Source organism: Achromobacter animicus (genome assembly GCF_902859585.1).
GTDB lineage: Bacteria > Pseudomonadota > Gammaproteobacteria > Burkholderiales > Burkholderiaceae_B > Achromobacter > Achromobacter animicus.
Map to the genome: position 1 here is coordinate 568,461 of NZ_CADIJM010000001.1, position 57,671 is coordinate 626,131.

The window sequence follows — 57,671 nt, forward strand, 5'->3', positions numbered from 1 at the left end:
GCGCGGGCATGCACCGTCTCGCGCCAGGCGGACACCTGCTTTTCTATCCGGTCACGCCAGCGGCGCGCTTTCTTGGGTTCCAGCAGCGGAATCAACGCCTCCAGCGTCAGCCGGCTATCACCCACCAGGCCGATTTCGACGGGATAGCGCAGACTGAGCTTGCGCCCGTCGAGGTCGATCTGCACCGCGCGCGCCTGGCCTTCCTGGGGCAGGAATTCCGCGTACGGAAACGACGTTCCCACCATCAGTAGCGTGTCGCACTCGTTCATCATGTCCCAGCTGGGCTGCGTGCCCAGCAGGCCGATGGCGCCCGTCACATAAGGCAGGCTGTCCGGCAGCACGGCCTTGCCCAGCAGCGCCTTGGCCACGCCCGCGCCCAGCAGCTCGGCGACCTGGCTGACCTGTTCGCCCGCCTGCAGCGCGCCGGCCCCGACCAGGATCGCCACCTTTTCGCCGCGATTCAGGATGTCGGCCGCGTTGCGCAGCGCGTCCGGCCCCGGCACGGCGGCGTGGGATGTGATGCCAATGCCGGTGTGCACCGTGCCGTGCTCGCGCGGCGGCACCGGCACGGCCGGCAGATCCTGCACGTCGTTCGGAAAGATGACGCAGGTGACGCTGCGGCGCTCCAGGGCGATGCGCATGGCGCGATCCACGATGTGACGCGCCTGCTCGGCGGTCGTCGCCATCTGCACATAGTCGTGCGCCACATCCTTGAACAGGCTGATCAGGTCGACCTCCTGCTGGTAGTCGCCGCCCAGTGCGCTGCGCGCCTGCTGCCCGACCAGCGCGACTACCGGCTGGTGATCCAGCTTGGCGTCATACAGACCATTGAGCAGGTGGATGGCGCCCGGCCCTGACGTCGCCAGGCACACCCCCACCTGACCGGTGAACTTTGCGTGCGCGCAGGCCATGAATGCCGCGCTTTCCTCGTGACGGGCCTGGATGAATTCCAGCGGCTCCTCGGTGCGGCCGAAGGCGCCGATGAGCCCGTTGATGCCATCGCCGGGGTAACCGTACACCTTGCGCACACCCCACTGCGACAGCCGCTTCAACACGAAGTCCGACACTGTTTCCATACATTTCTCCCGGCGGTCGTCGTTGAAAGCGACTGCATTCAGCAACCGCCGTTCCTGGCCCCGATGGGAATTTGGGAGGTCGTGCGCAGATAAAAATTACAAAGCGCTCGGGCGATAAGCGTTGCGCGCGCCGCCTGTCCATCATTTGGATGACAGGTATTTCTGCTGCATTGCGCAATTTTTAGTGCGGGCCATGGTTTGGGCACAGCGCTTGCGTAAGGAGAGGCCTCGGCGTAATCGCGATCGAGTCGCAACTGTCTCGACCGGCCTATCAACTGGAGCAAGCATGGCAAAGACGAGAATCCTGATCGTGGCGGGAGAAGCTTTCCCTCTGGCCAAAACAGGCGGCCTGGGGGATGCGATAACGGGGATGGCGCGCGCGCTGATCGAGGCGCGAATGCCCCTGAGCGTGATGTTGCCCGGGTATCGGGGCGTAAAAGCCAAGCTGAACCGCGTCCGCCAGGTTGCCACGCTGCAGGACCTGCCGGGCGGCCCGGCCGCGCTGCTGGAAGGCAAGTGCCCGCAGTCCGGCATCGACTACCTGATTCTGGAAAACGATGCCCTGTATGACCGCGGCGGCCTGTATGTCGACGAGCACGGCAAGGAACATCCGGACAATGGACTGCGCTATGCGGCGCTGGCGCACGCTGCCGTGCGCGTGGCGGCTGGCCTGCCGGGCGTCATGCGCCCCACACTGGTGCACGCGCACGATTGGCACGCCGGTCTGGTGCCGCTGCTGCTCCGCGCCGCAGACCTGCCGGACGTCAAAAGCGTGATGACCATTCACAACCTCGCGTTCCAGGGCCTGTTCCCGATGGCCCACGCGGACGAATTCGGGGTGCCGGAATGGGCCCGCAACGATGACGGGGCGCAGGCCTGGGGCCAGCTCAATTTCCTGAAGGCTGGCATCCGCTACGCCGACCGCGTGACGACGGTCAGCCACACGTACGCCCGCGAGATCATGACCCCCGCATTCGGGTGCGGCCTGGACGAGCTGTTGCGCAGCCGTGCGGACGACCTGTTGCCGATTCCGAACGGCATCGACGACGTGCTGTGGAATCCTGCGCGTGATCCGTACCTGCGCAGCCATCGCTATTCCGTCCGCGACCTGACCAACAAGATCCACTGCAAGGCCGCGCTGCAGCGCGAGTTCGGCCTGCGCCCGGATCCGGGCGCGACGCTGATGGGCATGGGCAACCGCCTGACTGAACAGAAAATGGCGGACGTCGCCGTGCACGCGCTACCGGAAGCGCTGGACCGCCACCCCAACCTGCAGATCGCAATCCTGGGCCAGGGTGACCACCGGCTTGAAGAAGCGTTGCAGGACATCGCCCGGCGCTACCCGGGGCGCTGCAGCACCCACATCGGCTACGACGAGGGCATCGCCCATCGCCTGCACGCGGGGTCCGACATCTTGCTGCACGCCAGCCGCTTCGAGCCTTTCGGCCTGACGCCGCTCTACGCCATGCGCTATGGCACGCTGCCCATCGGGTCGCGCGTTGGCGGCATGGCCGACACCATCCAGGACCCGGGCCCGCGCGCGCCGCTCTCGGCCATGTCATCGGCCACCGGCCTGCTCTTCGAAGGCGACACGCCGCAGGCGATGAGCGCCGCCATCGAGCGCGCAATCGATCTGCGCGCCCACGGCATTCTGTGGCGGCTGATGCAGCGCAACGCGATGAACACCGACTTCGGCTGGCGCGCCGCCGTCAGCCTGTACGCCAGCCTGTACCGGTCGCTGGTCGAGCCGAACTACCGCGATGCAGCGCCCGCCCCTGCCTTGCAGCCGGCCAGCGTTTCCGCCGTCAACCGCCGCCAGCCGCGCACAGGTGGCGCCATGCCAGCCGCCATCTAAGGAGCGACACCGGTGTCCCATCCCGCCGTCCCCGCGCCGTCCCGCGCCCCGATACGTCTTTATCACGCCCGCAACGGCCTGCCGGACGGCGAAGCCGCCGTCCAGGCGCTGAGCAAACGGCTTGCCCAACGCGGCTTCAACGCCGTGCTGGTGCCGGCCCCCTGGCTGACTGGGCCGCAGCCGGGTTCGCTGGCCGCGCAGGACGCCGACACGGCGATGCGGGATGGGCAGGCAACGCCGATCATCGAGTGGTACACGCAGGCCTCGGCGCAATTGTCGGCGCATGGATTGGCGCTGTTCGTGGATGTGATTCTGGACCGCAGCGCGCGCAATGCCGTGGCGGCAACCGCCGCGCCGGGCTGGTACCGCTCGCTGCACGAAGAACCCGCGCGCGATCCGCGGCTGACGCAGGAAGAGCGGGGGGTGCTGCATTTGCCCGAAGGCGCCCTGCCCCCCGGATTTCTGACCGCGTGGACGGAACGTCTGCTGGGCTGGGCCCGTAGCGGCGTGAAAGGGCTGGTTTTCCAGGCGCCCCACCGCTTGCCGGCAGAGGCTTGGCGTGAGTTGGGCGGCGCGCTGCGTGCACAGAATCCCGACGTGCGGCTGCTGGCGTGGACACCCGGTCTGTCGCCCGCGGATCTGGCGGCCTTGCGCGACGCGTCGTTCGACGCGGCGTTCTCGTCGCTGCCGTGGTGGGACTTCAAGTCTTCATGGCTGGCCGAAGAAGACGCGCGGCTGCGCGCCATCGGCGAGGTCATCGCGGCGCCGCCGCAGTCCGGTGCGCTGCGCCCAACGGAGGACGGCAGACGCGCCATCTGGAGCGCGGCCGTCACCGGCGATGGCTTGATGCTGACGGACGAGGACGAACGGCGGCTGCCGGATGTGGAAACGGTGAACGCCTGGTTTGCCGGACCGCGGCTGAAGGGGCCACTGTGCATGCTGGGCGGCCGCGATGGCAGTTGCACGGCGCTGTTGCGCGACGCGGGCGACGGCGCCACGCTGGCGCTGGCGATCAACCCCTCGGCCACCCAGGATGCGGCGATGGACTGGGACGCGCTGGCGCCTATGCTGCCGCCGGCAGATCTCGTGCCGTTCACCCCGCCCACCGGTCTGCAGAATCAGGCCAACGATCTGGCGGGCGGCGAGTGCGCGATGCTGATGTTCCAGCCGACGCAGCCGGTGCGCGACGCCGTGCGCCATCACCGCACCCGGGCCGATGATCTGGCCAACCAGCGCGTTGCGCTGGAGAACATCAGTCCGGCCGTCGATGGCGGGGCCTATCCCGTCAAGACCATTCCGCACGCGCGCATCGCCGTGCAGGCCGACATCTTCATGGACGGCCACGATCAGCTGGCCGCTGAAGTGCGCTGGCGCGCCAAGGACGAGGCCCGTTGGCACACCGTGCCCATGACGCGCGGCCTGAACGACCGCTGGGAGGCCCCCTTCCGGCCGCGCCGCATCGGCGCGCATGAATTCGTCGTCGCCGCCTGGTTTGACGCGTGGCACACATTTACGCATGACATCGAGGTCAAGCACCAGGCCGGCCGCGACCTGAGCCTGGAAGTGCACGAGGGCCTGGCGCTGCTGCGGGATGCCCTGGCGCGGGCGCAGGCGGGCTCACCCGCCGGCGCTGACGCGGAGCCGGTGCGTAAGGCGCTGGCCGCCTTTGCGGACGCCGACTTGGCCAACCCCGTTCCGCCGACGGCCGAGCAAGTCGCCGTGCTGCTCGATCCCGCGCTGGCGCGGGCCATGCACGAACTGGACGACCATCCGTTTGAAGCCGTCACCGTCATTGCCTACCCGGTCTGGGTGGACCGCGTCCAGGCTTGCCATTCAAGCTGGTACGAGCTTTTTCCACGATCGCAAGCCGCCGAACCCGGGCGCCACGGCACCTTCGACGACGTGATCGCGCGGCTGCCCGACGTGCGCGAGATGGGCTTCGATGTGCTGTACATGCCGCCCATCCATCCGATCGGCCAGCGCAACCGCAAGGGGCGCAACAACAGCCTGCGCGCCGAGCCCGGCGACGTGGGCAGTCCTTACGCCATCGGCGCGCAAAGTGGCGGGCACGACGCGATCGAGCCCGCGCTGGGTACGCTCACGGAGTTCCTGAACCTGGTGGATGCCGCCGCGCAGCACGGCATGGAGATCGCGCTGGACTTTGCCATCCAATGCTCGCCGGACCACCCGTGGCTGGCCCAGCATCCGGACTGGTTCTCGTGGCGGCCCGACGGATCGCTGCGCTACGCCGAGAATCCGCCCAAAAAGTACGAGGACATTGTCAACGTGTCCTTCTATGGCGGGCAGAATCGCCGCGGACGCAAGCTGGGCCTGTGGCGCGCGCTGCGCGACGTGGTGCTGTTCTGGGTGAACCATGGCGTTCGCATCTTCCGCGTCGACAATCCCCACACCAAGCCGCTGCCGTTCTGGCAGTGGCTGATCTGCGAGGTCCAGGCCAAGCACCCGGACGTCATCTTTCTGTCCGAGGCCTTCACGCGCCCGAAGATGATGTACCGCCTGGCGAAGATCGGCTTCACGCAGTCGTACACCTACTTCACGTGGCGCAACGAGCGGGCCGAACTGGAAGCCTATCTGCAGGAGATCTCGTCGCCGCCCGCGGCCGACTTCTTCCGGCCGCATTTCTTTGTGAACACGCCGGACATCAACCCGTTCTTCCTGCAGACCTCGGGACGCCCGGGCTTTCTGATCCGCTCGGCGCTGGCCGCGCTGGGGTCGGGCCTGTGGGGCGTCTACAGCGGCTTCGAGCTTTGCGAAGGCGCGGCGCTGCCGGGCAAGGAAGAGTATCTGGACTCCGAAAAATACGAACTGCGCCAGCGCGACTGGCACGCGCCGGGCAACATCCGCGCCGAAATCACACGCCTGAACCAGATCCGACGCGCCAATCCGGCGTTGCAGACGCATCGCGGCCTGACGCTGACCACCAGCACCAACAACCGTGTGCTCGCGTTCTACAAGTCCACGCCGGGCCACGGCAACGTAGTGCTGGCCGTCATCAGCCTGGATCCGTTCCAGGCGCAGCAGACGCGGGTCGAGGCGCCGTTCTGGCTGTTCGGCGAGGCCGATGCCGGCCAGCTGTCGGCCGAAGACCTGCTGACGGAAACCCGCGAGACCTGGCACGAGAAGCACCGCACGCTGACGCTGACCCCCGACCAACCTTATCGCGTGTGGCGGCTTTCGCTGCACGGATGAAGCCCGCGCCCAACGCCATGATGAGTAAATCCCAACCCATTCAGGACGATCCCCTCTGGTACAAGGACGCCGTCATCTACCAGTTGCACGTCAAATCCTTTTTTGACTCGAACGGCGACGGCGTCGGCGACCTGCCAGGCCTGATCTCCAAGCTGGACTACATCGCCAGCCTGGGGGTCAACACCATCTGGCTGTTGCCCTTCTACCCCTCGCCGCGCCGCGACGACGGCTACGACATCGCCGACTACCGCGGCGTGCATCCGGACTACGGCACCATTGCCGACGTGCGCAAGCTGATCCGGGCCGCGCACGCGCGCGGCCTGCGCATCATCACCGAGCTCGTGGTCAACCATACGTCGGACCAGCACCCGTGGTTTCAACGGGCGCGCGCGGCCAAGCCCGGTTCGGCGGCGCGCAATTTCTATGTGTGGTCCGACAACGACAAGGCTTATGCCGGCACGCGCATCATCTTCTGCGACACCGAAAAGTCGAACTGGACCTGGGACCCGGTGGCCAACGCCTATTTCTGGCACCGCTTCTATTCGCATCAGCCTGACCTGAACTACGACAACCCGCAGGTGCTCAAGGAAGTGCTGTCCGTCATGCGCTATTGGCTGGACATGGGCGTGGATGGTTTGCGCCTGGACGCGGTGCCCTACCTGGTCGAGCGCGAAGGCACCAACAACGAGAACCTGCCCGAGACGCATGACGTGCTCAAGCAGATCCGCGCGGTGATCGAAGCCGAGTATCCGGGCCGCCTGCTGCTGGCCGAAGCCAACCAGTGGCCCGAAGACGCGCAAGAGTATTTCGGCGCGGGCGACGAATGCCACATGTCCTTCCACTTTCCGCTGATGCCGCGGATGTACATGGCGATCGCACAGGAAGACCGCTTTCCGATCACCGACATCATCCGCCAGACGCCCGACATTCCGCCCACCTGCCAATGGGCCATCTTCCTGCGCAACCACGACGAATTGACGCTGGAAATGGTGACCAGCCGCGAACGCGATTACCTGTGGAATGTCTATGCCGCCGAGCCGCGCGCCCGGATCAACCTGGGCATCCGCCGCCGCCTCGCGCCGCTGCTCGAGCGTGACCGCCGCCGCGTCGAGCTGATGAACAGCCTGCTGCTGTCGATGCCCGGCACGCCGGTGCTGTACTACGGCGACGAACTGGGCATGGGCGACAACGTGCATCTGGGCGACCGCGATGGTGTACGCACGCCGATGCAATGGTCGCCGGACCGCAATGGCGGTTTCTCTCGCGCCGATCCGGAGCGCCTGCCGCTGCCGGTGTTGATGGGCCCCTTGTACGGTTACGAGGCCGTCAACGTCGAGGCGCAGCAGCGCGACCCGCATTCACTGCTGAACTGGACGCGCCGCCTGCTGGCGCAACGCGGCCAAAGCCATGCCTTCGGGCGCGGCACGCTGCGTTTCATCTTTGCCGGCAACCGCAAGATCCTGGCCTACCTGCGGCAATGGGAAGACACCACGATCCTGTGCGTCGCCAACCTGTCGAACGCGGCGCAGCCGGTCGAGCTTCACATGCAGGAGTTCAATGGCCGGGTGCCGGTGGAGATGCTGGGCGGCACGCCCTTCCCCGCCATCGGTGAACTGCCTTACCTGCTGACGTTGCCGCCCTACGGCTTTTACTGGATGGACCTCAGCCAGGACGCCGCGCCGCCCGGATGGCATGCGACGGCGCCCGAACAGATGCCCGAACTGATCACGCTGGTGCTCAAGACGCGCGGTGGCGCGGCGCTGACCGATGCGTCGCGCGCCACGCTGGAACGTGAAATCCTGCCGCAGTATCTGGCGCGCCAGCGCTGGTTTCCCGGCTCCGAACCACCCTCTCGTGCGCGCCTGGCCTACGCCACCCCGTTCGAATCGGCGGACGGCGAATACTACTGGGCCGAGATCGAGCCCGAGGACGGCGCCAAGGGTATCCGTGCGCAGGCGCCCTTCGTGCTGGTCTGGGACGAAACCGCCGTCATCCAGTACGCGATTGCCCGCGTGCGCCGCGGCGCCGAGGTCGGTGTGCTGGCCGACGCCTTCCTGCAGCCGGGGTTCGTGCGCAGCACGCTCAAGGCCATGCAGGCCGGTGCGGAGCTGGACGGACGCAGCGGCGGCAAGCCGGGCGACAAGCCGGGCGTGATCCGCTTCCTGCCCGAGGCCGGCCTGAAAGACATGGACTTCGATGGCGACGTGGACATGCATTGGTTGTCGGGCGAACAGTCCAACAGCTCGGTCATCGTCGGCAACCAAGTCATCCTGAAGATCATCCGCAGCGTGCAGCCGGGCCTGTCTCCGGAATCGGAAATGACGCGCTACCTGACCCGCGCGGGCTACGGCAACATTCCGCCGCTGCTGGGCGAAGTGCAGCGCATGGACGCCGACGGGATCGTGCATACCTTGGCGGTGGCGCACGGCTACGTGCCCAACGAGGGCGATGCCTGGAGCTGGACGCTGGACTTCCTGAAGCGCACGCTGGCCAACGCGCTGCTGGTGGGGACGTCGCCCGAGGAGTACGAGGAAACGCTGCAGGGCTACGCGGTGATGGCCGCAACCATCGGCGAGCGCCTGGGCCAGATGCACACGGTGCTGGCGGCGCCCACCGATGACGCCGGCTTCCAGTCGCGCCCGGCCAGCGAGGCCGACGCCGAGGCCCGGGCCGAACAGGTGCGCGCGCTGCTGGACCGCGCCGAAAAGAACCTGCGGACCGCGCTGGACAAGCTAGAAGAGCCGTCGCGCGCCTGCGCCGAATGGTTCTTCGAGCATCACGCGCGCCTGGCCGAGCGGGTGTCCGCCATGGCGCAGGCCGAAGCCGGGTCGCCCTGGCTGCGCATCCATGGCGACTTCCACCTGGGCCAGGTGCTGGTCGCGCAGACGGACGCGTACCTCATCGACTTCGAGGGCGAACCGATCAGCAGCCTGGAGGCGCGGCGCGCGCTGGCCTCGCCGTACAAGGACGTGGCCGGCATGCTGCGCTCGTTCGACTACGCGGCGGCATCCATTGCGCGCACCGACCTCATCGGCGGCGCGCATCTGGACGCCAACGCGGGCGCGGACGAGGTGCCGGCGCCGACCGTTGCGCCGGCCGAACAACGCGACGCACTTTTGTCGCGGTTCCGGCAGCAGGCGTGCGCCGCCTTCCTGCAGGGTTACCGCGGCGCGCGCGGTGGAGACCTGGCCGACGGCGCGGACCGCGAGAACACGCTGCTGACGCTGGCGCAGCTTGAAAAGGCCGCCTACGAAGTCAGCTACGAAGCCGCCCACCGTCCGGACTGGATCTCGATTCCGCTGTGCGCCCTGACCGAACTGGCGCGCAGCGTCCTGCTTTCCGCCGCCATCGACGCTGAAGGAAAAACGCCATGAGCGGAGCTCAAACCTCTTCGCCCTCCGCCGATGTGGCGGAGGGTCATATCAACCCGCAGGAACTCACCGCGCTGGCCCACGGGCTGCATGACAATCCGTTCGGCGTGCTGGGCCCGCAGAACCGCTGGCTGCGCGTCTTCGTGCCCGGCGCCTCAAAGGTGGCGGTCCTGGATCCGGACGGCGAACGCACGGCATTGACGGAGCAGGCGCAAGGTCTGTTCATCGGCCGCGTGCCCTACGCGCAGGCGGGTGACGGGTCGTCGTACCGCCTGGCGATCCAATGGCCGGCGGCCGAGCAGATCACCGCGGACCCGTACGCCTTCGGCGCGCTGCTCGACGACACCACGCTGCAACGGCTGGCGCAAGGCGCCTGGCGCGAGGCCGGCGAGGCGCTGGGCGCGCATCTGGTCGAAGTCGACGGCGTCAGCGGCCTGCGCTGCGCGGTCTGGGCGCCCAACGCCCGACGCGTCGCCGTGGCGGGCGACTTCAACGGCTGGGACGCCCGCCGCCATGGCATGCGGCTGCGCCATGCGGCAGGCGTCTGGGAGATCTTCATTCCGGGCGTGCGGCCTGGCGAACGCTACAAGTTCGCGATCACCGACCGCAACGGCAACCAGTTCATGAAGGCCGATCCGATGGCGCGGCGCAGCGAGATGGCGCCGGCCACGGCTTCGATCGTGGACGACCCCGCGCCCTACACTTGGTCCGATGAAGACTGGATGCACGGACGCGGCGCGCGTCAGTCGCCCGATGCCCCCATCTCCATTTACGAAGTCCACGCCGGGTCCTGGGCAGACTGCGAGTCTGGCGTCTGCGGCTGGGACCAGATGGCCGACAAGCTGCCCGGCTACGCCCGCGCCATGGGGTTCACGCATCTTGAGCTGATGCCGATCATGGAGCATCCGTTCGGCGGCTCGTGGGGCTATCAGCCCCTGGGCATGTTTGCGCCGACCGCGCGCTACGGCCCGCCCGAGGCCTTCGCGCGTTTCATCGACCGCTGCCACGCGGCAGGCATCGGCGTGATTCTGGATTGGGTGCCCGCCCACTTCCCGGACGATGCGCACGGGCTGGCCGCCTTCGACGGCACCTCGCTCTATGAATACGAGGACCCGCGCGAAGGCTATCACCCCGACTGGCACACCATGGTCTACAACCTGGGCCGCAACGAGGTGAAGGCCTTCATGATCGCCAGCGCGATGCATTGGCTGCGGCGTTTTCATATCGACGGGCTGCGGGTGGACGCCGTGGCGTCGATGCTCTACCGCGACTACAGCCGTCAGCCTGGTGAATGGATCCCCAACCGCTATGGCGGCCGCGAAAACCTGGAAGCCGTCCAATTCCTGCAGGAGTTGAACGACACCGTGCGCGCCGAGGTGCCCGACGCGATCATGGTGGCCGAGGAATCGACCGCGTGGCCGGGCGTGACCGCGCCCGTGTCGGAAGGCGGCCTCGGGTTTCACTACAAATGGAACATGGGCTGGATGCACGACACGCTGCGCTATCTGTCGCAGGATCCCATCCATCGCCGCTACCACCACCACGACATCACGTTCGGCATGGTGTATGCCTTCAGTGAGCGCTTCATCCTGCCGCTGTCGCATGACGAAGTGGTGCACGGCAAGGGTTCGCTGCTGGGCAAGATGCCCGGCGACACGCAGACCCGGCTGGCCAATCTGCGCGCGTACTACGGCTTCATGTGGGCGCACCCCGGCAAGAAGCTGCTGTTCATGGGCGGCGAACTGGCCCAGCCCACCGAATGGAACCACGACGCCACGCTGAACTGGAACCTGCTGGACCACGCCGGCCACCTGGGCATCCAGCGCCTGGTGGCCGACCTGAACCGGCTGTATCGCGACGTGCCGGCGCTGCACGCGCGGGATGCGGACCCGTCGGGTTTCGCGTGGACGATCCTGGACGATCAGGACAACAGCGTCCTCGCCTTCCTGCGCACCGACGGCCAGCAGCAGATGCTGGTGGTGTCGAACTTCACGCCGGTCACCCGGCACGATTACCGCATTGGCGTTCCGCGCGCCGGCCGCTGGGCCGAACGGCTGAACACCGATGCGTCCCACTACGGCGGGTCCGGCCAGGGCAACCAGGGCGGGGCTCACACCGGCGACATGGCTGCCCATGGGCAGCCGCAGGCCCTGTCGCTCACCCTGCCGCCTCTCTCGACCCTCTTCCTGATGCACGAAGGCTGAATCCATGGATCCGTCCCAACTGACCCGTATCACCGGCGGCCAGCCGACACCGCTGGGCGCCACCAGCGACGGCCTCGGCGTGAACTTCGCCGTGTTCTCCGCGCACGCCACCCGCATCGAGCTGTGCATCTTCGACCCCAAGGGCCGCAAGGAATTGCGGCGCTTCGACCTGCCCGAATGCACGGACGAAATCTGGCATGGCTACCTGCCGGATGCGCAGCCCGGCCTGCTGTATGGCTACCGGGCCCACGGCCCGTACGATCCGCAGAACGGGCACCGCTTCAATCCCCACAAGCTGCTGCTGGATCCGTACGCGCGCCAGTTGAGCGGGCCGCTGCACTGGAGCCCCGCCCTGTTTGGCTACCGCATGAATCACTCGCGGGCGGACATGAGCTTTGACCGCCGCGACAGTGCGCCCGCCATGCCCAAGGCCATCGTGGCCGATGAAGTCCCGTTCAACTGGGGCAACAGCAAGGCGCCGTGCACCTCGTGGAACGACACCACCATCTACGAGGTCCACGTGCGCGGCGCCTCGATGCAGCGCGAAGACCTGCGCCAGCCGCTGCGCGGCACCTGCGCCGCCCTGGCCGATCCGCATTTCATCGAACATCTGCAACGGCTCGGCGTGACGGCGGTGGAGCTGCTGCCTGTCTACGCCTTCCTGCAGGACCACTTCCTGACCGAGCGTGGCCTGCGCAATTACTGGGGCTACAGCACCCTGTCGTACTTTGCGCCCGAGCCCGGCTACCTGATGCAGCACCCCAACGAGCTGCGGCTCGCCATCCGCCGCCTGCACGCGGCGGGCATCGAGGTCATCCTGGACGTGGTCTACAACCACACCTGCGAAGGCAACGAGATGGGGCCGACCTTGTCCTGGCGCGGCCTGGACAACGCCAGTTATTACCGCCTGATGCCGGGCGAAGAGCGCTACTACATCAACGACACCGGCTGCGGCAACACGGTCAACATGTCGCACCCTCGCGTGCTGCAGATGGTGACCGACTCGCTGCGCTATTGGGCCACGTCCTACGGCGTGGACGGCTTCCGCTTCGACCTGGGCGTGACGCTGGGTCGCGAGGGCAACGGCTACGACCCCGGCTCTGGGTTCTTTGATGTCATCCTGCAGGACCCGGTCCTGTCCAAGCTCAAGCTCATTTCCGAGCCGTGGGACATCGGCCCGGATGGCTACCAGCTGGGCAACCATCCGCCTGGGTTCGCGGAGTGGAACGACAAGTTCCGCGACACCACCCGCCGCTTCTGGCGCGGTGACGAGGGCATGCGCGGCGATATGGCGGCCCGGCTGTGCGGGTCGCGCGACATCTTCGATCGCCGCCATCGCCGCCCCTGGTCGACCGTCAACTACGTGGCCTCGCACGACGGCTTCACGCTGGCAGACATCGTCAGCTACGACGGCCGCCATAACGAGGCCAACGGCGAGGACGGCAACGACGGCCATTCCGAGAACTTCAGCCACAACTGGGGCGCCGAAGGGCCCACCGACGATCCGCAGATCCTGGAGACGCGCGGCCGCGTGCAGCGCGCGCTGCTGGGATCGGCCATGCTGTCCGACGGCACGCCGATGCTGCTGGCCGGCGACGAATTCGGCAACAGCCAGGAAGGCAACAACAACGCCTACTGCCAGGACAACCCGATTTCGTGGCTGGACTGGACGCAGGCGCAGAGCGACGCCGGCCGCGCGCTCAGCCGCTATGTCGGCCGCCTGACCGCGTTGCGCCGCGCGCATCCTAGCGTGCGCAGCGCCCGCTACGGCGATGCCGGCCAGGAGATCCTGCCGGGCATCCCCGCGATTTCCTGGTTCGACGCTTCCGGCGCGCAGCTGGACGGTCCGGCCTGGGAAGCGGAGCAGGAACGCGTGATGGGCTTGCGGCGTGCCGCGCAGCGCCCCGAAGGCGGCGCCGACGTGACGCTGTTGCTGATGAACCCTACCCACGAAGCGGTCACCTTCACGCTGCCGGAGCCCGCGATCGCCTGGTCGCTGGAGCTGGATTCGGACAAGCCCGCCGGGCCCGCGCCGTGGGACGAGCCGACCGTGACGGTGGCCCCGCATAGCCTGGTCCTGCTGGCCCAGCGTGCGGAACCCGGAGAAGCGCCATGACGCATTCGTATTCCTATGGCGCGATTCCGCTGGAAAGCGGCGTCACGCGCTTCCGGCTGTGGGCGCCCAGCGCCCCGCCCGGTCTCGCGTTGGAGGTCGAGGGCCATCCGCCCATTCCGATGCGCCCCGGCCCGGACGGCTACGCGCAGGCCGACGTGGACTGCGCGCCGGGCACGCGCTACCACTATCGGCTGGACGAGAACACCGTCATGCCCGATCCCGCCTCCCGCCTTCAGGACGGCGACGTGCATGGCGACAGCATCGTCGTGGAGCCTGGCGCCTACCGCTGGCGCCATCCGGAGTGGACCGGCAGGCCGTGGGAAGAAACGGTCATCTACGAGGTCCACGCGGGTCTGGCCGGCGGCTACGCAGGCCTGATCGCGAGGTTGCCGGAACTGGCGGCCATGGGCATCACCATGCTGGAACTCATGCCCATCGCCGATTTTCCCGGCGAACGGAACTGGGGCTACGACGGCGTGCTGCCGTATGCGCCCGACACCGCATACGGCTCGCCGGACGACCTGAAACAGCTCATCGACGCAGCGCATGGCCACGGCATGGGCGTGATGCTGGACGTGGTCTACAACCACTTCGGGCCGGACGGCAATTATCTGTCCGGCTACGCCGCGCCCTTCTTCCGCACCGACATCGACACGCCGTGGGGCGCCGCCATCGACTTCCGCCAGGACGCCGTCAGCACGTACTTCAAGGAAAACGCGCTCTACTGGCTGACCGAATACCGCTTCGACGGCCTGCGTCTGGACGCCGTCCACGCCATCGCCGGACACGAGTGGCTGCACGAGCTGGCCCGCTTCGTGCGCGATGGCGTCTCGGCCGAGCGCAACGTGCATCTGGTCGTTGAAAACGACGACAACCGGGCCAGCCTGCTGCGCGGCGACTTCGAGGCGCAATGGAACGACGATGCGCACCATGTGCTGCACCATCTGCTGACCGGCGAATCGCGCGGCTATTACGCCGACTACGCCGAGGCGCCCGCGCAGGCGCTGGCCCGCTGCCTGGCCGAGGGCTGGGTGTACCAAGGCCAACCGTCGCCCTATCGCGGCGGCCAGCCACGGGGCGAGCGCAGCGCGGACCTGCCGCCCACCGCCTTCGTGCTGTTCCTGCAAAACCATGACCAGACCGGTAACCGCGCACGCGGCGAACGGCTGACCGCCCTGGTCGACAACACCCAGCGGCTGCGGGCGGCCGTGGCGCTGCAACTGCTGGCGCCGCAAATCCCCTTGATCTTCATGGGCGAGGAACGGGGATCGCGCGCGCCGTTCCTGTACTTCACGAGCCATACCGACCCGGAACTGGCGCAGGCCGTGCGAGACGGCCGGCAGCGCGAGTTCTCGGCCTTTCCGGAGTTTGCGGGCGACTCGCCCTCCGCGCAGCTGCCCGACCCGAACGACGAATCCACCTACCACGCCAGTTCGCCCTGGCAGGACGAGCCGGATGCGGCCGAGTGGATGCGCGACTATTCCGCGCTACTGCAACTGCGGGCGCGGTCGATTGCGCCGCGCCTGGCGGGTGCGGTCAGCCTGGGTGCCGCGGCGGTCGGCGATCGCAGCGTGTTCGCGCGTTGGGAACTGGCCGACGGCGCCCGCCTGACGGTCTACACCAACCTGGGTCCCATGCCTCAGACCGTCCCGGAATCGCTCATGCCCGGCCCGGATGTGTTCACGACGTTGCTCTTCGAATCACCCGCCGGCGGGCGCGACCGCCTCTCACAAGGCGAGCTGTGCCCGGACTGCACAGTGTGGCTGCTGGAGGAGCCAGCATGAAGCGCGCCAAGGCCGAGCCGGACGGCTTATCCGCATTGGCCCATGACGCCGGCATCGCGGAACACTGGTCGGATGCTCGGCAGCGGCCGCAACAGGTGTCGCCCGATACGTTGCGTGCGCTGCTGGCCGCCATGGACCTGCCAGCCGCCACGGCGCGCGACATCGAGGACAGCCGCCGCCGGCTGGCGGAGCAGGCCGCGGACGCCCTGCCGCCCATGGTGGTCACGCGCTGCAACGCCCGCACTGCATTGCCCAAGACGGCGCGCGGTCCGTATCGCATCCTGTGCGAGTCTGGCCGCATCCTGGACGGCCACCTACAGGCGGGCGCGGACGGCGTGCCCTGCCTGGTTGCGCCTGACGAGCCCGGCTACCACCGGCTGCTGCTGACATCCGCCGAGGCGACGCTGGCGGTTGCCCCGCAAAAGGCGCCCAGCCTGGCCGACCTGACCGGCGCGGCCAGCCCGCGCTGCTGGGGTCTGGCCGCGCAGGTCTACAGCCTGCGCCAGGATGCCCATGCCGCCGTGCCGCGCACGCACGGCTTCGGCGATTTCGGCGCGCTGCGCGAACTGGCGGTGGCCGCCGCGGAGCAAGGCGCCGACATGCTGGCCATCAGCCCCGTCCACGCGATGTACACGGCACAACCCGAGCGCTCCAGCCCGTATTCGCCGTCCAACCGCCTCTTCCTGAACGTGCTGTACGCGGCGCCCGCCTCGGTGCTCGGGCAGGACGCGATGATGCGCGCGCTGTCCGGTGTGGAACCGGCCGAACTCACCGCGTTGGATGGGCTGGATCTCATCGATTGGCCGGCAGCCGCAGCGATCCGGTTGCGGGTGCTGCGCGCGCTGCATGCGGAGTTTGGGCGCAGCGGCGCCGTCAGCCAGCGGGCGCGCTACGCGCAGTTCTGCGAAGACCGCGGCCAGGCGCTGCGCGATCACGCGACCTTCGAAGCACTGCATGCCGCGCAGCGCGCGCCGGACGGCACCATCCCGCCGTGGCAGAAATGGCCGGCCGCCTTGCGCGATCCGGCCTCTTCACAGGTCAGGCGTTTTGCGCAGGACCATCCGCTTGAAGTGGATTTTCATCAGTTCGCGCAGTGGCTCGCAGCAGAAAACCTGGCCGCGGCACACGCGGCCGGCCGCGAGGCCGGCATGCGTCTCGGCCTGCTCGCCGACCTGGCAGTGGGCGCCAGTCCGGACGGCAGCCACGCATGGAGCCGGCAGGCCGACCTGATGCGCGGGATGTCGGTCGGGGCGCCGCCTGACATCTACAACCCGCTTGGACAGGGTTGGGGCCTGACCGCGTTTTCACCGCGCGCGCTGCACGCGAACGGCTACGCCGCATTCATCGAGATGCTGCGCGCGGTGCTGGCCCACACGGGCGGCGTGCGCATCGATCACATCCTGGGCATGGCGCGGCTGTGGCTGGTGCCGGAAGGCGCGTCGCCCGCCGACGGCGCCTATCTGCGCTACCCGCTGGACGAGATACTGGCGCTGATTGCGCTGGAGGCGTGGCGCCACCGCGCCTGCGCCATCGGCGAGAACCTGGGCACGGTGCCAGAAGGGTTCGACGACCGGTTGAAGGACAACGGCGTGCTTGGCATGAACGTGCTCTGGTTCATGCGCCAGGCGCCGCAAGCGCAGCCGGAAGCGGGGGCCGAAGTTGCGAAGGCGCCGCGCTCCCATGCTGCGGGTGCAGAAGACGTAGGCCCAGACGAAGTGGACGCCGAATCGCCTGCCGGATTCACGCCGCCCGCCGAATGGCCCGAGAACGCCGCCGCCATGACCACCACCCACGACCTGCCGACTCTGCTCGGCTGGTGGGAAGCGCGCGACATCGACTGGCGCGTCAAACTCGATCTGCTGGGCGCCGACAACGACGAGGCCAGCCTGCGCGCCGCCCGCGCGCAGGACCGGGAGATGCTCTGCCGCGCCCTGGACCTCGATGTCGAAGCACCGCCCGACGAGGCGCCGGTCCCAGAACTGTTGCGCTTCGTGTCGTCCAGCCCCTGCCCGCTGCTGCTGGTGCCGATGGAAGACATCGCCGGCGTGCTGGATCAGCCGAACCTGCCCGGCACCATCGATACCCATCCCAACTGGCGCCAGCGTTTGCCCTTGAGCATCCGCGCGACCTTTGCAGACCCCGCCGCGCAAACCCGCCTGGATGCCGCGCGCGCCGGAAGGAGACAATCTTGAGCACACCGCTAGCCACCGCCCGCCTGCAACTGCATGCAGGATTCACGCTCGATGACGCGTGCGCGCAGGTGGACTATTACGCAGACCTGGGCGTCAGCCATCTGTATCTGTCGCCCATCACGCGCGCGCGCGAGGGCTCCACCCACGGCTACGACGTCATCGACCATGCCGTCGTCAGTCCGGAACTGGGCGGCGAGCCCGCCCTGCTCCGCCTGGCCAGCGCCGCCCGCGCACGCGGCCTGGGCCTGATCGCGGACATCGTGCCCAACCACATGGCGGCGAATCCCGCGAACGCGTGGTGGCGCGACGTGCTGGCCAATGGACCGGCAAGCGCGTTCTCGGGCTACTTCGATATCGAATGGAACCCGCCCGCGCCGGCACTGCGCAACAAGGTGCTGCTGCCGGTGCTGGGCGACCCGTACGGCGCGGCGCTGGAGCACGGCGCCATCACGCCGCAATGGGACACCGGCGCGTCCGCCCCCGAGCTGGACGTGCATGGACAGCGCTTCCCGCTGACGCCATCGTCGGTGCCGCGTGGCGCGGAGCGCCAGGCCTGGCTGCGCGAGCACGACCCGGCTCAGGCCGGCGGGCGTCAGCGCCTGCATGAACTGCTGGAACGCCAGCACTACCGTCTTGCGTGGTGGCGCACGGCGCCGGACCAGATCAACTGGCGGCGCTTCTTTGAGATCAGCGAACTGGTCGGCGTGCGCGTCGAGGACGAAGCCGTGTTCGACGCCGTGCACGCGCTGGTCCTGCGGCTATACGCGCAAGGTGTGCTCGACGGCCTGCGCATCGACCATATCGATGGACTGGCGTCGCCGGGCGGGTATCTGCGCCGGCTGTCGGCGCGGCTTGAACAGGCCAACGCCAACCGCCCCGCGGCGCTGCGCCAGGAGCAGCCCTACCTTGTGATCGAAAAGATCCTGGCGCATGACGAGGCGCTGGACCCGCGCTGGCTGACGGACGGCACCACCGGCTACGACTTCATGGATCAGGTGAGCGCGGTGCTGCACGACCCGCAGGCCGAAGCGCCGCTGCGGGAGTTCTGGCAAACGCTGACCGGCGATGAGCGCGACCCCGCTGAACAGTTGCGCGCAGCGCGGGTGCGCATGCTTGCCCGCCATTTCCCGGCGGAAAGGCAGGCGCTGGTGCGCTGCCTGGAACAGATCGCCGCCCGCGACCTGCGCACGCGCGACTGGACCGCCACGGCGATCGACCGCGCGCTGAGCGCCCTGCTGGCCGCCTTCCCCGTCTACCGCACCTATGCGGAGGACGAGGGCCGCAATCCGGCGGACGCGCAGCAGCGCGAGATCGCGGTCCAGGGCGCGGCGGCGGCGATGGCGGCCCGCGAAGGCTCCGCCGACACGACGCTGCTGGCGCAGCTTGCGCAGTGGTTGAACGGCGAAACGGATCACCCCACCGCCCTGCGCCGCTTCCAGCAATTGACGCCGCCGCTGGCCGCCAAGGCGCTGGAAGACACCCTCTTCTACCGATACGGCCCGCTGCTGTCGCGCAACGAGGTTGGCGCGTCGCCGGCCTGCTTCAGCCTGTCCGCCGAGAACTTCTTCACCGCCTGCGCCGCCCGCGCGCGGACGCATCCCCGCGCCATGCTGGCCACCGCCACGCACGACCACAAGCGCGGCGAAGACACGCGGATGCGGCTCGCCGTCCTGACCGAGATGCCCGACCGCTGGCAGGAAGCGGCGCGAGGCTGGATAGACGCATTGCCCAGCGGCATCAGCCGCGCAGACCGCTACATGCTCATCCAGACGCTGATCGGCGCCTGGCCCTGCGAATGGCGTGCGGACCCGGCCGACTGGGCGCCCGACGCCCTGCAGCAATGGCTGGACCGGATCGGCCAATGGCAGGAAAAGGCCCTGCGCGAGGCCAAGCTGCACACGAGCTGGACCGATCAGGATCCCACCTACGAAGCCGCCGCGAAAGAATGCCTCGCATGGCTGGGCGGTGATCCCGAAGGCCGCCGCGTGCTGGCCAGCATTGCCGCCTTTGCGCTCGACATTGCGCCAGCCGGGATGGTCAACAGTTTCACGCAGACGCTGCTGCGCAATACGTTGCCGGGCGTGCCGGATCTTTATCAGGGCACGGATCTGTGGGATTTCAGTCTGGTCGACCCCGACAATCGCCGACCGGTCGATTACGCCCTGCGCGCCAAGCTGCTCGCGGATGGTTCGCACGACGTAGCGATGGACCTGTCCGAATCGGCCTGGCGCACGGGTGCGGTCAAGCAGGCGCTGATCCACCGGCTGCTGATGGCCCGCCAGCGGGCGCCCGAGCCTTTTGCGGGCGGTGACTTCCTTGCCGTCGCTGCCGTGGGCGCCCGAGCCGATCATGTTCTGTCGTATGTGCGGCAACACGACGGCCAGATCGCCCTCATTGTCGGGGCGCGAACGTGCGCACTGCAATTGACCGGTTATGCGCGCGGCGATGCAGCTGCGGCGCGGGCGTTCTGGACCGATACGGCGCTGCGTCTGCCTGCGGGCATCCCTGGTCTCTCGCTGCATGACGCGTTGACGGGACGCCGCGTGCGCGCAGGCGCAGACGGCTTGCTGCCGATCACCGAGCTGCTGCGAGACGGCCCGGCAGTACTCTGCCTGTCGGCCTAGCAAGGCTTTCAGACACAATTCGGCCCCGGACACGTCACGGAGGGAGACGCGGCCGGGGCCGTCAGGCACTACGCATCGAACCGCGCGCTGGTCACGCGGCTAGCGCAGCCAACGCATTTAGCGCTGAGTCTTGTTTTGCTGATTGGAAGACTGACCCTGCTGATTGCGGTCTTTTTCCATCTGCTGACCCGATTGGCCGGGTTGCTGACCCGGTTGGTTGCGGTCCCGGGGATTCTCCTGGGATTGTTGCTTTTGCGGTTGCTTCTGCTGGTCGGGTTGGTTCTGGTTGGCCATTACACGTCTCCTGAATAGAAGCGGAGATATTCCGCACTTATCCTTGAGCAACCGCCGTGCCCAACCCGGTGCGCAGGGGGGAAGCGGGGATGGCTATTTTCGGGGACGGAGGCAGCGGGCGGAATTCCCGCGCCGATCGGTAAAAACTACCCTTGCACAGGCGCTACAGCAAGGTGGAGTGCACAACCGGGCGGCCCGGTTCCGCTTCCTGGCTGGGACCGTCGAACGCATCCAGCCAAGACGACGCATAGGCGGCGGGCGCCGCCAGCGGCTCGCCGCCGTCGCGCTGCGTCCGCAGGCGCATGATCAACTCGTCAAGCGGCATGGGACGGCCCAATGAAAAGCCCTGCCCATAGCGGCAGCCGGCCGCACGCAGAGCGGGTATGTCGGCCACGTTCTCCACGCCTTCCGCGACCACGCGCCAGCCCAGGCGGGTCGCCAGCTCCGCAGCCGTGCGCAGAACCTCGAAGGCAACGGCGCTGCGCCGCATGCGCGTGACGAAATACTGGTCGATCTTCACTTCGGACAGGGGAAGCGCGGACAGCAGCTTCAGGGACGCATGGCCGGTGCCGAAGTCGTCCAGACTGACCTCGCAGCCCGCCTCTTCCAGCCGCAGCAGCGACGCGCGCAGCACATCCAGGTCGTGGATGGGCTGGTCTTCGGTCAGTTCGACGCGCACCAGCGACGGGGGCAATTCCGCGGCGCGTACGCGGTCAAGCAGGAAATCCACGCAGCGCAGTTCGGACAGCGTCGTGGCGGGCGCATTGATCGCCAGCGGCACGGCCACGCCGACGCGGCGCAGCGTCTGCAGCGCGTCGATGACCCGCACGCATACGCGTTCAAACAACATGCCGTCCAGCCCCAGCCGGTTCACCGCGGGGATGAAGTCGGCAGGCATGACGATGCCCAGTTGCGGATGCTGCCAGCGCACCAGCGCTTCGGCAGAAACGATGCGACCTGTCAGCAGGTCGACCTGCGGCTGCAACAGCACGCGCAGCCCATCACGTCCGGTGACCATGGCGGTAATTTCCGCATCGCTGACCACGGGTTGTCGGCAAGACTCGGTATTGATCATCGGCTTGCTCCAGATGCGTCCCGACAGGTTGCCTGCGCTGTCCGGGCGCAGATCGGAACACGATATTGACGCATTCTGCGCTCTCCACGCCATAAAGTCACACACATGTAACCAACGGTGTTAAGGTGCGCAAATTCATGTTTGGCGCGGGTTTCCGGGCGGCTCGAGTGCCGCTTCGTCCGGCTTTTGTGCCGCGGGTTTCCGCCGCGGGGTGCAATCTCCCGCCCTTGTCTTGTCGACATGGTAGGGTTGCCATCTTTCCGGCCTGCCCAGCCAATTTTTCCGCTGCATTTCATCCGCGTGACTAGTCTGCTTACCCGTTGGCGCGCCTCCCTGCGCAATGTGCTGTGGCTCGATGCCCTGCAAGCCGCCGCCATCAGCGCGGCCCCCGTCATCCTTGCCGTGCTGGTGCACGAACCGCGCCTGGGCTGGACCGCCATCGCCGCGTTCTGGGCCTGCTTCGGCGACCCCGGCGGTCCGCTGCGCAAGCGCGCCGGGTCGATGCTGGCGCTGGGCCTGATCGGCGCCCTGTACTGCCTGCTGGCCAGCGCCAGCGCCTCACATGTCTGGTTGCTGTTGCCGCTGACCTTTGTGTGCTGCACCTTCGGCGGACTGCTGCGGGTGCTGGGCCCCGCCGCCGCCATCGTGGGCACGCTGCTGTCGGCCGGCTTCGTCGTGGCCGCCGAGCTGCCGGCCCCGACGCTTACCGAAAGCCTCTGGTACACGTTGTTCTTCCTGGCGGGCGCGGTGTGGGCAATTTTGATGACGGCGCTTGTCTGGCGCCGCCGGCCCTGGAAGGACGCCACCCATGCGGTCGCCCACTGCTACCGGGGTCTCGCGGACTTTTCCGATGCGCTGGCCCGCATGTATTCCGGCCTTGCGCCGGCCGCGGGGCCGCAGGCCTGGAGCGCCGTCGTCCGACCGCAGCGCAGCGCCCAACGCGCCGCGCTGGAAGCCGCCCGCGTCCGGATCCGCGAAGTGCTGGACGCCCGCCCGTCGCGCCGGGCCCGCGCGCATCAATTGCTTTACCTGCTGGACAGCGCCGAGGACAGCTTCATTGCGCTGGTCGCCGCCGCCGACCTGCTGGAGTCCAATGCGCCGCGCTGGCTGGGCCGCAGCGCCGGGGCGCACCTGTCGCACGCGCTGCATCGCTACGCCAGCGTCTGCAACGCGATCGCCAGCACGTCCGACGTCAGCGACGCCAAGCAGGCCGAGTGCCTGCGCGAGCGCCTGGCCCACTACAACGCCGGACTACGCGACCTGCGCGGCGGGGCCATGGCTTATGCGCCGGACCTGGCCTCCGTGGTGCCGGTGCTCGACCGCCTGCTGCACAACGCCCAGGCGGTCACGCAGTCGCTGTTCGATCTGGGCGCGACCCCCGCCGCGCCCGCGCACCGCGCCAGCGATGGCACCGGCGCCCGGCAGGCCTGGCGCACGCTGCGCCAGAACCTGCGTTTCGAATCCGATGCCTTCCGCCATGCGCTGCGGGTCGGCGTGGGCGCCACCATTGCCGTGGCCCTGTCCAAGACCTTTGCCGTCAATCACGGCTATTGGATGTCGCTGACGCTGATCTTCATCCTGCAGCCCTACTTTGCGACCACCTGGCAGCGCACCGTCGAGCGGGTGATAGGCAGCGTGGCCGGCGCCATCAGCGCCTCGTTGCTGGGCCTGTTGCTCACGACGCCGCTGTCCGTGGCGCTGGCGGTCCTGCCTATCGCGCTGGGCACGTTTGCCGCGCGCACCGTCCACTACGCGCTGTACACCTTCTTCCTGACGTCGCAGTTCGTGCTGGTCAGCCACATCCAGCAGCCCGAGATCTACGAACCGACGCTGGCCGCACTGCGCGCTTTCAATAGCGTGCTGGGCGGCATTCTGGCGCTCTTGGTCGGCTTTCTGGTCTGGCCCGAGAAAGAGCCGCGGCAGCTGGCCGGCGCCCTGGCGCGCGCGTTGCAGCGGCATGCCGATTACGCCCTGGCGCTGGCCCAGGAAAAAAGCGGCGACGCCGCTTCCCGCGACATCGTCGGCCTGCGTCGGCTCGCCTGCCTGTCGGCCGACAACGCCGAGGCGTCGCTCCAGCGGCTGCAGCAGAATCCGGTGCATCGCGACCGTAACGTGGACACCGCCGTGAACCTGCTCAACGCCATGCGCCGCATCACGGCGGCGGGCACCGTGCTGGAGATCCAGCCAGCGCTGCCGCCAGAATCCCCGGCGGCTTCCGCACTGCGGGATTACGGCGCGGTGCTGGCGCACGTGCTGCATCCGGAAGGCTCCGGCCCTGTCCCCGAGGCCCGCGGGATGGCGGTGCCCGCTGCCATTGCCGAAGCCGAACCGGCGCTGGCCGCGCCGCTCGACCGCATCGCACAGCAGGCGCGTCAGATCCGCCAACTACGCGACCGCGTGCAGCGTGATCCGGCGCCGCAATAGCCGCATGCAATAGCCGCATGCAATAGCCGCTTGCAATGGCGGCTTGCAATGGCGGCTTGCATTGAGCCGGCGGGGCGAAACTCCAACCGGCTTGATGCGCATCAATGGAGCGCCCTGGTTAAACGGCAACCATACGGACATGGCTTGTTCAACCAAGGAGGCCCACCATGTACCGCCGCATTTCCGTCCACCTGGACCACGGGTTTGACTGCAAGCGCCGCACCGCGCTGGCGCTGGAACTGGCCAAGCGCCACAAGGCCGAACTGGTGGGGGTCTACGCCAGCTCCGCGCCGCCGCAGTACTACTACGGCGAATCCGTCATGATGTCGCGCACGCTCAACATCATGAAGAACCTGCAGGCCCAGAACCGCGGCGAGGTGCAGAACGCCTTTCTGGAATCCGCCGCCATCGCAGACGTACCGGCCGTCGTCCGCGCCGGTGAATCCTCGCCCAGCGCCACCGTCGCCCTGCACGGCCGCGCCAGCGACCTCATCATCGTCAGCCAGCAAAACCGCGACGATGTCGAGGCCGCCCACGAAAACGAATTCGTCGAACAAACCCTGCTGACCGCCGGGCGCCCCGTCCTGGTGGTGCCGTCCAGCGGCGAATTCCCGGTCGTTGGCGACCGCGTCCTGCTCTGCTGGGACGGCAGCCGCGAAGCCGCCCGCGCACTGGCCGATGCCACCCCGCTGCTGCAAAGCGCCTCGCATGTCGTCGTGCTGACCATGGACGAAGGCGCGGCCACCCGCAACGTCGAATCCATCCCCTTCGAAGATCTGGTCACCTACTTCGTGGCACACGGCATCTCCGCGCCGGACCACGTGCGCCGAGACATCAAGGGCGTTGGCGTCGGCAGCACCATCCTGAACGCCGCCGCCGATTACAGCGCCGACCTGATCGTCATGGGCGCGTACGGCCACAGCAAATTCCGGGAATGGGCGATGGGCGGCGCCACCGCCTCCATCCTGAAGAGCATGACGGTGCCGATCATGTTCTCGCACTGAAGGCTTAGCCCGCACAAACGCCGACGCCGCGTCCACAAAGGGCGCGGCGTCGGCGTATTCAATATCGGCGCATCCGCCGGCGCCATACTCGCGCCGGCAATCGGCCGCGCGGCATCACGCAGCCACGAGGTTCGCGTCTCGCACCGGCGTCAGCACCGGCTTGCCGGCAAAATGCGCCGTGGCGTTTTCCAGGAACAACGCCACGGTCGCCGCCACCGCTTCCGGCGAACGTCCTGCGCTGTGCGGCGTCAACACCACGTTGTCCAACTGCTTGAGCGCATCGGGAATGGTCGGCTCGCCGTCCACCACGTCCAGTCCGGCGCCGGCAATGCGCTTCTCGGCCAGCGCGGCAATCAACGCGTCCGTGTCGACCACGCTGCCGCGCGCGATGTTGATCAGATAACCGTCCCGACCCAACGCCTCCAGCACGCCGGCGTCCACCAGATGATGCGTGCCGGCGCCGCCGGGCGTGGCCACCACCAGAAAATCGGACTCGGCCGCCAACGCGCGCGGATTGTCGAAATATGTGTGGCCGGACTCAGGACGGGCGCGGCGGTTGTAATACCCCACGCTCATGCCAAAGCCATTCGCGCCGCGCCGGGCGATTTCCAGGCCAATCGTGCCAAGGCCCAGAATGCCCAGCCGCTTGCCGCTGACCTGCGGGCCCATGAACCCGCTCCAGTGCCCCTGCCGGACCCAGGCGTCAGCCTGCGGCAGCCGGCGCGCGGCGCCCAGCAGCAACGCCATCGCGTGGTCGGCAACGGACACGGCGTTGGCGCCGGGACCATTCGTGACCTCGATGCCACGTGCGTGCGCCGCAGCAAGGTCAATATTTTCATAGCCGACGCCCAGCGAGCACACGATGCTCAATTGGGGCAGCGCCGCCATTTCATCGGCGCGCAGGCCGGTGGCGCCGCGCGTCAGGACGGCACGAATCCCGGCGCCGTGGTCCTGGATGGCCTGGGCGCGGGTCTGGTCGGTGGTGGCGAGGATCGGGCGAAAGCCCTGGGATTCGATGAGGGGAAGATAGTCCTGAACGCTGTCGATCAGGATCAATAAGGGGATGCTCATGTCGGGCTGCGGGTCTATGAGGGTTGCTGCTGAAACCCGCAGATCTTACGCCCGACGCGGCGAGCGCGCCAGGACTGGCGCCGGGATGGCCCACCGATGCGGCGTGTGCCGCCGCAGTCCCTCCTGATGCGGCCCGCCAGACGCGCGCACGCGCCCGGCGGCCGTCAGCGCGTCAAGGCGCTATATGCGTCCCATCAGCAGCAACACAATGAGCACGATCACGACAATGCCAAGCAGGCCGCTGGGGTAATAGCCCCAGCTACGGCTATGGGGCCACGCAGGCACGGCGCCGATAAGCAGCAGGATCAGGATGATCAGCAGGATGGTCGACATAATGACTCCTTGGTCTTATTGGTTCGAGTTATGTAAGAGCGACGCCTCAGGCGTCTTTCGGCGGCACGATTTCCTTGACCGGCGGGGACAGCGGCGGCAGATCCACGTCCGGCTCATCGGTATCCGGGTCCACGGGCAGGTCGCCCGGCGGCGAGCCGGGGGGAATGGGGTCCGGCTTCGGCGGCACATGTAGTTGCAGGACGGTTTGCATTGCACTCTCCTCTGAAGATTCTCTCGCGGGCGGCGCTGCCGGTCCGGCGGGCGGTTCCGGTAGCACGATTGCCGACAACGCCTTCAGCAAGCGCCGTGCCCAAACCCGCGCGCCGCCCGGCGCGGGGCGTCCGGGAACGCGGCATGCTGGGTCGGGGCGCTACCGCGCGCACCCGGAGATTGAATGAGTACCCGCACGCAAAACGACCCGGATCCCCTGCCCGTCGAAGAGGCGGCGCTGACCTATGTGGACGACACGGAACCCGGCTACACCCGCGTGCGGGTCAATGGCCATACGTTCCACTACCTGGACGAGAAAGGCGCCCGTATCACCAACGAATCGGAGATCCAGCGCATCAACGCGCTGGCGATTCCGCCGGCCTACGAAAATGTGTGGATCTGTCCAATGAAGGATGGGCACCTGCAAGCCACGGCGCGCGACGCGCGTGGCCGCAAGCAGTACCGCTACCACCCGGATTGGACGGCGGTGCGCGATGCCACCAAGTACAAGAACCTCCTGTCCTTCGGCCATGCCCTGCCGCGCATCCGGCGCCAGGTCGAGCGCGACATGAAGATACCGGGCCTGACGCAGGACAAGGTGATTGCCGTACTAGTGCGCCTGCTGGAGATCACGCTGATCCGCATTGGCGGACGCGAATACGCGCGGGCAAACAAATCCTACGGCCTCACGACGCTGACGCGCCGCCACACCACCGTGGCCGGTAGCCGCTTCCGGTTCCGGTTCCAGGGCAAGAGCGGCGTGGCGCACGATGTCACGGTCACGGACCGGCGAGTCGCCCGCATCATCAAGCAATGCCTCGACATCCCCGGCCAGCAGCTATTTCAATATCTGGATGCGGACGGCGACAAACGTCCGGTGGATTCGGGCGCGGTCAACGCCTACCTGCGCCACGCGGGCGGCGGGGAATACACCGCGAAACACTATCGCACGTGGGCGGGGTCGGTCATGGCCTATGCCGCGCTGCAGGCGCGTCCATTCGAGGACGAGCGCCAAGCCAAACAGGAGGCCGTGGACGTCATCAAACAGGTGTCCAAGCGTCTAGCCAATACGCCGGCCGTCTGCCGCGCGTGTTATGTGCATCCGGCGATCATGGAAGCCTACCTGACCGGCACGCTGCCGGCCCGCAAGGCCGCGCCGGCGGGTCCTCGCGGGCTCAGCGCCGACGAGCGGCGCCTGCTCGCTTTCCTTCATGAACAGCAGGCGGCCGATGCGTAATCAGAAGATCGACGAGCGCGCGTTTTTGGCACGGGGCTGCGGCGCGGAACCGTCGGCCCAGTTCGACTCGGTCTTGTTGTCGACCACTTCGCGCTTGTCGCGGGCGGCCTCGTCGGGCGTATCGGCATCGGGTTTGTCCGGTAGATTCGGCACGTCGACGGGACCGCTCGGCGGCAGTATCTTAGCGTTGTCCTGCGCGGATTTGTCGGCGCGCGCCGACGGGGTGGATTTGGGTGCGGACGAAGGTTTCATGGTGGTCTCCAGCCAGTGCGAACCTTCATCCTACGGCCCCTCGCCCGCTGGACAAACTGTCAAGACCTTCAAATTGCAAGCGGATGTGCCGCCGGGCGCCCTGCCCTTGTGTGGCTGCGCGGCGTCGGCCGTTCACAAGGAGATGCAATGCGAGACCCAAACTTCGAGCAATGTGTGCAAGCCTGCTATGAATGCGCGGTGGCGTGCGACCAGTGCGCCGCCAGCTGCCTGCGGCAGAATCCGGCGCAGCTCAGGGCCTGCATCGCCTTGTGCGTCGACTGCGCGGCAGTCTGCCGGCTATGCGCGGCCATGCTGGCGCGCGGCGGCGAATTTGCGCAAGCGCTGTGCACGTTGTGCGCGCTGGTATGCGATGCCTGCGCGCGCGAGTGCTCCACGCACGAATCCGAAAAGTGTCAGATCTGCGCGGGCGCCTGCATCGCCTGCACGCTGGCATGCCGAGACATGGTCGAGGCGTAAGCCTCGTCCCGCCCCGCGGCCGTCCGGGCCGGCCGCGACGGCGCATTTTTCCGCCCGACAGTCAAGGAGCTTTCGATGGCCACGACGAATACCCCTATGCCTTCCGACTTCCCCGAGAACGGCCCCGACAATCGTGGCGCCTACAGGCGCTCGCGGCATCCGGAAAGCTGGATCGACGAGTTGGAAGCCACGCTCAGCGACAGCTCGGCAACCGACCTGGAGGCCTTGAAGGCGCGCCTGGGCGACCAGCTTCAAGCCACGCGTCAAAGCCTGCGAGACGCGTCCGACAACGCGCATGACCTCATGCGCGAAACCCTGGATTGCACCGAGGAATACATCCACGCGCGCCCCTGGCAGGCAGTTGGGCTGGCGGCGGGTGCGGCGTTTCTGCTCGGCATCATCGTCGGCCGGCAGTAGCCGGTCGGCACGGTCGCCGGGAACGGCGTTTGCTCGACTCTCGGGCGCAAGGCGCATCCCGCGCCGCCCAATGGGAGAAAACATGAGCACACCCAAGAACGCCCAGACCGGCGACCGCCCGCATCCCGTGCCGCCCATGCCGGGCCAGCACCTGGACGAACAGCCAGGCGTTGAAGCCGACATGGTGCTCAAACCGCAGTACCAGGCGCCCGGCTACAAAGGCAGCGGCAAGCTGCAGGACAAGGTCGCCATCATCACCGGCGGCGACTCGGGCATCGGCCGCGCGGTGGCCGTGCTGTTTGCGCGCGAAGGCGCCGACGTCGCGGTGCTATATCTGGACGAACACGAAGACGCCAAGGAAACCAGCCGCGCGGTCGAGGCCGAGGGCCGTCAATGTCTGCTGATCCCCGGCGACGTGCAGGATTCGGCCTTCTGCAACGAAGCAGTGGCGCAGGTCGTCAAGCATTTCGGCAAGCTCGACATCCTGGTCAACAACGCGGCCTTCCAATTGCACACCGACACGCTGCCGGAAATCAGCGACGAGAAATGGGACAAGACGCTGCGCACCAACATCACCGGCTATTTCTACATGGCGCGCGCGGCGCTTGAACACCTGAAGACGGGCGACGCCATCATCAACACCGGCTCCGTCACGGGCCTGAACGGCAGCGGCAAGCTGCTGGACTACTCGTCGACCAAGGGCGCGATCCATGCGTTTACCCGATCACTCGCATCCAATCTGGCCGAGCAAGGCATCCGCGTGAATGCGGTGGCGCCGGGCCCCGTGTGGACGCCCTTGAACCCGGCCGACCGAAGCGCCGAAGAGATCAAGTCGTTTGGCGAAAAGACGGATTTGAAACGCCCCGCCCAGCCCGAGGAAATCTCGCCGGCCTACGTCTTTCTGGCATCGCCCGAATGCTCGAGCTACATCACGGGCATCGTGCTGCCCATCACCGGCAGCGCCGGCGACTGAGCGGCTGGACATGACCGAGGGGCCGTACCTTTTAACGGCCGATCCCCCAGACACCTGCCGCGCCGTGCGCCGGACTTCACTTTTCCGGCACAACAGAAGCCGGCGCGGCGCGGGACGCCGGAGACACGGGCGGCGCTTCCCCCTTCGGCGCGGGGTGGATCTTCTCACCATTGACCGCCGGCTCACGCTGCAGCGCGCGGCTCATCGCATAGTGATCTTTCAGCATCGGCAAGGTGCGGACCGCAAAGTCACGCACCTGCGCGTCTTCTGACGCTTTCGCAGCAGTCTCAAACAGGCGGTTGGCGGTTGCGTGCGCGTCCACAGCCGCCTTCTGGATGTAAAGCTGGTCGAACGACGCGCCGGTCATGCCGCCCAGCTCGTGGAGCGTCGCGCGTTCAGGCTCGGCCGGCTGATCCGGCAGCGCCACGTTTTTCGCTGCGGCCAGCGCCTTCAGTTCTTTGTTCACCGCGGCGTGCTGTTCCAGCATCTTCGCCGCGAAAGCGCGCACCTGCGCATCCTGCGCGCGCTTGCCGGCGAGCTCGGCGGCCTGTACTTCAAACATGCCCGAGCCCGACGCCGCCTGCAGAAAGCGGGCGTCGGACGCGTCCAGTTCGGCGGCGTGGCTCACATGGCCAACGCCCGCCAGAACAAGCGCAGCGGCCACAGCCGCCAGCGAGGGGATGGTAAATGGTTTCATTGTTCTATCTCCGTGAGCGGCCACGCGGCCTTCAGTTCGCGGTGGTCGGCGCTTCGACGCGGCGCGGTGGGTCCAGCGGATCGAAATCCTGCCATTTGCCGTCCTGCCAGCGGCCGTTCGCGCGCTCGATGTCCGTGCCGCCTGCCGCACGCAGAATCTGACGCGCCTGCTGTTCGCGCCCGATATCCACATGCAGCGCCAGCATCACGCCCGCCTGCCGCACCGGCGGATGCGACTTCTCCGGTTCGCCCGGCGCCGTGCGCACGCGTTTCTTGCGGCCGATCACCCACATGGCGCCCGCCAGCGCACCGATATAAGCGCCCACGCCCGCTGCCGCGATGGTGATGAAGATGGACGCGGCCAGCTGCGCGGCGATCACCCCCGCCACCAAGGCGAACACCAAGCCCAGCAGCGACGCGCCGGCCACGGCGCCGAAGTGCCCGCCTTTGGCGTCCGGATCGGCGACGCGGTCGCCGCCCAACGGAAAGCGCCCGTGCTCGCCCGCAATGCTGACGTAGAACGTGTGGATGTCGTCCTCGGTATAGCCCTCGGCAAACAGCTTCTGGGCGGCCAGCGTGGCTTCGTCGAAGGTCTGGAACCGTGCAGCGACAATCAAGGACATGACAATCTCCCGGTAGAAAATTCTCCCAGCAGGAGCAACTTCCATACCCGCGCGGCGCCGCTCGGTCCTTGACTGGCAATCGCGGCATGGCGCTTGCTGCAATTCGATGGCAAATGGCGACGTCCACGGATGTGTCCTGGACGCGCTTTTCCCAACTTGGAGATTCCCATGCCCCGTATCCCCGACACCGACCTGAACCTTGACGACAGCGGCCGGCCCGACCTGGGCCCTAGCGACTCTTCCGATTCGGCCAGCGACCTGCCGCTGGACCGCCGGCACACCGACAGCGACTCCCAGGCCACCGGCGAACGCGAGAGCGTGGAACCGGACCTCGTGGACGACGACGGTGCAGACGTCGCCACCGATCGCATCACGGACGCAGACGAAGCCGGCATCTCGCGCGATGCGCCCGACCCGGTGCGCAATGGCGGCTAAGCCCGGCGCCTGCTTCGCGCCGCGCCAGCCGCGCAGCGCGAAGCGCAATGGTCACTTCCCTTCGGGCCGCTTCCCCGGATACTGACCGCCCTCCTCGTACTCGGGCCCTCCGTGGTTAGGCTTCTTGTCCGATTCCCGCTTGTAGGGTTCTTCCTTGTCGATCGCCTTATCCGCGCCAAACTGGCCGCTCTGGTTCGACGCTTCCGTTTCGTCCTTCGGGGTGTTGGCCTTGGACTTTCCCGGCTGTTGTTCGTGTTGGGTCGTCATGAATGCTCTCCTTGAAACGCGCCCGTCCGAAGATGGCGGACAGGCAGCGGCTCAATGCGCAAGCGCCGTGCCTGAAAAACCCGGGCACGGCACTTGCTCTGTCCCTGGTCGGGTCCGCCAACTACCGGACCAATTTCCCAAGGAGTCAGTCATGAAGCTGTCCAAAACGATTTGCCCCGCTTTCGCCCTGTGCTTTTCGGTCCTCGCCTTCCAGGCCTCCGCGCAGACTGGCGCTGCCGCCGTTCGCACGAACGATCAGATCGACAACCAATACAAGATGGACAAAAAGCAATGCGACGGCATGAAGGGCAACCAGAAGGATGTCTGCCAGCAACAGGCCGAAGCCACGCGCGACAAGGCCAAGGCAGACGCCAAAGCCGCCAAGGAAAAGGCCGAAGCCTCGCATGACGCCGCGAAAACGCGCAACGATGCCGACTATAAAGTCGGCAAGGAAAAGTGCGACGCCATGTCCGGTAATGCCAAGGACGCCTGCATGGCAGACCTGAAGACCCGCTACAACAAATAAGCGGGACTAGGCGGATTCCCGGGGCGGTCCACCCGCCCGGGAATTCTCGCCAGGCAGCGGATAGCCCGCTGCCGCGTATTCCTCAAGACGGTTGTAGAGCGTCTTGGGACTGATGCCCAGCACGGCAGCGGCTTGCTTTTTCACGCCGTTGCAGCGTTCGAGCGTCGCCAGGATAAGACGCCGATCGGCCTCTGCCAGCGTCTCTCCGACAGGCACGCTGACCTGACCGCCAGACGACTCGCCAGCCGGCGAGACCTGCGGCACCAGCATTTCCAGATCCAGCACATCGCCGTCAGCCATGATGAACGCGCGGCGAACAAAATTCTTCAGTTCGCGCACGTTGCCCGGCCATTCGTACTGCTCCAGTGCCGCAGCCGCTTCGGGCGAAAATGCCTTGTTCTTCCCGGATTCTTCGTTGAGCGTCTGCAGGAAGCGCTGCGCCAGAAACTGGATGTCGCTGCCGCGGTCGCGCAGCGCCGGCAGTTCGATGGGAAACACACTCAATCGGTAGTACAAGTCTTCGCGCAGCTTGCCTTCCTGCACGGCCTGTTCCGGATTGCGGTTCGTGGCGGCCACCACGCGGATGTCGCAGGCGATTTCGCGATTGGTCCCCACGCGCATGAACTGCCCCGTCTCCAGCACGCGCAACAGCTTGACCTGCAGGTCAAGCGGCATTTCGGTGACTTCATCCAGGAACAGCGTGCCGCCGTCCGCGCGTTCGAAGTAGCCCTTGTGCTGGCGGTCGGCGCCGGTAAAGCTGCCGCGCTCGTGGCCGAACATTTCGCTTTCGATCAGGTTGGGCGAAATCGCGCCGCAGTTGACCGCGATGAACGGCCGCTGGCGGCGCGGGCTGAGTTCGTGGATGGCATGGGCAGCCAGTTCCTTGCCGGTGCCGCTTTCGCCGATCAGCAAGGTGGTGACGGTGGTGGGCGCCACGCGCCCGATCTGGCGGTACAGCGTCTGCATCCGTTCGGACTTGCCGTACAGCTTGCCGAAACGGCCCGGTTCCTCGAAAGGCGTGCCGGGCAGCTCGCCGCCCGAATTGACCATGATGCGCTTGAGGATTTCTTCCAGGCGCTCCATGCAGATCGGCTTGACCAGATAGTCGGTCGCACCCAGGCGCAAGGCCTGGACGGCGTTGTCGACAGTACCGTGACCGGTCATCACCACCACTTCCGCGCTACTCGCATTAACGTTCTTGAAAATGTCCATGCCGCTGCCGCCCGGCAACCGGACGTCAGTCAGCACCAGGTCGGGCGCTTGCCGTTCGAGCTGGATCAGGGCGTCCTTGACGCTGGCTGCCAGGGCCACCGAAAACCCGCTATCGCGGCCGATTTCGGCCAGTGTTTCTCGTATCGCATCGTCGTCATCGACGATTAGCAGGTGAGGCATGCTATCTCCGTATCCCTTCTATAACGCTCAGAATAGTCACTATGGGGGCGGTCAGCGCAAATATTTTTCGGATTCCACCAACGTTTTCCAATGCTTGCAACTCGTCGCAATCAGAGAGTAGGCTGCACTCTACGATGCACTTATTGCAGGCCCGCTTCCGGGACTGAGGATCAAGCATGGCTAGTCGAAATACCGCTACGCGCACCACCGCGCCTTCGCCCACTTCCGTGTTCGCCGACACCAGCGGCATGTCGCCGCAGATGCGAAAACTGGGAAACCAGATCGCCCTTGCGGCGGCCACCGATGCAAGCGTGTTCATTATCGGTGAAAGTGGCGCTGGAAAGGAAATCGTAGCGCGGGCCATCCACGATGCGAGCGATCGCCGCGACCAGCCGTTCGTGGCGGTCAACTGCGGCGCGATCAGCGGATCGTTGGCGCATGCCGAACTTTTTGGTCACGAAAAAGGCAGCTTCACCGGCGCCGTGTCCCAGAATGCCGGCTATTTCGAGTTTGCAAGCGGCGGCACATTGTTTCTGGACGAAGTCACCGAAATGCCGCCGGACATGCAGGTGCACTTCCTGCGCGTGCTCGAAGTCGGCACGTATCAACGCGTGGGCGGCACCGACGTGTTGCGCGCCAATGTGCGCGTCATCTGCGCCAGCAACCGCGACCCCGCCGCCTCCGTCGCGGACGGCCGGTTGCGTCAGGATTTCCTGCACCGTCTGCTCGTGATTCCGCTGCGCGTGCCGCCGCTGCGCGAGCGCGGCGACGACGCCCTGCTTCTTGCCAAGCAATTCCTGGACACGTTGAATGCGCAGCATGGCACGCAGAAGACGTTTTCGCCGCACATGCTGGAAGCGATCAAGGCGCACGACTGGCCGGGCAACGTGCGTGAACTGCGCAACGTGATCCAGCGCGCCTACATCATGGCCGACACGGAGCTGGACGCCGAGCTGCTCACGCGCAAGCGCGGCCCGAACCAGGCTCAGATGCGCGAAGGCTCGCTGAACTTTCCCGTAGGTATGCCGCTTGGCCGGGCCCAGCGCGAGTTCATCCTGGCCACGCTGGCGCATCATGCCGGCGACAAGCGTCTGGCCGCCGAGACCCTCGGCGTCAGTCTGAAGACGCTGTACAACCGTCTGGATGTCTATGAAAAGGACGAGCCCGAAGCGGCCGCCTGAGCAGTTATTACCATCCCCTTTGTAATACTGTCCCAGCATGCCGCGTTCCCGCCGCGGCGACCCCTCTCACATGCGGTTGGCACGTTTTTTGCGTCTATGAATGGAACGAGCCGCCTTCCGGCGGCTGCCCCTTCAGGAGACTCGATTGGGCCACCCGATGCAAGAACTTCGCCTGCGCCAGCAAATGACGCTGGCGCCGCGTCTGCAACAATCCGTCAAGCTGCTTCAGATGTCGGCGTTGGAGTTCACTACGGCCGTGCAACACGCGCTTGCGACGAACCCTTTTCTCGAAGATCCGGACGAATCGGAGCCCGAGGCGGCCCCGGCTGCGCCCGGCGTCCGCGGTGAGATGACGGAGCAGGCCGACGGACAATCCGCGCCAGAACCCGTCGCGGCATCCGACAGCCCGGACATGGATGAACCCCCGCCCGACGCGCCGGCCTATTCCGGCGACTATCCCACGCACGCCCCGTCCGGCGGCGACAGCGATCTGGGCCAATGGGCCTGTGCCAACGTGTCGATGCGTGAGCGCCTGTCCTTCGAATTGGGCAACTACCACGTGCAGCCGCGCGACCGCCTGCTGGCCGAATTCATCATCGACGCGCTGGACGACGACGGCTACCTGCGCACGCCGCTGGAAAATCTTTGTACGGCCGCCGACGAAGACATCAATCCGATTCCCGACGAAAGCGAATGGATGGCGGCCCTGCGTCTGGTGCAGCAGCTGGATGCGCCCGGAATCGCTGCGCGCGATCTGCGCGAATGCCTGACGCTGCAACTGGCGGCGCTGCCCGACGAAGACGACGCCACGCGGGCGCTGGCCCAGCGCATTGTGCAGGATCATCTGGAACGTCTGGGCAAGAACGATTACGCCGGCCTGCGCCGCGCGTTGGCATGTTCGGACGATGCCCTGCGCGACGCGTGCGCGCTGATCCGGCGCCTGGATCCCAAGCCCGGCGGCCGCTACAGCGGCGACGCGCCGGTGTACGTCGTGCCCGATGTGTTTGTCGACAAATGGCAGGGACGCTGGCGCGTGCTGCCCAATCGCAGCGCCATGCCCCGCGCGCGTCTGCATAGCGCCTATGCGGACCTCTTCCGGCGCGCCCGGCTGGACGACCGCAGCCCAATGGCGCAAGAGCTGCAGGAGGCGCGCTGGCTGGTGCGCAATGTCGAGCAGCGCTACACCACCATCCAGCGCGTGGCCGAAGCGATCGTGAAGCGCCAGCAGATGTTCTTTGAGTACGGCGAAGTCGCCCTGCGTCCGCTGATGCTGCGCGAAGTCGCCGATGATCTGAACATGCACGAGTCCACGGTGTCGCGCGCCACGGTCAGCAAGTACATGACCACGCCGCGCGGCGTCTTTGAATTCCGCCACTTCTTCTCGCGCGAACTCGCAACGGAATCGGGCGGCTCGTGTTCAGCCGCAGCCGTCCGCGCGCTGATCAAGGAAATGGTGGACGCCGAAGATCCGTCCATGCCGCTTTCCGACGTGGCGTTGACGCAGCAACTGGCGTCCAACGGCATCCTTCTCGCCCGCCGCACCGTATCCAAATACCGCGGCCAGTTGCGCGTGCCGCCGGCAGAATTGCGCCGCCAGCATTGAATCGCGGCACCGGCATGAACCGGTGCCGCGATTGCTTGCGCGGGGACGGCCTTTGACCCCGACTTGATTCCCGCCGCACGAAAAAAAGGCTTCCTTCCGGAAGCCTTTTTGTGTGGGGCTGCTTACTTGCTGCCGCCCGTGTTCGGATATCCCGGAGGAGGCGCGGCGCCGCCGGCCGGGGTATTCGGCACATTGTCATTGGCTTCGCGCTTGCGATTGGGCATTTCCGACCCATGTTTGTCGGACTTCATGTGACCGCTCTTATCCAGGTTCGGCGGCGTGGTGCCGGTCTGGGGCGCCGCGTTCGGGGCGGGCGGAATCTGGCCCGGAGGCACCTGGGTGTTGGGCGGCACGGCAGCCCCGTCATTCGGCGTCGTGGACGGCGAGGTCGGGGGCGAGCTGCGGCCCGTGGATTGGGCATAGGCACCGCCAGCGGCAAGGCCGGCAATCATGGCAAACGCGCAAGTCATGGCACGGTATTTCATAGCGTAGCTCCTTCCTTGGTTGAAATGCTTCAACCTAGTCGCAAGCCCCGTGCCTGACCCCCGCTTTATCTACTCCCCCTGCGGTAGTCCGCCATGGGGGGCATTTTTTACCTGCCGTTGAAACACTTGACCGCCTATTTGACCTCTACCCCGCCCGCTGCGGCCCCGCGCTCTCCTCCAGCATCCGCTGCACCCGTTCGCCCAGCGCATCCAGCGAGAACGGCTTGACAATGAGTTCCATGCCGTCCTCCAGGAAACCACCCGCGCTGGCCGCGCTTTCGGCGTAGCCCGTCATGAGCAGCACACGCAGGCCGGGGTGAGCGACGCGCGCGGCGTCCGCCAACTGCCGGCCGTTCAGGTTGGGCAGGCCAACGTCCGTCACCAGCAGGCTCAGGTTACGCGTGGACGTCACCAATTCCAGACCTGCCTCCCCGTCGCCGGCCGTCAGCACATGCAGGCCCATGTCCACCAGCGACTCGCGCACCATTTCGCGCACGTTCGTGTCGTCTTCCACGACGATGACGAAGGCCTGACCGGCCGACGCCGCTTGCGTGCCGGTCGCCCGCGGCGCATCGGCGGCCTGTTCCGGCACGCCTTGATGGCGCGGCAGGTACAGCCGCACCGACGTCCCGACGCCTTCGGCGCTTTCCAACACGGCGCTGCCGCCGGCCTGTTTGGCAAAGCCGTAGGTCATGGACAGCCCGAGCCCCGTGCCTTCGCCCAGCGGCTTGGTGGTGAAGAACGGGTCGAAGGCGTGGGCCAGCACATCGGGCGACATCCCGCAGCCCACGTCTGACACCGTGACCTCGACAAACGGGCCCGGCGTGACGCCGGGGCTCTGGCGCAGCGACGCTTCGTCCAGCTGCGTGTTTGCCGCCGCAATGGTCAACACGCCGCCATTGGGCATGGAATCGCAGGCGTTGATCACCAGGTTGAGCATCGCGTTCTCAAACTGGTTCTTGTCGCAGTTGATCGGCCACAGGTCCGGGTCCAGATCGAAGACCAGATTCACGCGCTCGCCGGTATACCGATGGAACAGGTCCATCATGGAATGCAGCGTGCCCTCCACGCTGAACGGCTTGGGGTCGATCGGCTGGCGCCGCGAGAAGGTGAGCAGGCGCTGCGTCAGGTGCGCTGCACGGTTCGCCGAATCCATGGCCACCGTGATGAACCGCTGCGCCTGTTCGGGCACGCCGGCAGACAGCTTGCGCTGAATGAGATACAGCGCACCGGTGATGCCCTGGAGCATGTTGTTGAAATCGTGCGCGATGCCGCCGGTCAGGCGTCCCACCGCCTCCATCTTCTGCGCTTGGCGCAATGCGTTCTCGGTGTCGGCCAGCGCCTCGGCCTGCGCTTTCAGATCGGAATCATCACGTCCCGCGACGTACAGGCTGTCTTGCGACCACGACATGCTCCAGGTGATCCAGCTGTAGCCGCCCTCGCGGCGCAGGACCCGGTTTTCCAGGTGCCGGGCGGGTTGCGTGCCGTCCGCCTGCGCGTGCGGCGACCAGGCGGTGCGCGTCGCATCCAGGTCGTCCGGGTGGATCAGCTCGGCCAGCCCCATCGACAGAAACTGGTCGGGACTCCAGCCCAGAATGGGTTGCACGGCCGGATTCACGCTGGCAAACCGGCCCCTGCTGTCAATGACGGCCAGCAGCTCGGGGGACATTCGCCAGATGCGATCCCGCTCGGCAATGGCGTGCTCCACCCGCTGCTCCAGCATGCGTGCGTATTGCGAACGCTCGACCGCGTCGCACATCCGTTCGGCGACTTCCTCGATGAACGCCAGATCCGCCGGCTTGAGCCGGCTGCTCGACAAGGGGCGGACCAGCAGCGCACCGCCTTGCCGCGCCCAGCGGCGCATCGGCACGACGATGGCCGACGGGCGGATGTCGCCGCCCTCTTGCGCCACCAGCGGCTGCAGATAGGTCGTGCGCCCCTTGCGGACGGCGTCGAAAAAATCTTCGCCCAGTTGTTCTGTCGCCAGTGCGTCGTGGCTCGCCAGATCGTTCTCGGACCGCCAGCAGGTCGACACCACCGGCGCCGCGCCGTCGCCGGCCCAGTCCAGAACCGCCACCAGGCCCAGCGACAGGTGCTGACCTAATCCCGCGCAGGCGGTCTCCTCGATGGCCGGCTGCAGATGCAGTTCTCGCATGCGGTCGCCCAGCGCCAGCAGGAAATTCTTGCGATGCTGGCCTTCCCACAGCTCGGTCTCGGCGGCCTTGCGCGCGGTGACGTCAAGAAACAACGCCATGATGCGATCGGGGCCTTCCTTGCGCGCCCGCGCCTCGTACCACGCATCCTTGGGCGCGGGCACGGCAAATTCAAATTGGGCGGGCTCGCCCGACTCCACCACCTGCGCGAACGTATCCAGGATCTGGCTGGGAACGCCGGGAATCATCTCGCGCAGCGTGTGGCCCAGCGTGTCGCCCTCGCGCATGCCGCTCTGGCGTTCAAAGGCGGGGTTCACCTCCAGAAAGCGGAAGTCGGCGATGCGGCCGTCCTCGCTGCGCAGCGCTTCGGCAAGAAAAAACGCTTCCTGCATGCCGTCGAACATCGCCCGCCAGCGCTCGCCGCTGCGTCGCAAGGCCACGTCCAGCAAATGCCTTTCGATCGCCAGCGCCGCGCTGCGCGTGACCAGCGCGATCGCGTCGATATCCTGCGCGGTCGGTAGCCGGCTTTCTTCGTAGTAATTGGAGAAGACGCCCAACAGCCGTCCGTCTGGCGCCTTGATCGGCGTGGACCAACACGCGCGCAAGCCATTCTCCAAGGCAAGGTCGCGCCACGGCGCCCAACGCGGATCGTTGGCAATATCGTCCGTGTAGACCGGATTGCCCGAATGCGCTGCCGCTCCCCACGAGGCGGTCATCGGCCCGATGGCTACGCGGTCCACGGCGGCATTGAACGCGTCCGGCAGGCCGGGTGCGGCGCAATGCCGCAATTCGGTTCCCGCGTCGTCCACCACCGCGATGGACGCGCGCAGCGTCACACTCGACTGCGCCTCGACGGCGTTCAGCACATGTTCCAGTACCTGCCGGATCGGTACGCCGGCAGCTATGCGCTCCAGCATGATGCGTTCGTCTTCCAGACGAGCTAGCGTGTCGGTCCATGGCAGGGACACGCGGTCTTGCTTGGTCAGCATGGTTCCCCCTATCGCAATACAGAATGTATCGCGATAGAAGCGCCCGTGGCGCAACCCTGCGTAACGCGACGCTACCCTTCCCTGAAAAAAAGGGTGCGGTCAGGCGGGGCCAGCGGCGCCCGCCGCGGGATGCCGCCGTCCCGTGCGCCAGGCGAGACCCGCGCTGATCACGAGCGCGGCGGCCAGCAACCCGCCCGCCATGGCGGCCACGCCATGCCAGCCGCCGACGGTCCAGAATTGGCCGCCAAGTGCCCCAAGCACGCTCGATCCCACGTAATAGACCAGCAGGTAGAACGAGGCGGCCAGCGCCTTGTAGCCACGCGCCATCTGCCCGACCCAGCCGCTCGCGACGGCGTGGGCCGCAAAAAAGCCGAAGGTGAAGACGACGATGCCTGCGATCAGCACGGGCAACGCGTTGGAAAGGGTCAACAGCAGGCCCCCCAGGGCAAGGCCGGACGCAGCGGCCAGCATCGCGCCGCGCCCGTGCCGGTCAGCCAGGCGGCCGAACCAGGTCGAGGCGAAGATGCCCACCAGGTAGACGACAAAGATGAACCCGATGAAGGTCTGGCTGAGCGAGAACGGCGGCAGCAGCAGGCGAAAGCCGACATAGTTGTAGACCGCGACGAACGCGCCCATCAGCAGCCCGCCCATGGCGAACAGCGCGCACAGCGGACCATTCTTCAGGTGCGCGCCGGCGCCTTCCCGCACATCCGCCCACACGCCCGCCCATCCCTGGCCCCGGCGTGGCGTGAACCGGCGCGAGGCCGGCAGCAGCCACACGAACAGCAGGGCCGCGATGAGGCCCAGCAATCCCAGCGTGCCCATCGCCGCGCGCCAGCCGAAATGGTCGGACACCAGGCCGGTGATGACCCGTCCCGACAGCCCGCCGAATGCGCTGCCGCTGATGTACAAGCCCATCGCGAAGCCCAGTGTGCCGGGCTCCACCTCTTCGGCCAGGTAGGCCATGGCTACGGCGGGCACCCCGCCCATCGCCACGCCTTGTAGCGCGCGCAGCGCCAGGAGACTCTGCCAGTCCGGCGCGACGGCCGCGACGGTTCCGAGGACGGCGGAGGCAAACAGGGACCACGCCATAACCCGCTTGCGCGGCAAGGCGGCGGAAAACAGGCCCACAAAGAAGATCGCGATGGCCAGGAACCCCGTGCACAGCGACAGCACCAGGCTGCTCTGCGCCGGCGATACGTTGAACGCATGGGTGAACAGCGGCATCAGCGGCTGCACGCAGTACAGGAGGGAAAAGGTGGAAAAACCGGCGGCAAAGAGCGCCCACTGGGCACGGCGCAGTCCCGGCGTACCGCGCGCCAGATATTCGGGCGCCGTGGCGCCACGTTCGGTTGCGGGACTTGCAGAAGGGGTAGACATCAGGATTCTCGAAAAACACCGGGCTTGAGCCCGTGCAGACAAAGTAGACTTTTCCCCTGCATATGTCCAATATATGAAACCTGAACCGTTCATATTTAAAAACGATGGAATTGCGCCACCTGCGTTACTTCACCGCCGTTGCCGAGGAACTGCACTTCACGCGCGCGGCGGCCCGCCTGGGCATCGGCCAGCCTCCGCTCAGCCAGCAGATCCAGCAACTGGAACGCGAGATCGGCACGCCGTTGTTCCTTCGCCTGCCCCGGGGCATCGCGCTGACCGAGGCCGGCGCCCAGTTCCTGGACGATGCGCGCGCCATCCTGGCCAGCGCCGACCGCGCCATCGACATGGCCAGACGGCTGGGCCGCGGCGAACGCGGGGCCATCACGGTGGGCTTTACCGCATCGGCCGTATTCCACCCCTACCTGCCCCGTGCCATCCGCGCTTACCGCGACCGCTATCCCGACGTGCGCATCACCCTGACCGAAAGCAATACCATCTCGCTGCTGCGCGGGCTGCGCGCCGGCGAGGTGGATGTCGCCTTCGTGCGTCCCCCTTATGTGCTGGACGCCGAATTCGAATCCGAGCGCGTGCTGGACGAGCCGATGCTGATTGCTCTGCCGCCTGGCCATCCGCTCAGCCGCAAACGTGCCGTTCCCATCGCCGAACTGGCTGACGAGGATTTTGTGCTGTATCCGCGGCCCATCGGCGCGGGCCTGTACGACGCCATCCAGTCCGCCTGCCAGCGCGCCGGCTTTGCGCCGCGCGTCATCCAGGAGGCCCCGCAGATGGCGTCGATCGTGAGTCTGGTGGCGGCGGGCGTCGGCATTTCGATCGTGCCCGCCGCCATGCGGCACATGGGCGCGCAAGGCATCGAGTACCGGCCCATCAAGGGCGATGCCCCGCACGCCCTGCTGGACATGGCGTACCGGCGGCACGACCGATCGGTGGCTGCGGAAAACGCGGTCGGCATGTTGCGGCGGCTGGCGCATCCGGAACGCGATTGAGTTTTCACGAACCCGCCGTTTCCCCCTGTCGCGTTTGTCATTTCCTGTAAACCGTCCGCGCGATGCCGGCGATAGACTCTCGCGCTTGCCGGCGATGCGTCCCCGTGGGAGACCCGCTGTCAGCCGCGTTCAACTTTATAAAGGTGCTCCCGTGAGACGTACCCTTCTGGCCCTGGCTTTTGCGTCGATCCCCGGACTGGCTGCCGCCGCCGCGCTGCCCTCCTCCATCGGCGCCGTCACTGTCTACCAGGATCGCGCCGTCGTCACCCGCGCCGCCAGCAGCGAGCTAGCCGCGGGCGAACACGAGCTGGTGCTGGAAAACCTGCCCGCGTCGCTCCAGGAAAACTCGCTGCAGGTGTCCGCCAAGAGCACCGGCCAGGCCACGCTGCTTGACGTCAAGGTCAGCGACGTCTATCAGGCCGCCACCGCCAACGAACGCGTGCGCCAGATCGAGGCGCAGATCGACAAGCTGGTCAGCCGCCAGGCCGCGCTGGACGACGAAGCCGCGGTGCTGGACAACCAGCGTGAACTCATCCTGATGATGCAGCGCGGCGCCACGGAACCGGCCAAGGACGGCGCGCGGCTCACGCTGGACGAACTGAAGGCGATCCAGACCCTCAGCGCCGAGTCGCTGGCCACGACGCTGGCGGGCCTGCGGCGCGTGGCAGAACAAAAGACCGAGCTGGAGCGCGAGATGACGGCGCTGCAAACCCAGCTTGGCCTGGTGCGCGGCGAATCGGGCCGTCGCACGAAGACCGTCACCTTGCGGGTCAACATGGCGCGCGCGGGCAAGCTGGATCTGGCGCTGTCGTATGCGGTGGCGGGCGCACGCTGGACGCCGGCCTACGACGCGCGCCTGCGCCCCGCCGACCGCAATGTGGATCTGGGCTACTTCGGCGTCATCCGCCAGAACACCGGCGAAGACTGGAAGAACGTGACGTTGACGCTGTCCACCGCCCGGCCGTCCCTGGGCGGCGGGGCGCCAACGCTGCGTCCGTGGATCATCGACGTGGCCGCACCGCCCCCGCCGCCCCGGCCCGTTGCCGCGCCCGCCCCCGCCGCCGTGCAGGCCGAGATGCACGCCAAGCGTGCGCCGCGCGCCAGTGCGATGGAAGACAGCGCCGTGCTGCCCGAGCCCGAGGCCGAAGCCATCGAAGTCTCGACGGCCCAGGTCCAGAACGCCGCGACCAGCGCGTCGTTCCAGATCAAGAATCCGGCCACGCTGCTGTCGGACAACACCACGCAACGCGTCGCCATCGCAGCGGCCAAGCTGCCTGCAACCTTGCAATACCAATCCACGCCGGGGCTGCGCGAGACCGTCTACCTGACGGCGCAGGCCAGCAACAACACCGACTTCCCCTTCCTGGCCGGTCCGCTCAATACCTTCCTGGACGACGCGTTCGTGGCCTCAGGCGCCATGAAGGCCGTGATGCCCGGCGAAAAACTGGAGCTGGCCCTCGGCGCCGACGATGGGATTTCCATCAAGCGCCAACTGGTGAACCGCTATACCGAAAGCACCGGTTTCTCGGGCAGCGGCAAGCGCGTCACCTACGAGTACAAGATCACCGTCAAGAACAACAAGGCCACCAAGGAACAGGTGTCCTTCGCGGACCGCCTGCCCATCTCGCGCAACGAGAAGATCGTGGTCAAGCTGCTGTCGCCGTCCGAGCGCGACATCAAGCGCGAGGAAGACGGCAAGCTGGTGTGGGACTGGGAACTTGAGCCGGGCAAGTCGCGCGAGACCGTGCTGAAATTTTCGGTCGACTATCCGGGTGACGTTGCCGTGTTCGGTCTGTGACGTGCAACCTGTGACCCTCAATGCGTGCGGCAGAACTCGATGAACGCTTCGGGGTCCAGGGGCACGGAAATCCCGTAGCCCTGCGCCACATCGCAACCCAGTTCGCGCAGGAGCTGCACATCGCGCTCCTGCTCGACGCCTTCGGCGACCACGCGCCGGCCCAGCACCCGCCCCATTTCAATCGCGGCCGCCACGACGGCGCGCGAGGCGGGCTCGCGGTGCATATGCACGATGAAGTCGCGGTCGATCTTCAATTCATTGAACGGCATGGCCGAAAAGAGCCGCATGGACGCAATTCCGGCGCCGAAATCGTCCATCGCCAGCTCAAAGCCGCGCACACGTAGAAGGTTCAGCGTCGACGACAGCGCGAGCCAGTCGTTGACCGGCTCATCCTCGGTAAGCTCCACCTTGATCAGCCGAGCAGGCAATCCCGCCTGCCCGACCTTCTGCTCCAACAGGCCGGGCAAGTCGCGCGAGCACAGCGTGGATGCCGAGGCGTTGATCGCAATCGGCACGGCAATGTCCTCGTCCTGCATCTGGCGCAACACGCTCAGCACGCGGTCGGTGACGCGGCTGAACAGCATGCGGTCCATGCCAAGCCGGTGCGCCGCCGGTACGAAGTCCGCAGCGGAAATGGCGCCCAGCTTCGGATCGATCCAGCGCGACAGCGCCTCGGCCGCGACCACGCGGCCCGTCGACAGGCTGATCTGGGGTTGCAGCACCACGCTCATGCCGGTGCCGGAAAGCAGCGCCTGGCTCAGCGCGGCTTCCATGACTTCGCGACGCACCGACTTGGGTTTGTCTGGCGACGCTGATTCGTCGTCGATGCTGTGCAGCGCATTCTTGATGGCCTGTTGCATCGCCACGCGCGACACGGGCTTGGACAGCGCCTGCGCCGACGGGCAACCGGCTTGCAGGGCCAGGCGGACATGCGACTGCAGCAGTTCGTCGCTCAGGCTGCTGATCCAGATGATCGGCGGCATGCTTTTCAGGCGCCCCGCGTCCACCAGCCTGCGCAGGTCGTTGGGCAGCCGCGTGCCGTCGCCTTCGCCCATCACGATGTCGCTGATCAGCACATCATGATATTGACGCGTGATCGCGCCAACCGCCTCGATGCTGCTTGCCAAGCCCGCCACGCGGCGATAGCCCAATGCCAGCAGCATGTTCTGCAGGTAGGCGCGTTCGACTGGGTGATCTTCCACGAGAAGAATCCGTCGGGACGCTCCGGCATCGGGTTTTGGCATTGCTGACCGTCCTGGACCTGTATACACGGTAAGAAGCCGCACGCGGCCCCCGCCTGCGCCTGCCGCAAGCCGGTTGCACCCGGCCAACTGAGAGCGTGAATCAATGCTAAGGCATCCACGCGAAACATGTCTTTATCGATAACGGGTTAATTCAGTTCGTCACCGATAGGCGTAGCCAGCGGCGCCTCCGCCGTCCGGCTCCGTTCATTGGGGCCTGTCCCCGCCGCACAGACTTGCCGCAGCCACCCATCCGCCTCCACCGTCCGCGGGTGCGATAATGGCGGACTTTCCCGCATCTACCGGCACGGAGCTTCTCTTGACCCGCATTGACGACCCCCTGCACGACCGCGAGGTCGGCGCCGCCGACGCCACCCAGGACAACACGCGCACCGACGACACCCGCATCAGCGCCGTGCGCCCGCTGATCTCCCCCGCGCTGCTGCAGGATGAACTGCCGGTGTCGGCCGACATCCAGACGCTCGTCGAGCAAAGCCGCGCGCAGATCGCCGACGTGCTGCACGGCCGCGACGACCGGCTGGTCCTGGTGGTAGGCCCCTGCTCCATCCACGACCACGCGCAAGCCATGGAATACGCGCACAAGCTGCGCGCCGCCGCCGACGAGCACAAGAAAGACCTGCTGATCATCATGCGCGTGTACTTCGAGAAGCCCCGCACCACCGTCGGCTGGAAGGGCTACATCAATGACCCGCGCCTGGACGGCAGCTTCCGCATCAACGAAGGCCTGCGCCGCGCCCGCGAACTGCTGCTGGACATCAGCGGCCTGGGTCTGCCCATCGCCACGGAATTCCTGGACCTGCTCAGCCCGCAGTACATCGCCGACCTGATCGCGTGGGGCGCCATCGGCGCACGCACCACGGAAAGCCCCAGCCACCGTCAGCTGAGCTCGGGCCTGAGCTGCCCGCTGGGCTTCAAGAACGGCACCGACGGCGGCGTGCAGATCGCGGCCGACGCGATGGTCGCCGCGAGCGCCAAGCACGCGTTCATGGGCATGACCAAAATGGGCATGGCCGCCATCTTCGAAACCCGCGGCAACCAGGACACCCACGTGATCCTGCGCGGCGGCAAGCAAGGCCCGAACTACGACGCCGCCAGCGTGCAAGCCTGTTGCGACGCCCTGCGCAAGGCCGGCCAGCGCGAACAGGTCATGATCGACTGCTCGCACGCCAACTCCAACAAGTCGCACGTGCGCCAGATCGACGTGGCCAACGACATTGCCGCCCAACTTGCCCAAGGCGACTCCCGCATCACTGGCGTCATGATCGAAAGCCATCTTGAAGAAGGCCGCCAGGACCTCAAGCCCGGTGAGCCGCTGCGTCATGGCGTCTCCATCACCGACGCTTGCCTGGGCTGGACGCAGACCGAGCCCGTCCTGGCCGCCCTGGCCCTGGCCGTGCGCCAGCGCCGCGAAAAGCTCGCCGCGCGCGGTTAATCGCTCGCGGGTGTCCGGCGCGGGGTAGCCCCCGCGCCAGCTGTTACAGCACGCACCTGAAACAATTGGTATCATGCGCGTTTTCGGGGGCCTTGCGCCCCCTCCCGCTTCTTTTCGTTCAGGTATGGATCGTTCTCGCCTTGTAGGGGCCGCACCGGCCCAGTCCGCCCCCATGCGGCACAGCATTTTCATTTACACCGAAGAACAACGCGGCAACCAGATGGTCGAGTCCCGCGTGATCGGCATGATGTCCGACGTGTCCGGGTCGGAAAAACTCATCGTCGTGGAAGACCCGTTTCACGGGCTCAAGTACGTCTACCGCATCGACCACGAGAGCAACAACCTGGACGCGGCCGCCATCACCGAGATCGACGAGTCGCGGTTCAACGGCAAGTCCTCGATCGAGATCAATGCCATGTCGTACCGGCTGGGCACCGCGGACAATGCCGTCAAGCTCTTGCGCGGCAAGACGCGCTGGATCCAGGACAAGGGCTCGGTGCTGTCGGTGCTGCTGCAAAATGCTGCTGCGCGCAAAACGCGCTTTGCGCCGGCCCGGATTGAACGCGATCGGATGCGCAAAGTGCCCGAGGGTGTGCCGGTCGAATTACTCCCTTCGTAGACGGGACGGTATCCACCCCGGTTCTTCTTATCCACAGAATTTGTGGATAAGAAAAACCCAAACGCCCGGCTGATGGCCTTTCGGGCGATGCGCACCGGGCTGCGCAATTTTTGACCAACTGATTTTTCCCTGACGCCTGGATTGCATCCTTGATCCATGCCGCGCCGCCGCATCGGCGGGAATGATATTCTGCGCGCACGCAGGCCAAAGACGTATACCGTCGTCCCCTGATTTTTCCGCGCGATCGCGGCCATTCAAGAATTCACAGCATGACCAGAACACACCTGTTCGCCCCCGGAGCGCCCAAGCGCGCCACACCGTGACGATCATCGTCGTCGACGACCACGGGGATTGGCGCGATTCCATCGCCGAGTACATCCAGGACCTGGGCCTGGACAAGACCATCCTCACCGCAGGCTCGCTGGCCGAGCTTGACGAGCTGTTGCTCACCGTAACGCCCGCGATCCTCGTGCTGGACGCCATGCTGCCGGACGGCGATGGGCTGGCGCGCGTGTCGCATCTGCGCACCTCCTATCCGTCAATGGGCATCATCATGCTCACCGGACGGCTCCTGAGCGAAGACAAGGTATCGGGCCTGAGTCTGGGCGCCGACCACTACCTGACCAAGCCCGTCAACCTGGCCGAACTCGGCGCCACGCTGGTGTCGCTGTCGCGGCGCCTGCGCGTCGTGCCGGCCGCCGACACAGAGGATGCGCAATCGGACGCCTGGCGCTTCGACCCCGCGCGCCGCACGCTGACCTCGCCCAGCCAGATCAGCGTCGACATCACCGATACCGAAAGCCGCCTGATCGGCGCGCTGATCCAGGCGGCGCCACTGCCGCTGACGCGCGCCCGCCTCGTTGAAGCCCTGGGCGCAAGCGCCGAGGCCTACGACACGCATCGGCTGGACGCCCACATGCATCGGCTGCGGCGCAAGCTGCGCGAGCTGGCCGGTGGCGACCTGGGCATCCGCACCGTCTATGGCGTGGGCTACGTCTGCACCACGCCCGTCACCATCGTCGGCAGCCTGCCCAAACTCTGAGACCGCCCGCATGAACGCCCCTATCCGCCCCCGCCGCTCCGTTCTCTACATGCCCGGCGCCAACGCGCGCGCATTGGACAAGGCACGCACGCTCGATGCGGACGCGCTGATCCTCGACCTGGAAGACGCGGTGGCGCCCGACGCCAAGGCGCAGGCCCGTGCCCAGGTCGCCGCGGCGCTGCGCGAAGGCGGCTACGGACGGCGCGAGTGCATCGTGCGCGTCAACGCGCTGGATACGCCGTGGGGGATGGACGACGTGCGCGCCGTTGCGCAAGCCGGCGCCGATGCCGAGCTGCTGCCCAAGGTCGAATCCCCCGCCCAGCTGGCCGCGCTGGCGCAGGCCCTGGACGCGGCGGGCGCGCCCATGGATCTGCCGTTGTGGGCCATGGCCGAAACACCGCTGGGCTTTCTGCGGCTCGATGCCATCGCCGGCGGCCATGCACGGCTGGCCGCCATCGTCGTCGGCACGTCTGATCTGGTGAAGGATCTGCATGCGCGCCACACGCCGTCGCGCGACGAGACGCTGCTGGCGCGCTCGCTTGCCGTGATGGCGGCACGGGCGCACGGCCTTGCGGTTCTGGATGGCGTCCATCTGGATCTGAACGACGATGCTGGCTTGAAGGACGCCTGCCGGCAAGGACGCGACCAGGGCTTCGATGGCAAGACGCTGATCCATCCGCGCCAGATCGCCGCTGCGAATGCCGCCTTTGCGCCGACGGCAGAAGAGCTCGATACGGCGCGCAAACGGCTGGACGCGTGGCGGGCCGCGCAGGCCGAAGGTAAAGGCGTCGCGGTGGTTGACGGGACCTTGGTCGAGAACCTGCATGCCAGCGAGGCCGAGCGCGTGCTGGCGCTGGCGGGGGCGATTCAGACGCCGTAGGGGGATGCGGCCGGAACTGTCCGGCCGCATCGCGCCAACCGAGGCTGCCCGCCCAGACCTTCCCGGCCGGACCTTCCCGGCCGGAGCTTCCCGCCCAGGTACAATCCCCCCCTTCGTTCGGATTGAGTCCGCTTTCATCCGAACACGTTCGCGCCGGCGCGCATGATGCGCGTGCCATCCCGCCGCGGTTCCTGCTTTCCTGCATACAGCCCCCAGAGGGCGTCTTGCCGCGCGCGCATCGCGCCATCCAGTCCTACATTCATGATCCGCTTCCAACAAGTTTCACTCATGCGCGGCGTCAAGCCGTTGCTCGACAAGGTCGACCTGCTTCTGAACCCCGGCGACAAGATCGGCCTCATCGGCGCCAATGGCGCGGGCAAGTCGAGTCTGTTCGGCCTCTTGCGCGGCACGCTGCACGCCGATCAGGGAGACCTGGACTACCCGGCGTCCTGGCGCGTGGCCCACGTCGCGCAGGAAACCCCTGCGCTGGACCGCCCCGCCATCGAGTACGCGATCGACGGCGACACCACGCTGCGCAAGCTGGAAGCGGAACTGGCCGCGCTGGAAGCCGAGCCTGAAAGCGCCGAAAACGGCCTGCGCATGGGCGAGATCTACGCCGCGCTGGCCGACGCCGATGCCTACACCGTCCATTCGCGCGCCGAGCAGTTGCTGACCGGCCTGGGCTTCACGCAGGCGCAGATGCACCTGCCGCTCACCAGCTTCTCGGGCGGCTGGCGCATGCGACTGAACCTGGCGCAGGCGCTGATGTGCCCGTCCGACCTGCTGCTGCTGGACGAGCCCACCAACCACCTGGATCTGGACGCGATCATCTGGCTGGAAGACTGGCTCAAGCGCTATCCGGGCACGCTCATCGTCATCTCGCACGATCGGGACTTCCTGGACGGCGTGGTGAACGTGATCGTCCACATCGACGAACGCAAGCTCAAGCGCTACTCGGGCCACTATTCGTCGTTTGAACGCCAGCGCGCCGCGCAGCTTGAACTGGCGCAGGGCATGATGGAAAAGCAGATGCGCCAGCGCGCGCACCTGCAATCGTTCATTGACCGCTTCAAGGCGCAAGCCAGCAAGGCACGCCAGGCGCAGAGCCGCATCAAGGCCCTGGCCCGCATGGAAGAAGTGGCGCCCCTGCGCGCCGCAGCCGAGTTCTCGTTCGAATTCCGCGAGCCACTGCGCGCGCCCAATCCGCTGCTGACGATGGACAAGGTCAGCGCGGGCTATCGCATCGAGGACGAGGCCACCGAAGCCGTGTCCGACAAGATCATCGTGTCGGGTATCAACTTCTCGCTGCAGGCGGGCCAGCGCATCGGCCTGTTGGGCATCAACGGCGCAGGCAAGTCGACCTTCATCAAGACCATCGCGGGCGAGATCGAATCGCTGGCCGGCGACACGCAGTTCAACAAGGGATTGTCCATCGGCTACTTCGCGCAGCATCAGGTCGAGATGCTGCGGCACGACGAATCTCCGTTGTGGCACATGACTAAGATTGCGCCGACCGTACGCGAACAGGAACTGCGCAACTTCCTGGGCAGCTTCAATTTCAATGGCGCGATGGCCACCAGCTCGATCGCGCCTTTCTCTGGCGGCGAAAAGGCACGGCTGGCGCTGGCGCTAATCGTGTGGCAACGCCCCAACCTGCTGCTGCTGGACGAACCCACCAACCACCTTGACCTGGAAACGCGCGAGGCGCTGACGGATGCGCTGGCGCAGTTCGAAGGCACGCTGGTGCTGGTGTCGCATGATCGCCATCTGCTGCGCGCCACGACCGACCAGTTCATCATCGTTGCGGACGGCAAGGTCAACCCGTTCGACGGCGACCTGGACGACTACAAGGACTGGCTCTACAAGACCAAGCTGGCGGCCAAGGCGGCCTGAGCGCGTTTTTGCGCGCCGTGCGCGCGCAACCGCGTTACAATCGCGCCGAATTGCCGGACTCCAGCGTCAACCTGGCCCGCACGGCAACCATCAACCACGTCCCGCTGTATGCGGGACGCGTTTTTTTAGCGCCATAGATGCCTATCAAAGACCAACTTTTTCTTGCCAGCCAGTATCTCGCGCCGCACCACCTGGTGTCGCGCTTCTTCGGATACGCATCGGACTGCCGCGAACCCGCGGTGAAGAACTGGATGATCTCGCGTTTCGTCCGCAAGTACGGCGTGAACATGAGCGAGGCGCTGCAAGAAGACCCGTTGGCCTACGACTGCTTCAATGACTTCTTCACGCGTGCGCTGAAAGACGGCGCGCGCCCGCTGGACGAAGAACCTGGCTCGGTGGTGTGTCCGGCCGACGGCGCCATCAGCCAGATGGGCGCGATCGAACAAGGCCGCATCTTTCAGGCCAAGGGCCACAGCTACGGACTCGCGGACCTCCTGGGTGGCGACACCGAGCGCGCCGCGCCGTTCCAGGGCGGCCAGTTCGCCACCATCTACCTGTCGCCCAAGGACTACCATCGCGTCCACATGCCCGTCGCCGGCACGCTGCGCGAAATGATCCACGTGCCGGGGCGCCTGTTCTCCGTCAACCCGCTGACCGCCCGCAACGTGCCGCGCCTGTTCGCGCGCAATGAGCGCGTCGTCTGCATCTTCGACACCGAGCACGGTCCCATGGCCGTGGTGCTGGTGGGCGCGATGATCGTGGCGTCCATCGAAACCGTGTGGGCAGGCCTGGTCACGCCGTTCAAGCGCCGGGTCAAGTCCGTGCGCTACGACGCGGCTGCCCGCGCGCCCATCTTTCTTGAAAAGGGCGCCGAGATGGGCCGCTTCAAGCTGGGTTCCACGGCCATCGTCCTGTTCGGCCCCGACAAGATCCGCTGGGCCGACACGCCCTCGGTGACGGGCCCGGTGCGCATGGGCGAGCTGCTGGCGCTGCCCACGCAGGCATAAAGCACAAAACCTGTTCGTCAGAAGCGAACAGGTAACTTCAGTTTTATTCGCTTTCTGCGTTCGACGGCCGTTGCTAGATTACGGGCTTTTACCGGCCCGCCATGACTACCACCGCCCTGCCCGCCGCGACCCCTGACGCCGCCTCTGGCGCCCTCGCCCGCAAGCTGCCCCGCGCGCTCGGGCGCATGCTATCCCTGGACGATTTCGAAGCCGCGGCTCGCCGCCGGCTGCCGCGCCCGATCTTCGGCTACATCGCCGGCGCAGCCGAAGACAACCAATCGCTCAAAGGCAACCGCGAAGCCTTCGCGCAGTACGCGTTCACGCCGCGCGTCCTGGTGGATGTCTCCCGCCGCACGCAACAGACCGATCTGTTTGGCCGCACCTACGCGTCGCCCTTCGGCATCGCACCCATGGGCATCAGCGCGCTGTCGGCTTACCGGGGCGATATCGTGCTGGCGCGCGCGGCGCGCGAGCAGAACGTGCCCGCGATCCTGAGCGGCACCTCGCTGATTCCACTTGAAGCCGTCATCGCCGAAGCGCCTGGCACCTGGTTCCAGGCCTACCTGCCCGGCGACCCCGCCAAGATCGACGCGCTGATCGAACGCGCGCGGCGCGCGGGCTTCGAAACCCTGGTGCTGACCGTGGACATTCCCGTGTCCGCGAACCGCGAGAACAACGTGCGCACGGGTTTCTCGACGCCGCTCAGGCCCAGCTTGCGCCTGGCCCTGGACGGGCTGGCGCGCCCGCGCTGGCTGGCCGGCACGTTCGTGCGCACGCTGCTGGCGCATGGCATGCCGCACTTCGAGAATTCCTTCGCCACGCGCGGCGCGCCCATCGTCTCCGCCTCGGTGCTGCGCGACTTCACGGCACGCGACCATCTCAGTTGGGAACACGTGGCGCGCATCCGCCGGCAATGGCCGGGCACACTCGTCATCAAGGGCATCCTGCACCCGCGCGACGCGGCGCTGGCGCGGCAGCATGGCGCGGACGGCATCATCGTGTCCAATCACGGGGCGCGCCAGCTTGATGGCGCCATCTCGCCGCTGCGTGCCTTGCCTGGCGTGGTCGCCCAGGCCGGCACGATGACCGTGATGATGGACAGCGGCGTGCGGCGCGGCGGCGATGTGCTCAAGGCGCTGGCCCTGGGCGCGCGTTGCGTGTTCGTGGGCCGCCCCTTCAACTACGCCGCAGCCGTAGGTGGCCAGCAAGGCGTGGCGCATGCCATCGGACTGCTGCGCGCCGAGGTCGACCGCAACATGGCCATGCTGGGCATCAATCGCCTTGACGAAATGGACGCCAGCCTGATCTGCCGGGAAGGCGAGCAGTCTGCCTGAGGCCGCCGCGCCAGGCGCCCAGGTGCCGTGCGCGGCACACGCGCAACGCCACCTTTATCAATCGCGGCGCCGCCGGAGCATAGAATGGCGGTTCCCTGATTCCCTGCGCGTCCGTTGCGGCGCGCCCGCCCGCCGCCGTGTCCCTGCGCCAATCTTCCTTCTTCCTCCGCTTCCTGACTCTGGGCGCCCTCGCCCATGTGTACGTCGGCGCCCGTCTGATCCCCGACCTGCTGCTTGCTGGCGAAGGCACTGCCGCCGCCATCCTTTTCCTGATGCTTTCGTGCGTGCTGATCCCGATGGGCATGCTGGCGCGCTCTTCCGTCAATCCGCCTTGGGGCGACCGCATCGCCTGGGTCGGCCTGCTGGCCATGGGACTGTTCTCGTCGCTATTCGTGCTGACCGTGCTGCGCGACGCGCTCATGCTGCTTCTGTGGCTGGGCAATCTGGCGGCTGGCGCCGATCTGCCGTGGCTCGACCTGCGGCGCGCCAGCGCGTGGACGGTCATCGGGCTATCGCTGGCCGGCACGCTGGCGGGCTTCTACAACGCCCGGCGCCGCGCCCGCGTGGTCGACGTGGACGTGCCGATCGCCGGCCTGCCGCAAGACCTGGACGGCTTCACCATCGTGCAGATCAGCGACATCCACGTCGGCCCGACCATCAAGCGCCGCTATGTGCAGGCCATTGTCGACGCGGTCAACGAACAGTTGCCCGACATGATCGCCATCACCGGCGACGTGGTGGACGGCAGCGTCGAGCAGCTTGCGGCGCAAGCCCGTCCGCTGGGCGATCTGCGCGCACCGTTCGGCGTGTATCTGGTCACCGGCAACCACGAATACTATTCGGGCGCGGGCCCCTGGATTGCTGAATTCCGCCGCCTGGGCCTGCGCGTCCTCTTGAACGAACATGCCGTGATCCATCCGTCGGGCCTGCCTGTGGTGGTGGCGGGCGTCACGGACTTCAGCGCCGGGGCCTTCGATCCGCAGCAGCGCAGCAATCCGCGTGCGGCGCTGGCCAACGCGCCGGCCGACGCCTTTCCGCGCATCCTGCTGGCCCACCAGCCGCGCAGCGCGGCCGCGGCGGAACCCGCGGGCTACACGCTGCAGCTCTCCGGCCATACGCATGGCGGGCAGTTCTTTCCGTGGGGTTTCTTCGTGCGGTTCCAGCAACCGTTTACGGCGGGGCTGCACCGGTTGGGACAGATGTGGGTCTACACAAGCCGCGGCACCGGCTATTGGGGACCGCCCAAGCGGTTGTGGGCGCCGTCGGAGATCACTCGCCTGCGCCTGCGCGCCGCCCCCGCCCGCTGAACCGGGGGCTGCCGTTCAAGCCGCCTCAGGCAGCGGCCCGCGCTCCAGATAACTGGTCAGGGCGATATCGCTGGTCGTGTTGGAGATGCCTTCAATCTGGTGGATACGCGCCAGCAGCAATTCCAGCGCCTGGGTATCGCGCACACGCACCTTCAGCAGCATGGCGCTCTTGCCGGTGATGGTGTGGATCTCCTCGACCTCGTTCAGCTCGGCCAAGCCCAGCACCTGCTGCGTGATGGTCCAGTTGATCGTGTCGACATGCACGAAGGCCAGCAACGGCCGGCCCATCTTTGCGCCGTCGAGCTTGGCGGCGATGCCCTTGATCAGCCCGTCGCGCTTGAGCCGCTTGACCCGCTCGTGCACCGCGGGCGCCGACAGGTTGAGCTGTTTGCCCAGCTCCGCATAGCTGGGCGTGGCGTCGTCGGCCAACAGCGTCAAGAGTTTCCGGTCGCGGTCATCGAGGTCAGACATTGGAATCAGGTTCGGCGCGCAGCGCGCCGGCCTTTGATGAAAAGGGTTTGTCGGGGCAAACCCTGATTTTATTCCGATTGCCGTCCTGAAACCGCCTTACCAGGGGAACGAAATCAGGTCGCCGTACAGCCGCTTGAGCGTCGCCTTCACTTCGGGCGAGTTCTGATAAATGGCAATGAACTTCAACAGGCGCGGGTCCTGCGCCTTTTCGGGCTTGGCCACCCAGCGGATGGCGTAGCGCCGGATGCTGTCCGGATCGGTATTGTCGAAGGCCAGCCCGTCCTTTTCGTTCAGGCCCGCCTGTTTTGCGAACGTCGTATAGGTGACCGACGCCGTCACGTCGTCGAACGTGCGGGCCGACTGCGACCCTTCGATCTGGACGAACTTGAGCTTCTTGGGATTGGCCACCACGTCCTGCAGGCTGGCCTGGTGTGCGACGCCCGGCTTGAGCGTGATGAGTCCCATCGACTGCAGCAGCAGCAAGGCGCGGCCGGTATTGACCGGGTCGTTCGGCACCGCGATGGTCGCGCCCTCGGGCACCGGATCCCCCTTCTTCAGCTTTTTGGAAAACAGGCCGATGGTGGTCGAATAGCCGTATGCGATGGGCTGCAGGTTGGCGCCGCGGCGCTGGTTGAAGAGTTCAAGAAACGGCGCGTGCTGGAAGAAATTGGCGTCCACCGACCCGTCGGCCACCGCAATGTTGGGCAGCACCCAGTCATTGAATTCCACCAGCTTGACGTCCAACCCTTGCTGCTTGGCCTGCGCGATGGCCAGTTCGGTGGCCTCGTTGGCCACGCTGGCAATCACGCCGATGCGCAGGGGCTGTTCCTGCGCCGCCGCCGGGGCAATCACCGCCAATCCCAGCGCCGCCACCGCGGCGCCGCGCATCAGTCTCTCAAGCAATTGGTGCACAAGCATGTCAGCCATCCACAGAATCGGAACGCCGGACGACGGTCCGGCACAGGCGCTATTGTGCAGCACCCGGCGCGCCGGTCACGGAAAGGCCTTTGTCATGCAATGGCAATGCCAAGCCGCGCCCACGGCGCTAAGATGGCCGCAGTATGCCTTTGGGAGACGTTCATGAGTGCCGTGATGCCCCCCCAACCCAACCCGCAGTCCGCCGCCAGCCGCCGCGACCACATCGAAGACCAGTTGGGCGCGCACAACTACCACCCGCTGGACGTCGTGCTGGCGCGCGGCAGCGGCGTCTGGGTCTACGACGTGGACGGTCGCAAGTACCTGGACTGCCTGGCCGCCTATTCCGCGGTCAACCAGGGCCATTGCCACCCGCGCATCCTGGCGGCCATGACCGAGCAGGCGCAAAAGCTTACCCTGACCTCGCGTGCGTTTCGCCATGACCAGATGGCGGGCTTCTATGAAGACCTGGCGCGCATGACGGGCGCTCACAAGATCCTGCCCATGAACAGCGGCGCCGAAGCCGTCGAAACGGCCATCAAGGCCGTGCGTAAGTGGGGCTACGAGGTGCGCGGCGTGCCCGAGGGCAAGGCCGAGATCATCGTCTGCGCCAACAATTTCCATGGCCGTACGCTGGGCATCGTGGGGTTTTCGACCGACCCCGACGCCTATGGCCATTACGGCCCGTTCGCACCCGGCTTCAAGGTCGTGCCTTTTGGCGACTTCGAGGCCTTCGACGCCGCCATCAGCGACCGCACGGTCGCGTTCCTGGTCGAAC

47 protein-coding genes (2 of these 47 cut by a window edge) are annotated in these 57,671 nt (G+C 66.9%); 29 read left to right on the plus strand and 18 right to left on the minus strand.

What is annotated here, in order from left to right; genetic code table 11:
• Positions 1 to 1,076: the 5' portion of a thiamine pyrophosphate-requiring protein gene (locus tag HV681_RS02610; RefSeq protein WP_175121577.1), read on the minus strand. Its footprint begins 697 nt before the window's first position; 1,076 of the gene's 1,773 nt are visible here — the first part of the coding sequence; its start codon is at positions 1,074 to 1,076; its stop codon lies off the left edge, out of view.
• A 286-nt stretch (positions 1,077 to 1,362) separates the two neighbouring features.
• Between HV681_RS02610 and glgA the strand changes: the two genes are divergently transcribed.
• Genes glgA through treY form a run of 8 tightly spaced genes read left to right on the plus strand, consistent with a single transcriptional unit; the run spans position 1,363 to position 20,432 of the window.
• On the plus strand, positions 1,363 to 2,931 hold the full coding sequence (glgA, locus tag HV681_RS02615) for a glycogen synthase GlgA (RefSeq protein ID WP_175121578.1): 1,569 nt from the start codon (positions 1,363 to 1,365) through the stop codon (positions 2,929 to 2,931).
• 12 nt (positions 2,932 to 2,943) lie between these two features.
• On the plus strand, positions 2,944 to 6,141 hold the full coding sequence (locus HV681_RS02620; protein ID WP_175121579.1) for an alpha-1,4-glucan--maltose-1-phosphate maltosyltransferase: 3,198 nt from the start codon (positions 2,944 to 2,946) through the stop codon (positions 6,139 to 6,141).
• 17 nt (positions 6,142 to 6,158) lie between these two features.
• Entirely contained in the window at positions 6,159 to 9,515 is a 3,357-nt protein-coding gene (treS, locus tag HV681_RS02625) for a maltose alpha-D-glucosyltransferase (RefSeq protein WP_175121580.1), read from the plus strand.
• Entirely contained in the window at positions 9,512 to 11,716 is a 2,205-nt protein-coding gene (gene glgB / locus HV681_RS02630; RefSeq protein WP_175121581.1) for a 1,4-alpha-glucan branching protein GlgB, read from the plus strand. Before treS ends, glgB begins: the two co-directional genes overlap by 4 nt.
• A gap of 4 nt (positions 11,717 to 11,720) precedes the next feature.
• Positions 11,721 to 13,832 (plus strand): glycogen debranching protein GlgX, encoded by a 2,112-nt coding sequence (gene glgX / locus HV681_RS02635; protein WP_175121582.1) that lies wholly within the window; start codon positions 11,721 to 11,723, stop codon positions 13,830 to 13,832.
• Positions 13,829 to 15,616, plus strand: a complete 1,788-nt coding sequence (treZ, locus tag HV681_RS02640; RefSeq protein ID WP_175121583.1) for a malto-oligosyltrehalose trehalohydrolase — start codon at positions 13,829 to 13,831, stop codon at positions 15,614 to 15,616. The genes glgX and treZ overlap by 4 nt, the downstream gene beginning before the upstream one ends.
• Positions 15,613 to 17,808: a 4-alpha-glucanotransferase gene (malQ, locus tag HV681_RS02645; protein WP_175121584.1), complete on the plus strand. Its 2,196-nt coding sequence runs from the start codon at positions 15,613 to 15,615 to the stop codon at positions 17,806 to 17,808. Before treZ ends, malQ begins: the two co-directional genes overlap by 4 nt.
• The gene (treY, locus tag HV681_RS02650; RefSeq protein WP_175121585.1) at positions 17,805 to 20,432 is read left to right on the plus strand and encodes a malto-oligosyltrehalose synthase; all 2,628 of its coding nucleotides are present in this window, start codon (positions 17,805 to 17,807) and stop codon (positions 20,430 to 20,432) included. Before malQ ends, treY begins: the two co-directional genes overlap by 4 nt.
• Positions 20,433 to 20,549: 117 nt before the next feature.
• Here treY and HV681_RS02655 read toward each other — a convergent pair whose 3' ends face one another.
• Positions 20,550 to 20,726: a hypothetical protein gene (locus HV681_RS02655; protein ID WP_175121586.1), complete on the minus strand. Its 177-nt coding sequence runs from the start codon at positions 20,724 to 20,726 to the stop codon at positions 20,550 to 20,552.
• A gap of 163 nt (positions 20,727 to 20,889) precedes the next feature.
• Entirely contained in the window at positions 20,890 to 21,801 is a 912-nt protein-coding gene (locus HV681_RS02660; protein ID WP_175121587.1) for an EAL domain-containing protein, read from the minus strand.
• Between the two features lie 300 nt (positions 21,802 to 22,101).
• Between HV681_RS02660 and HV681_RS02665 the strand changes: the two genes are divergently transcribed.
• Both HV681_RS02665 and HV681_RS02670 read left to right on the plus strand, forming a co-directional pair.
• The gene (locus HV681_RS02665; RefSeq protein ID WP_254594868.1) at positions 22,102 to 24,225 is read left to right on the plus strand and encodes an FUSC family protein; all 2,124 of its coding nucleotides are present in this window, start codon (positions 22,102 to 22,104) and stop codon (positions 24,223 to 24,225) included.
• A 167-nt stretch (positions 24,226 to 24,392) separates the two neighbouring features.
• On the plus strand, positions 24,393 to 25,229 hold the full coding sequence (locus HV681_RS02670; protein ID WP_175121589.1) for a universal stress protein: 837 nt from the start codon (positions 24,393 to 24,395) through the stop codon (positions 25,227 to 25,229).
• Positions 25,230 to 25,343: 114 nt separating this feature from the next.
• Here HV681_RS02670 and HV681_RS02675 read toward each other — a convergent pair whose 3' ends face one another.
• The 3 genes from HV681_RS02675 to HV681_RS02685 all read right to left on the minus strand — a co-directional run bounded on the left by HV681_RS02675 (position 25,344) and on the right by HV681_RS02685 (position 26,844).
• Positions 25,344 to 26,300: a 2-hydroxyacid dehydrogenase gene (locus HV681_RS02675; RefSeq protein WP_175121590.1), complete on the minus strand. Its 957-nt coding sequence runs from the start codon at positions 26,298 to 26,300 to the stop codon at positions 25,344 to 25,346.
• A gap of 180 nt (positions 26,301 to 26,480) precedes the next feature.
• Positions 26,481 to 26,633 carry a DUF3309 family protein gene (locus tag HV681_RS02680; protein WP_076520934.1) on the minus strand — a complete coding sequence of 51 codons (153 nt, stop codon included), beginning with the start codon at positions 26,631 to 26,633 and terminating at the stop codon, positions 26,481 to 26,483.
• A gap of 46 nt (positions 26,634 to 26,679) precedes the next feature.
• The gene (locus HV681_RS02685) at positions 26,680 to 26,844 is read right to left on the minus strand and encodes a hypothetical protein (protein ID WP_167427925.1); all 165 of its coding nucleotides are present in this window, start codon (positions 26,842 to 26,844) and stop codon (positions 26,680 to 26,682) included.
• A 183-nt stretch (positions 26,845 to 27,027) separates the two neighbouring features.
• Here HV681_RS02685 and HV681_RS02690 point away from each other — a divergent pair, with 183 nt between their 5' ends.
• Positions 27,028 to 28,080 (plus strand): DNA topoisomerase IB, encoded by a 1,053-nt coding sequence (locus tag HV681_RS02690; RefSeq protein ID WP_175121591.1) that lies wholly within the window; start codon positions 27,028 to 27,030, stop codon positions 28,078 to 28,080.
• Here HV681_RS02690 and HV681_RS02695 read toward each other — a convergent pair whose 3' ends face one another.
• Entirely contained in the window at positions 28,081 to 28,332 is a 252-nt protein-coding gene (locus HV681_RS02695; RefSeq protein WP_056561187.1) for a hypothetical protein, read from the minus strand. It abuts the gene before it with no gap.
• 147 nt (positions 28,333 to 28,479) lie between these two features.
• On the opposite strand from HV681_RS02695, the gene HV681_RS02700 reads away from it, so the two are divergent.
• The 3 genes from HV681_RS02700 (at position 28,480) to HV681_RS02710 (ending at position 30,199) form a co-directional block, all read left to right on the plus strand.
• Positions 28,480 to 28,809 carry a four-helix bundle copper-binding protein gene (locus HV681_RS02700; RefSeq protein WP_175121592.1) on the plus strand — a complete coding sequence of 110 codons (330 nt, stop codon included), beginning with the start codon at positions 28,480 to 28,482 and terminating at the stop codon, positions 28,807 to 28,809.
• A gap of 96 nt (positions 28,810 to 28,905) precedes the next feature.
• The gene (locus HV681_RS02705; protein ID WP_224776797.1) at positions 28,906 to 29,226 is read left to right on the plus strand and encodes an ElaB/YgaM/YqjD family protein; all 321 of its coding nucleotides are present in this window, start codon (positions 28,906 to 28,908) and stop codon (positions 29,224 to 29,226) included.
• 82 nt (positions 29,227 to 29,308) lie between these two features.
• Positions 29,309 to 30,199 carry an SDR family oxidoreductase gene (locus tag HV681_RS02710; protein WP_175121593.1) on the plus strand — a complete coding sequence of 297 codons (891 nt, stop codon included), beginning with the start codon at positions 29,309 to 29,311 and terminating at the stop codon, positions 30,197 to 30,199.
• 76 nt (positions 30,200 to 30,275) lie between these two features.
• Here HV681_RS02710 and HV681_RS02715 read toward each other — a convergent pair whose 3' ends face one another.
• The gene (locus HV681_RS02715) at positions 30,276 to 30,827 is read right to left on the minus strand and encodes a DUF4142 domain-containing protein (protein ID WP_254594869.1); all 552 of its coding nucleotides are present in this window, start codon (positions 30,825 to 30,827) and stop codon (positions 30,276 to 30,278) included.
• 100 nt (positions 30,828 to 30,927) lie between these two features.
• On the minus strand, positions 30,928 to 31,518 hold the full coding sequence (locus tag HV681_RS02720; protein ID WP_175121594.1) for a hypothetical protein: 591 nt from the start codon (positions 31,516 to 31,518) through the stop codon (positions 30,928 to 30,930).
• A 168-nt stretch (positions 31,519 to 31,686) separates the two neighbouring features.
• On the opposite strand from HV681_RS02720, the gene HV681_RS02725 reads away from it, so the two are divergent.
• The gene (locus tag HV681_RS02725) at positions 31,687 to 31,953 is read left to right on the plus strand and encodes a hypothetical protein (RefSeq protein ID WP_175121595.1); all 267 of its coding nucleotides are present in this window, start codon (positions 31,687 to 31,689) and stop codon (positions 31,951 to 31,953) included.
• Between the two features lie 51 nt (positions 31,954 to 32,004).
• On the opposite strand, the gene HV681_RS02730 is transcribed toward HV681_RS02725, so the two are convergent.
• Positions 32,005 to 32,220, minus strand: a complete 216-nt coding sequence (locus HV681_RS02730; RefSeq protein WP_175121596.1) for a hypothetical protein — start codon at positions 32,218 to 32,220, stop codon at positions 32,005 to 32,007.
• Between the two features lie 151 nt (positions 32,221 to 32,371).
• Here HV681_RS02730 and HV681_RS02735 point away from each other — a divergent pair, with 151 nt between their 5' ends.
• Positions 32,372 to 32,746 (plus strand): hypothetical protein, encoded by a 375-nt coding sequence (locus tag HV681_RS02735; RefSeq protein ID WP_175121994.1) that lies wholly within the window; start codon positions 32,372 to 32,374, stop codon positions 32,744 to 32,746.
• Between the two features lie 6 nt (positions 32,747 to 32,752).
• On the opposite strand, the gene HV681_RS02740 is transcribed toward HV681_RS02735, so the two are convergent.
• Positions 32,753 to 34,138, minus strand: a complete 1,386-nt coding sequence (locus tag HV681_RS02740; RefSeq protein ID WP_175121597.1) for a sigma-54-dependent transcriptional regulator — start codon at positions 34,136 to 34,138, stop codon at positions 32,753 to 32,755.
• 176 nt (positions 34,139 to 34,314) lie between these two features.
• On the opposite strand from HV681_RS02740, the gene HV681_RS02745 reads away from it, so the two are divergent.
• Positions 34,315 to 35,319 (plus strand): sigma-54 interaction domain-containing protein, encoded by a 1,005-nt coding sequence (locus HV681_RS02745; protein ID WP_255595686.1) that lies wholly within the window; start codon positions 34,315 to 34,317, stop codon positions 35,317 to 35,319.
• 157 nt (positions 35,320 to 35,476) lie between these two features.
• On the plus strand, positions 35,477 to 36,922 hold the full coding sequence (locus tag HV681_RS02750; protein ID WP_175121598.1) for an RNA polymerase factor sigma-54: 1,446 nt from the start codon (positions 35,477 to 35,479) through the stop codon (positions 36,920 to 36,922).
• 122 nt (positions 36,923 to 37,044) lie between these two features.
• On the opposite strand, the gene HV681_RS02755 is transcribed toward HV681_RS02750, so the two are convergent.
• The 3 genes from HV681_RS02755 to HV681_RS02765 all read right to left on the minus strand — a co-directional run bounded on the left by HV681_RS02755 (position 37,045) and on the right by HV681_RS02765 (position 41,929).
• Positions 37,045 to 37,407 carry a hypothetical protein gene (locus HV681_RS02755; protein ID WP_175121599.1) on the minus strand — a complete coding sequence of 121 codons (363 nt, stop codon included), beginning with the start codon at positions 37,405 to 37,407 and terminating at the stop codon, positions 37,045 to 37,047.
• Between the two features lie 145 nt (positions 37,408 to 37,552).
• Positions 37,553 to 40,549 (minus strand): GAF domain-containing protein, encoded by a 2,997-nt coding sequence (locus HV681_RS02760; protein WP_175121600.1) that lies wholly within the window; start codon positions 40,547 to 40,549, stop codon positions 37,553 to 37,555.
• 99 nt (positions 40,550 to 40,648) lie between these two features.
• Positions 40,649 to 41,929: an MFS transporter gene (locus HV681_RS02765; RefSeq protein WP_175121601.1), complete on the minus strand. Its 1,281-nt coding sequence runs from the start codon at positions 41,927 to 41,929 to the stop codon at positions 40,649 to 40,651.
• Positions 41,930 to 42,033: 104 nt separating this feature from the next.
• On the opposite strand from HV681_RS02765, the gene HV681_RS02770 reads away from it, so the two are divergent.
• Together HV681_RS02770 and HV681_RS02775 are read left to right on the plus strand one after the other, a co-directional pair.
• Entirely contained in the window at positions 42,034 to 42,933 is a 900-nt protein-coding gene (locus HV681_RS02770; protein WP_175121602.1) for a LysR family transcriptional regulator, read from the plus strand.
• Positions 42,934 to 43,105: 172 nt separating this feature from the next.
• Positions 43,106 to 44,731 carry a mucoidy inhibitor MuiA family protein gene (locus tag HV681_RS02775; protein WP_175121996.1) on the plus strand — a complete coding sequence of 542 codons (1,626 nt, stop codon included), beginning with the start codon at positions 43,106 to 43,108 and terminating at the stop codon, positions 44,729 to 44,731.
• Positions 44,732 to 44,748: 17 nt separating this feature from the next.
• Here HV681_RS02775 and HV681_RS02780 read toward each other — a convergent pair whose 3' ends face one another.
• On the minus strand, positions 44,749 to 45,933 hold the full coding sequence (locus HV681_RS02780) for an EAL domain-containing response regulator (protein ID WP_496349914.1): 1,185 nt from the start codon (positions 45,931 to 45,933) through the stop codon (positions 44,749 to 44,751).
• A 358-nt stretch (positions 45,934 to 46,291) separates the two neighbouring features.
• Here HV681_RS02780 and HV681_RS02785 point away from each other — a divergent pair, with 358 nt between their 5' ends.
• From HV681_RS02785 to HV681_RS02800, 4 genes are all read left to right on the plus strand, one after another.
• Positions 46,292 to 47,425, plus strand: coding sequence for a 3-deoxy-7-phosphoheptulonate synthase (locus HV681_RS02785; RefSeq protein WP_254594870.1), 1,134 nt, complete (start codon positions 46,292 to 46,294; stop codon positions 47,423 to 47,425).
• 124 nt (positions 47,426 to 47,549) lie between these two features.
• Positions 47,550 to 48,044 (plus strand): hypothetical protein, encoded by a 495-nt coding sequence (locus tag HV681_RS02790; protein WP_175121604.1) that lies wholly within the window; start codon positions 47,550 to 47,552, stop codon positions 48,042 to 48,044.
• A gap of 319 nt (positions 48,045 to 48,363) precedes the next feature.
• Positions 48,364 to 49,086: a response regulator transcription factor gene (locus HV681_RS02795; RefSeq protein ID WP_175121605.1), complete on the plus strand. Its 723-nt coding sequence runs from the start codon at positions 48,364 to 48,366 to the stop codon at positions 49,084 to 49,086.
• Positions 49,087 to 49,096: 10 nt separating this feature from the next.
• Positions 49,097 to 49,966: an HpcH/HpaI aldolase/citrate lyase family protein gene (locus HV681_RS02800; RefSeq protein ID WP_175121606.1), complete on the plus strand. Its 870-nt coding sequence runs from the start codon at positions 49,097 to 49,099 to the stop codon at positions 49,964 to 49,966.
• A 134-nt stretch (positions 49,967 to 50,100) separates the two neighbouring features.
• On the opposite strand, the gene HV681_RS28010 is transcribed toward HV681_RS02800, so the two are convergent.
• Positions 50,101 to 50,229, minus strand: coding sequence for a hypothetical protein (locus tag HV681_RS28010; protein ID WP_279974003.1), 129 nt, complete (start codon positions 50,227 to 50,229; stop codon positions 50,101 to 50,103).
• Between HV681_RS28010 and HV681_RS02805 the strand changes: the two genes are divergently transcribed.
• The 4 genes from HV681_RS02805 (at position 50,228) to HV681_RS02820 (ending at position 55,507) form a co-directional block, all read left to right on the plus strand.
• Positions 50,228 to 51,859 carry an ATP-binding cassette domain-containing protein gene (locus HV681_RS02805; protein ID WP_175121607.1) on the plus strand — a complete coding sequence of 544 codons (1,632 nt, stop codon included), beginning with the start codon at positions 50,228 to 50,230 and terminating at the stop codon, positions 51,857 to 51,859. The two genes, HV681_RS28010 and HV681_RS02805, sit on opposite strands and share 2 nt — an antisense overlap.
• A gap of 137 nt (positions 51,860 to 51,996) precedes the next feature.
• Entirely contained in the window at positions 51,997 to 52,866 is an 870-nt protein-coding gene (gene asd / locus HV681_RS02810; protein WP_175121608.1) for an archaetidylserine decarboxylase, read from the plus strand.
• A gap of 101 nt (positions 52,867 to 52,967) precedes the next feature.
• Entirely contained in the window at positions 52,968 to 54,200 is a 1,233-nt protein-coding gene (locus tag HV681_RS02815; protein ID WP_175121609.1) for an alpha-hydroxy acid oxidase, read from the plus strand.
• Between the two features lie 137 nt (positions 54,201 to 54,337).
• Complete coding sequence (locus HV681_RS02820; RefSeq protein WP_175121610.1) at positions 54,338 to 55,507, plus strand: metallophosphoesterase; 1,170 nt, start codon at positions 54,338 to 54,340, stop codon at positions 55,505 to 55,507.
• A 15-nt stretch (positions 55,508 to 55,522) separates the two neighbouring features.
• Here HV681_RS02820 and HV681_RS02825 read toward each other — a convergent pair whose 3' ends face one another.
• Positions 55,523 to 55,978 carry an Lrp/AsnC family transcriptional regulator gene (locus HV681_RS02825; RefSeq protein ID WP_056561122.1) on the minus strand — a complete coding sequence of 152 codons (456 nt, stop codon included), beginning with the start codon at positions 55,976 to 55,978 and terminating at the stop codon, positions 55,523 to 55,525.
• A gap of 96 nt (positions 55,979 to 56,074) precedes the next feature.
• Positions 56,075 to 56,866 (minus strand): MetQ/NlpA family ABC transporter substrate-binding protein, encoded by a 792-nt coding sequence (locus HV681_RS02830; protein WP_239213423.1) that lies wholly within the window; start codon positions 56,864 to 56,866, stop codon positions 56,075 to 56,077.
• A gap of 192 nt (positions 56,867 to 57,058) precedes the next feature.
• On the opposite strand from HV681_RS02830, the gene rocD reads away from it, so the two are divergent.
• Positions 57,059 to 57,671, plus strand: the beginning of a protein-coding gene (gene rocD, locus HV681_RS02835) for an ornithine--oxo-acid transaminase (protein WP_217467818.1). The gene runs 623 nt beyond the window's last position; the window shows 613 of its 1,236 coding nt (coding positions 1-613); it begins with the start codon at positions 57,059 to 57,061; its stop codon lies beyond the right edge, outside the window.

Coding starts and splice junctions, on each gene's coding strand:
- glgA (WP_175121578.1), top strand. CDS start 1,363: ATGGCAAAGACGAGAATCCTGATCGTGGCGGGAGAAGCTTTCCCTCTG.
- treS (WP_175121580.1), top strand. CDS start 6,159: ATGATGAGTAAATCCCAACCCATTCAGGACGATCCCCTCTGGTACAAG.
- glgB (WP_175121581.1), top strand. CDS start 9,512: ATGAGCGGAGCTCAAACCTCTTCGCCCTCCGCCGATGTGGCGGAGGGT.
- glgX (WP_175121582.1), top strand. CDS start 11,721: ATGGATCCGTCCCAACTGACCCGTATCACCGGCGGCCAGCCGACACCG.
- treZ (WP_175121583.1), top strand. CDS start 13,829: ATGACGCATTCGTATTCCTATGGCGCGATTCCGCTGGAAAGCGGCGTC.
- malQ (WP_175121584.1), top strand. CDS start 15,613: ATGAAGCGCGCCAAGGCCGAGCCGGACGGCTTATCCGCATTGGCCCAT.
- HV681_RS02655 (WP_175121586.1), bottom strand. CDS start 20,726: ATGGCCAACCAGAACCAACCCGACCAGCAGAAGCAACCGCAAAAGCAA.
- HV681_RS02660 (WP_175121587.1), bottom strand. CDS start 21,801: ATGATCAATACCGAGTCTTGCCGACAACCCGTGGTCAGCGATGCGGAA.
- HV681_RS02670 (WP_175121589.1), top strand. CDS start 24,393: ATGTACCGCCGCATTTCCGTCCACCTGGACCACGGGTTTGACTGCAAG.
- HV681_RS02675 (WP_175121590.1), bottom strand. CDS start 26,300: ATGAGCATCCCCTTATTGATCCTGATCGACAGCGTTCAGGACTATCTT.
- HV681_RS02680 (WP_076520934.1), bottom strand. CDS start 26,633: ATGTCGACCATCCTGCTGATCATCCTGATCCTGCTGCTTATCGGCGCC.
- HV681_RS02685 (WP_167427925.1), bottom strand. CDS start 26,844: ATGCAAACCGTCCTGCAACTACATGTGCCGCCGAAGCCGGACCCCATT.
- HV681_RS02690 (WP_175121591.1), top strand. CDS start 27,028: ATGAGTACCCGCACGCAAAACGACCCGGATCCCCTGCCCGTCGAAGAG.
- HV681_RS02695 (WP_056561187.1), bottom strand. CDS start 28,332: ATGAAACCTTCGTCCGCACCCAAATCCACCCCGTCGGCGCGCGCCGAC.
- HV681_RS02700 (WP_175121592.1), top strand. CDS start 28,480: ATGCGAGACCCAAACTTCGAGCAATGTGTGCAAGCCTGCTATGAATGC.
- HV681_RS02705 (WP_224776797.1), top strand. CDS start 28,906: ATGCCTTCCGACTTCCCCGAGAACGGCCCCGACAATCGTGGCGCCTAC.
- HV681_RS02710 (WP_175121593.1), top strand. CDS start 29,309: ATGAGCACACCCAAGAACGCCCAGACCGGCGACCGCCCGCATCCCGTG.
- HV681_RS02720 (WP_175121594.1), bottom strand. CDS start 31,518: ATGTCCTTGATTGTCGCTGCACGGTTCCAGACCTTCGACGAAGCCACG.
- HV681_RS02725 (WP_175121595.1), top strand. CDS start 31,687: ATGCCCCGTATCCCCGACACCGACCTGAACCTTGACGACAGCGGCCGG.
- HV681_RS02730 (WP_175121596.1), bottom strand. CDS start 32,220: ATGACGACCCAACACGAACAACAGCCGGGAAAGTCCAAGGCCAACACC.
- HV681_RS02735 (WP_175121994.1), top strand. CDS start 32,372: ATGAAGCTGTCCAAAACGATTTGCCCCGCTTTCGCCCTGTGCTTTTCG.
- HV681_RS02740 (WP_175121597.1), bottom strand. CDS start 34,138: ATGCCTCACCTGCTAATCGTCGATGACGACGATGCGATACGAGAAACA.
- HV681_RS02745 (WP_255595686.1), top strand. CDS start 34,315: ATGGCTAGTCGAAATACCGCTACGCGCACCACCGCGCCTTCGCCCACT.
- HV681_RS02750 (WP_175121598.1), top strand. CDS start 35,477: ATGCAAGAACTTCGCCTGCGCCAGCAAATGACGCTGGCGCCGCGTCTG.
- HV681_RS02755 (WP_175121599.1), bottom strand. CDS start 37,407: ATGAAATACCGTGCCATGACTTGCGCGTTTGCCATGATTGCCGGCCTT.
- HV681_RS02760 (WP_175121600.1), bottom strand. CDS start 40,549: ATGCTGACCAAGCAAGACCGCGTGTCCCTGCCATGGACCGACACGCTA.
- HV681_RS02765 (WP_175121601.1), bottom strand. CDS start 41,929: ATGTCTACCCCTTCTGCAAGTCCCGCAACCGAACGTGGCGCCACGGCG.
- HV681_RS02770 (WP_175121602.1), top strand. CDS start 42,034: ATGGAATTGCGCCACCTGCGTTACTTCACCGCCGTTGCCGAGGAACTG.
- HV681_RS02790 (WP_175121604.1), top strand. CDS start 47,550: ATGGATCGTTCTCGCCTTGTAGGGGCCGCACCGGCCCAGTCCGCCCCC.
- HV681_RS02800 (WP_175121606.1), top strand. CDS start 49,097: ATGAACGCCCCTATCCGCCCCCGCCGCTCCGTTCTCTACATGCCCGGC.
- HV681_RS02805 (WP_175121607.1), top strand. CDS start 50,228: ATGATCCGCTTCCAACAAGTTTCACTCATGCGCGGCGTCAAGCCGTTG.
- HV681_RS28010 (WP_279974003.1), bottom strand. CDS start 50,229: ATGAATGTAGGACTGGATGGCGCGATGCGCGCGCGGCAAGACGCCCTC.
- asd (WP_175121608.1), top strand. CDS start 51,997: ATGCCTATCAAAGACCAACTTTTTCTTGCCAGCCAGTATCTCGCGCCG.
- HV681_RS02815 (WP_175121609.1), top strand. CDS start 52,968: ATGACTACCACCGCCCTGCCCGCCGCGACCCCTGACGCCGCCTCTGGC.
- HV681_RS02825 (WP_056561122.1), bottom strand. CDS start 55,978: ATGTCTGACCTCGATGACCGCGACCGGAAACTCTTGACGCTGTTGGCC.
- HV681_RS02830 (WP_239213423.1), bottom strand. CDS start 56,866: ATGCGCGGCGCCGCGGTGGCGGCGCTGGGATTGGCGGTGATTGCCCCG.